We start from the raw sequence: 55,755 nt of genomic DNA on the forward strand, positions 1-55,755 counted from the left end.
GTGGGAGCGGGCGTGCCCGCGAAGGGCCTTGATAGGGTCTACTTGACTGAACCCAGGTTCGCCTCACTCATATCCAGCTCACCCAGTACTTGCCGCACCACCTCATCGCCCACCAGGTGCTGACGATGCAGGTTGTACAGCTCCAGCCGCTGGGCCCTCAGGGCACGCAAGCGTAAACGCCGCTCCAGCAAGTCCATCTGTGCGGCCAGGGCCTTGGCTTCGGCACTGTCGTCGTAGCTTTCCAGCTCATCCCGGTATTCAGCCATCAAGCGCGCCTTCAACTCGGTCGCCAAGGTTGCCTGCGCAGCATCCTGCGGTGCGTTGCTGTCGATCACCTCTTCTGCCTCCAAGGCATGAATCGCCGCCTCGGCTGTGCGCCGCCAGGCTTCCTGCACCTCTTGATGCAAGCGCTCGTCAGGGCTCTTGGTCACCCCTCGCAGTAACAGCGGCAGGGCAAGGCAGGCACTGATCAACGACAGCAGTATTACCCCCGCAGCAATGAAGATAAGCAGGTCACGCTCCGGGAAAGCTGACCCAGCCCCTATCAGCAACGGGATCGACATGACACCCGCCAGGGTGACAGCGCCGCGCACACCACCCAAGGTCAGCAACCAGCAGGAACGCGCCGTAGGCATCAGCACCAGTGCCGGCTTGCCGCGCCAGCGACGGACCACACCGATCGAGCGCCAGATACTCTGGACCCAGATGAACCGCAACAGAATCAGTGCGGCAAAGATCGCCACCACGTCCAGGCAGCGGTAGGCCAATGTCGGCCAGAGGGTCGCTTCGTGGCTGACCACAGCCTTGATGATGTCTGGCAACTGCAAGCCCAACAGCAGGAAGATCAGGCCATTGAAGGCAAACTCCAGCAACGACCACACACTGCGGTTGAGCAGGCGGGTACTGGTCTGACGCGGCAGCAGGTCGAGCCAGCTCTGCATCATGCCGGCCGCCACCGCCGAGAGAATACCCGAAACGCCCAGGCGCTCGGCCAGCACGTAGGCGGCGAACGGCAGCAGCAGCATGAAGACCACATGGGTAGCTGGATCGTCCCAGCCCCGGGTGATCATCCACATGCGCAGGCGACCGATCAACCAGCTCAGTATCACGCCCACCGCAAGGCCGCCCAGTGCGACCAACACGAAGCTGAAGCCGGCGTCAGCCAACGAAAACACCCCGGTGATCGCCGCCGCCAAGGCGAACTTGAAGGTTACCAGGCCCGACGCGTCGTTCATCAGCGCCTCGCCCTGCAGCATGTGCATCAGGGGAGTGGGCAGGCGGTCCTGGGCAATGGCCGAAACGGCCACGGCGTCGGTCGGCGAAAGCACTGCGGCCAGGGCGAAAGCCACCGGCAACGGGATGCTCGGCAGCAACCAGTGGATGAAGTAACCGGCGCCGACCACGGTGAACAACACCAGCCCCACGGCCAGCGCCACTACCGGGCCACGAATGCGCCATAACTCACGCTTGGGGATGCGCCAGCCGTCGGCGAACAGCAGCGGAGGCAGGAACAGGAACAGGAACAATTCGGGGTCAAGGGCTACATGCAGGCCCAGCGTCGGCCACGCCAGCAAGGCACCGGCGGCAATCTGTACCAGCGGCAATGGCAGCGGGATCACACGGCCGACCAGCTTCGACAGGCTGACCAGCGTCAGCAGGATGAGAACGGTGTAGGCGGACTGCATCCGGGAAAGCTTCCTTTGTGAACCAGAAACTATATCAAGGCGAGACATCGCCATTGGAACAATATGTTAGCGGCGACCGACGGTTCGGGGCCGCTGCACGATAGTCGCAGGTGACGGGTGAATATGTAACATGATGATACCCAGCAGATGTGACCGGAGCTTGCGAGTCGCGTGCCCCGTTATTGAAGACTTGAACTACAGCGATCCCGTCGTATAATCGACATTAACGAATAACGTTAAGCATTCAGGCGCATGATTCGAAGCTTTAGCTGTGCCGACACGGAAGCGCTCTTCACAACGGGAAAGACACGGCGTTGGTCAGATATCAAGTCAGTCGCGGAGCGCAAACTGGCCATGCTCGATGCCGCAACAGAGTTGCGAGACCTTAGGTCGCCACCTGGCAATCGCCTCGAGTCACTGAGCGGCAACCGCGCCGGCCAACACAGTATCCGTGTAAATGACCAATGGCAGTTGTGCTTCACCTGGACAGAACACGGGCCAGTTAACGTTGAAATTGTCGATTACCACTGAGGTGCATCATGCTCAAGAACGGTATGCGTCCAATCCATCCGGGTGAAATCCTGCGGGAGGACTTCCAGAAGGAAATGGGCTTCAGCGCCGCGGCTCTGGCCAGGGCGTTGGGTGTAGCAACGCCAACCGTCAACAACATCCTGCGCGAACGGGGCGGTGTATCCGCCGACATGGCACTGCGTCTGTCCATCTGCCTGGACACCACCCCTGAGTTCTGGCTCAACCTGCAGACGGCCTTCGACCTGCGCACAGCCGAACAGCAACACGGCGATGAGATCATCGGGTCGGTCCAGCGCCTGGTCGCTTGAACACATCCTGATCAATAAACAGGGGCGCCACGGGCGTGGCGCCGCGAGGATCGTTCCCGCATAATCCCGCGACTGACATCGAAAAACGGAGAGATTGGGGCGACTTGTAACCCCAATGTACACAATGACCTACACGCTCTACGGCATCAAAGCCTGTGACACCATGAAAAAGGCGCGTACCTGGCTCGAAGACAACGCCATCGCCTACGAATTCCATGATTACAAAACCCAAGGCATCGACCGCGACAGCCTGAACCGCTGGTGCGACGAACACGGCTGGGAAGTCATCCTCAACCGTGCCGGCACCACCTTCCGCAAGCTGGACGACGCCAGCAAGGCAGACCTCGACCAGGCCAAGGCCGTCGAGCTGATGCTGGCCCAGCCGTCGATGATCAAACGCCCGGTGCTCGACCTTGGCGCGCGTACCCTGGTTGGCTTCAAGCCCGACCTGTACGCCGCTGCCCTGGCCTGAGCCCCTACCCTATTTCGCACGAGGTAATCACATGTCCAATACCCTGTTCAGCCTGGCCTTCGGTGTCGGCTCCCAGAACCGCCAGGGCGCCTGGCTGGAAGTGTTCTACGCACAACCGCTGCTCAACCCGAGCGCCGAACTGGTTGCTGCAGTCGCCCCTGTTCTCGGTTACGAAGGTGGCAACCAGGCCATCGCCTTCAGCAACGCCCAGGCCGCGCAACTGGCCGAAGCCGTAAAAGGCGTGGACGCCGCCCAGGCCGCCCTGCTGACCCGCCTGGCCGAAAGCCACAAGCCGCTGGTCGCCACCCTGCTGGCCGAAGACGCTGCCCTGAGCTCGACCCCAGAGGCCTACCTCAAGCTGCACCTGCTGTCGCACCGACTGGTCAAACCGCATGGCGTAAGCCTGGCCGGCATCTTCCCGCTGCTGCCGAACGTGGCCTGGACCAACCAGGGCGCAGTCGACCTGGGCGAGCTGGCCGAACTGCAACTGGAAGCACGCCTGAAGGGCGAGCTGCTGGAAGTGTTCTCGGTGGACAAGTTCCCGAAAATGACCGACTACGTGGTACCGGCCGGCGTGCGTATCGCCGACACCGCCCGTGTGCGCCTGGGTGCCTACATCGGCGAAGGCACCACCATCATGCACGAAGGCTTCGTCAACTTTAATGCTGGCACCGAAGGCCCGGGCATGATCGAAGGCCGCGTTTCCGCTGGCGTATTCGTTGGCAAAGGTTCGGACCTGGGCGGCGGCTGCTCGACCATGGGCACCCTGTCCGGTGGCGGCAACATCGTCATCAAGGTTGGCGAGGGTTGCCTGATCGGCGCCAACGCAGGTATCGGTATTCCGCTGGGCGACCGCAACACCGTCGAAGCCGGCCTGTACATCACCGCGGGCACCAAGGTGAACCTGCTGGACGAGAACAACGAGCTGGTCAAAGTGGTCAAGGCCCGCGACCTGGCTGGTCAGACCGACCTGCTGTTCCGTCGCAACTCGCTCAATGGCGCGGTAGAGTGCAAGACCCACAAGTCGGCCATCGAGCTGAACGAAGCGCTGCACGCTCACAACTGAGAACCTTGCCGGGTTTGAGGTGTTAAGATCGGGTCTGGCGCCAATGCACCAGACCCGATTTTCATTCCAGGCCTCGCAAACATGTTTCAGCCCTCTCCCTGGCGTGCCGACTTTCCCGCCATCGCCGCCCTGCAACGGCAGCACCAGACATACCTGGACAGCGCAGCCACCACCCAGAAGCCGCAAGCCCTGCTCGACGCCCTGAGCCATTACTACGGCCATGGCGCGGCCAACGTGCACCGCGCCCAGCATTTGCCCGGCGCGCTGGCGACCCAGGCCTTCGAAACCAGCCGCGACAAGGTCGCCGCCTGGCTCAATGCCGCAGACTCGCGGCAGATCGTGTTCACCCACGGTGCTACCTCGGCGCTGAACCTGCTGGCCTATGGCCTGGAGCACCGCCTCGAAGCCGGTGACGAAATTGCCGTCAGTGCCCTGGAGCACCATGCCAACCTACTGCCCTGGCAACAGCTGGCGCACCGGCGCAACCTGCGCCTGGTGGTGCTGCCGCTGGATGCCCATGGCCGTATCGACCAGGAACAGGCACTGCAACTGATCGGCCCGCGCACCCGGGTGCTCGCCGTCAGCCAGCTGTCCAACGTGCTGGGTACCTGGCAGCCGCTACCAGCGCTACTGGCCCATGCCCGCGCCCAGGGCGCGCTGACTGTGGTCGATGGTGCCCAAGGCGTGGTGCATGGTCGCCATGACATGCAGCAACTGGGCTGCGACTTCTATGTGTTTTCCAGCCACAAGCTGTACGGTCCAGACGGCGTCGGCGTGCTCTATGGTCGCGCCCAGGCCCTGGAGCTGTTGCGCCACTGGCAGTTCGGTGGCGAGATGGTGCAGTTGGCCGAATACCACAGCGCCAGCTTCCGCCCCGCGCCCCTGGGATTCGAGGCGGGTACGCCGCCCATTGCCGGAGTGATAGGCCTGGGCGCGACACTGGACTACCTGGCCAGCCTCGATGCCCATGCGGTCGCAGCGCATGAAGCCAACCTGCACCAGCACCTGCTGCGTGGCCTGGGCGACCGCGAAGGTGTGCGGGTGTTGGGTGCACCGCAGACGGCCCTGGCCAGTTTCGTCATCGAGGGCGTGCACAACGCCGATATCGCTCATCTGCTGACTGAACAGGGCATTGCCGTGCGTGCCGGTCACCACTGTGCCATGCCACTGCTGAAGGGGATGGGGCTGGAGGGCGCGATACGGGTGTCGCTGGGTTTGTACAACGACAGCGATGACTTGCAACATTTCTTCGACGCGCTGGATCAAGGCCTGGAGCTGTTGCGATGAGCCTGCCGGAACAGGCGCATCAAGCGCTGGTAGCTTTTCAACAGGGCAAAGGCTGGGAACAGCGTGCTCGGTTGCTGATGCAGTGGGGTGACCGCCTGGAGCCGCTGGCTGATGCCGAAAGGACCGAGGCCAACCGGGTGCATGGCTGCGAGAGCCTGGTGTGGCTGGTGGCCGAGCAGATCGAGGGAGTATGGCGGTTCAAGGCCAGCAGCGATGCCCGCTTGTTGCGTGGGCTGCTGGCGCTGTTGCTGGTGCGGGTGCAGGGACTGGCCAGTGAGGAGCTGGCCGGGATTGATCTGCGCGAGTGGTTTACCCAGCTCGGGCTGGAACGCCAATTGTCGCCGTCGCGCAGCAATGGGCTGCATGCGGTGTTGCAGCGGATGGCGGAGTTGGCGTCCAACCGCTGAATCGGCGCCGGTTTCTTCGCGGGCCTGCCCGCTCCCACAGGTACGGTGTCATGCTTGAGAGAGATGCAGTGTGGGAGCGGGCGGGCCCGCGAAGACGCCCACGCGGTCTATTCAGGCTTGACCCGTTCCGACGGCCGGCGCGCTCCAGCCACCAGCTTCTCGATCGCCTTGCTCGCCGCTACCATGCCAAAGGTCGCGGTCACCATCATCACTGCACCAAAGCCACCCGAGCAGTCCAGGCGCACGCCCTCACCCACGAAGCTTTTCTGCAAGCAAACGCTGCCATCACCCTTGGGGTAACGCAGCTGTTCGCTGGAGAACACGCACGGCACGCCATAGTTGCGGCTGACGTTACGCGAAAAGTTGTAGTCGCGGCGCAGGGTGGAACGCACCCGTGACGCCAACGGGTCGTTGAAGGTCTTGTTCAGATCGGCGATCTGGATCTGCGTCGGGTCGATCTGGCCACCCGCGCCACCGGTAGTGACAATGGCAATCTTGCGCCGCCGACACCAGGCGATCAGCGCCGCCTTGGCCATGACGCTGTCGATGCAGTCGATCACGCAGTCGAGGTGCTCGGTGATGTATTCGGCCATGGTCTCGCGGGTGACGAAGTCGGCCACCGCATGCACCGTGCACCCGGGGTTGATCGCCCGCAGGCGCTCGGCCATGACCTCGACCTTGGGCCGCCCCACCTGCCCTTCCAGCGCATGGGCCTGGCGGTTGGTGTTGCTGACACAGACATCGTCCAGGTCGAACAGGGTGATTTCGCCCACGCCGCTGCGGGCCAGCGCTTCGGCCACCCACGAGCCCACCCCGCCGATACCGACCACGCCCACATGGGCCTGGCCCAGCCGCTGCAGCCCTTGGTCGCCATACAACCGGGCAACGCCGGCAAAGCGTGGATCTTCTGTGCTCATGTTCATACCCCAAAAAACCGGCACGCATTATATGCCAGCAGCCCCAAGGCCTGCATCGTTAGGAAAGAGACTACCAACACTGCTTTAATGTCCTACCACTTCGCCACGAATGGACGACGATGTCTTCACGTAAATTCGGCCTGAACCTGGTAGTGGTGCTGGCCATCGCCGCACTGTTCACCGGGTTCTGGGCACTGATCAACCGCCCGGTCTTCGCCCCCGCCTGGCCAGAACAGATTTCTGGCTTTTCGTATTCGCCGTTCCGCCTGGGCGAAAGCCCGCAGAAGGGTCAGTACCCCACTGACGAAGAACTGCGCCAGGACCTGGAGCAACTGAGCAAACTGACCGACAGCATCCGTATCTACACCGTGGAGGGCACTCAGGCCGACATCCCGCGCCTGGCCGAAGAGTTCGGCCTGCGGGTGACGCTGGGGATATGGATCAGCCCGGACCTGGAGCGCAACGAGCGCGAGATCGCCACGGCCATCCAGCTGGCCAATACCTCGCGCAGCGTGGTGCGGGTGGTGGTCGGCAACGAGGCGCTGTTCCGTGAAGAAGTCACACCGGAAAACCTGATCAAATACCTGGACCGGGTACGCGCAGCCGTGAAGGTGCCTGTGACCACCAGTGAACAGTGGCACATCTGGAAGGAACACCCTGAGCTGGCCAGGCACGTCGACCTGATTGCCGCGCACATCCTGCCCTACTGGGAGTTCGTGCCAATGAAGGACTCGGTCGAGTTCGTCCTCGACCGCGCCCGTGAACTGAAGCACCAGTTCCCGCGCAAACCCCTGCTGCTGTCGGAAGTCGGCTGGCCGAGCAACGGCCGCATGCGCGGTGGTGCCGATGCCACACAGGCCGACCAGGCCATCTACTTGCGCACCCTGGTCAATACCCTCAACCGCCGTGGCTACAACTACTTTGTCATTGAAGCCTATGACCAACCCTGGAAGGCCAGCGACGAAGGCTCGGTAGGCGCCTACTGGGGCGTCTACAACGCCGAGCGCCAGCAGAAGTTCAACTTCGACGGCCCCGTGGTGGCGATCCCGCAGTGGCGGGCCCTGGCAGTGGCGTCGGTGGTGCTGGCAATGATCGCCCTGATGGTGCTGTTCATCGATGGCTCGGCCCTGCGCCAGCGTGGCCGTACCTTCCTGACGTTCATCACCTTCCTGTGCGGGTCGGTACTGGTGTGGATCGCCTATGACTACAGCCAGCAATACAGCACCTGGTTCAGCCTGACCGTGGGCGTGCTGCTGGCCCTCGGCGCGCTGGGCGTGTTCATCGTGTTGCTCACCGAAGCCCACGAGCTGGCCGAGGCGGTCTGGATACACAAGCGCCGCCGCGAATTCCTGCCCGTGCAGGCCGACAGTGCCTACCGGCCCAAGGTGTCGGTGCACGTGCCGTGCTACAACGAGCCACCTGAGATGGTGAAACAAACCCTCGACGCCCTGGCCGCCCTGGACTACCCCGACTACGAAGTACTGGTGATCGACAACAACACCAAGAACCCGGCCGTGTGGGAGCCGCTCAAGGCCCACTGCGAGAAGCTTGGCGAGCGCTTCAAGTTCTTCCACGTCGCGCCTCTGGCCGGCTTCAAGGGCGGTGCACTGAATTACCTGATCCCGCACACGGCCAAGGACGCCGAAGTGATCGCGGTAATCGACTCGGACTACTGCGTCGACCGCAACTGGCTCAAGCACATGGTGCCGCACTTCGCCGATCCGAAAATTGCCGTGGTGCAGTCACCGCAGGATTACCGCGACCAGCACGAGAGTGCCTTCAAGAAGCTGTGCTACAGCGAATACAAGGGCTTCTTCCACATCGGCATGGTCACCCGCAACGACCGTGACGCGATCATCCAGCACGGCACCATGACCATGACCCGGCGCAGTGTGCTGGAAGAACTGGGCTGGGCCGAATGGTGCATCTGCGAGGATGCCGAGCTGGGGCTGCGCGTGTTCGAGAAAGGCCTGTCCGCCGCCTACGCCCACAACAGCTACGGCAAGGGCCTGATGCCCGACACCTTCATCGACTTCAAGAAGCAACGCTTCCGCTGGGCCTACGGCGCCATCCAGATCATCAAGCACCACGCCGGTGCGCTGCTGCGCGGCAAAGGCAGCCAGCTGACCCGTGGCCAGCGCTACCACTTCCTGGCCGGCTGGCTACCGTGGATCGCCGATGGCATGAACATCTTCTTCACCATCGGCGCGCTGTTGTGGTCGGCGGCGATGATCATCGTGCCGCATCGGGTCGACCCGCCACTGATGATCTTCGCCATCCCGCCGCTGGCGCTGTTCTTCTTCAAGGTCGGCAAGATCGTCTTCCTGTACCGCCGAGCGGTGGGGGTGAACCTCAAGGATGCCTTCGCAGCTGCACTGGCCGGGCTGGCACTGTCGCACACCATCGCCAAGGCGGTTCTGTATGGCTTCTTCACCAGCAGCATGCCGTTCTTCCGCACGCCGAAGAATGCTGACAGCCATGGGTTGCTGGTGGCAATTTCCGAAGCGCGTGAAGAGCTGTTCATCATGGTGCTGCTGTGGGGCGCGGCGCTGGGCATCTACCTGGTGCAGGGGCTGCCGAGCTCGGACATGCGCTTCTGGGTGGCGATGTTGCTGGTGCAGTCGTTGCCTTATGTGGCAGCGCTGGTGATGGCGTTCCTGTCGTCGTTACCCAAGCCGCAGGAAAAGGCTGCCGAACCGCAGCAGGCTTGAGATTGTCAGGGGCGCTTTGCGCCCCTATCGCGACGCAAGGCCGCTCCCACAAGGAACCGCATACCCATGTGGGAGCGGCCTTGCGTCGCGATAGGGCCGCAAAGCGGCCCCATTGGCCCTTCGGTTTGATATAAGATAACGCCCCTCAGATTTCCCAGCCTTGCCTTGCCCCGGAGTTCCCCATGACGGCCCCTGCCGAGCTCTCGCCTACCCTTCAACTGGCCTGCGACCTGATCCGTCGTCCCTCGGTCACCCCCGTCGATGCCGATTGCCAGGCGCAGATGATGAACCGTCTGGGCGCCGTTGGTTTCCAGCTGGAGCCGATGCGCATCGAAGACGTCGACAACTTCTGGGCCACCCACGGCAACCAGGAAGGCCCGGTGCTGTGCTTTGCCGGCCACACCGACGTGGTGCCCACCGGCCCGGTCCAGCAATGGCAGCATGAACCGTTCGAGGCGCTGATCGACGCCGACGGCATGCTCTGCGGTCGTGGCGCCGCCGACATGAAGGGCAGCCTGGCGTCCATGGTCATCGCCAGCGAGCGCTTTGTGCAGGACTACCCGGACCATCGCGGCAAGGTCGCGTTTCTGATCACCAGCGACGAGGAAGGCCCGGCCCACCACGGCACCAAGGCGGTGGTCGAGCGCCTGAAAGCGCGCAACGAGCGCCTGGACTGGTGCATCGTCGGCGAACCGTCCAGCACCACCTTGCTGGGTGACGTGGTCAAGAACGGCCGCCGTGGTTCACTGGGCGCCAAGCTGACCATACGCGGCAAGCAGGGCCATGTGGCCTATCCGCACCTGGCGCGCAACCCGATCCACCTGGCCGCCCCGGCCCTGGCGGAACTGGCTGCCGAGCACTGGGACGAAGGCAACGCGTTTTTCCCGCCAACCAGCTTCCAGATCTCCAACGTCAATTCCGGCACCGGCGCCACCAACGTGGTCCCGGGCGAGCTGACCGCGCTGTTCAACTTCCGCTTCTCTACCGAGTCCACCGTCGAAGGCCTGCAGGCCCGAGTGTCGGCGATTCTCGACAAGCATGAACTGGACTGGTCGGTCGATTGGGCACTGTCGGGCCTGCCATTCCTGACCGAACCAGGCGAGCTGCTCGACGCCGTGGCGGCCAGCATCAAGGGCGTCACCGGTCGCGAAACCCAGCCCTCCACCAGCGGCGGCACCTCCGATGGCCGTTTCATCGCAACCATGGGCACCCAGGTAGTCGAACTCGGCCCGGTCAACGCCACCATCCACCAGGTTGACGAGCGGATCCTTGCCAGCGACCTCGATCTGCTGACCGAAATCTACTACCAGACCCTGGTCCGGTTGCTCGCCTGATGCTTGCCTGCCCGCTTTGCCAGGCGCCGCTGAGCCGGCTCGACAATGGTGTGGTGTGCCCGGCTGGCCACCGCTTCGACCGCGCCCGCCAGGGTTACCTGAACCTGCTGCCGGTGCAGCACAAGAACAGCCGCGACCCCGGTGACAACCAGGCCATGGTCGAAGCACGCCGCGACTTTCTCGACGCCGGCCATTACGCGCCAGTCGCCCGCCGCCTGGCCGAGCTGGCCGCCGAGCGCCAGCCTGGCGCCTGGCTGGACATCGGCTGCGGCGAGGGTTACTACACCGCACAGATCGCCCAGGCCTTGCCGGCCGCCGACGGCTATGCGCTGGACATCTCCCGCGAAGCGGTCAAGCGTGCCTGCCGCCGAGCACCGGCGGTCACCTGGATGGTCGCCAGCATGGCCCGCGTACCGCTGACCGACGCCAGCTGCCAGTTCATCGCCAGCGTTTTCAGCCCGCTGGACTGGGCCGAGGCCAAGCGTTTGCTCAGCCCCGGCGGCGGCCTGATGCGGGTCGGCCCGACCAGCGGCCATCTGATGGAACTGCGTGAAGTGCTCTACGATGAAGTACGCCCTTACGCCGACGACAAGCACCTGGCCCTGGTCCCTGAAGGCATGGCCCATGCCCACAGCGAAACCCTCGAGTTCCGCCTGAGCCTAGCCGCGCCCAAGGCCCGCGCCGACCTGCTGGCCATGACCCCACACGGCTGGCGCGCCAGCGCCGAAAAACGTGCCCGGGTGATCGACCAGCCCGAGCCGTTCGAGGTCACGGTTTCCATGCGTTATGACTATTTCGTGCGCCAAGACTGAGCACACCGGAGCCCTTATGCGTCAACCTGATATCGAGATCTACCTGAAGGACGCCGACGTCGACCACAAGCAGATTGCCGAGTGGCTTGCCCAGGCAATCGGCCCGTGCACTGAATGGAAGCAGAAAGGCCAGACCTTCAAATGCCATGCCGGTAACATTCCGGTCACTTGGTTACCCAAGGCTGTAGGGAAATGGAACAGCCTGTACCTGGAAAGCGACCAGACGCCGTGGGCCGATGACGTTGCCTGCGCCAGGGCTGCATTTGCCGCGCTGGGTGTGGAAGTGCGCTGTGCGCCGGGTGGCTGGGTTGAGGAAGACGGGGAAGAAGATGCCGACCGCTGGGTCCGCATCAGCGCCGACGGTGAGGAGGAAATCACCTGGCGTACATCATGAAACGGCAGCCTTGCTCGTTTCTGTAGGAGCGGGTTTACCCGCGAACACGGGCCATGCCCGTGGCAGCCACCGTGGTGGCTGCTTCGCGGGCAAGCCCGCTCCTACGGCTTGAAACCAGAGGCTCAGAGGCCCACTACGTCTTCGGCTTGCAGGCCTTTCTGGCCCTGCACGCAGGCGTACTCCACCCGCTGCCCTTCGACCAGGGTACGATGCCCCTCACCGCGAATCGCCCGATAGTGGACGAACACATCTGCACCACCTTCGCGCTGAATGAAGCCGTAACCCTTGGCATCGTTGAACCACTTTACATTCCCAGTCTCACGAGACGACATCTGAACTACTCCGGATTTTTATTGTGAAGATCGCCTTGCAGGCATGAGGTCACCTGCCCCATGCCAACGCCGCTTGCCGAAATATCCTGCAAGTGGCAGGCCGAGTATATGACACAGAACAAAAAAAATTGATGACGGCCCCGCTGTTGGCCGAATTTTGCTGAACTTACGCCGATACGGCAGACTAAATAGCAGGATACTCACCTGATAATCACACCCAGGGCACACACCCCATGACCCGTTCCCCCCTGCGCCGCCTGATCTTCGGCGGCCTGCGTCGCCTGTTGTACCTGTGGGTGCGCTCCGAGACCATCAACCAGTCTTCCATGACCCTCAACCTGGACCGCAGTCGGCCGGTGTTCTATGCGCTGCCCTCGCCCGCGCTCACCGACCTGGCCGTGCTCGACCACGAGTGCACCAAGGCGGGGCTGCCGCGCCCGGTGCTGCCGGTAGCCGTCGGCCCACTGCAGGAACCCGCCGCGTTCTTCTACCTGACCCCCGACCCGGACTGGCTCGGCCGGCAGGACAAAAGTGGCGCCCCGCCCACGCTCGAGCGCCTGGTGGCTGCCGTCAGCCAGCATGCCGAAGAAGATGCGCAGATCATTCCTGTCAGCGTGTTCTGGGGCCAGACCCCGGCCAGCGAGTCCAGCCCCTGGAAGCTGCTGTTCGCCGACAGCTGGGCGGTAACCGGGCGCCTGCGCCGGCTGCTGACCGTACTGATCCTCGGGCGCAAGACCCGGGTACAATTCTCCGCGCCAATCCACCTGCGCGAACTGGTGCAGCACAACAAAGGCCACGAGCGCACCGTGCGCATGGCCCAGCGCCTGATGCGCGTGCACTTTCGCAACCTCAAGACTGCTGTCATCGGCCCGGACATCTCGCACCGACGCACCCTGGTCAAAGGCCTGGTCCATGCTCCGCAAGTGCGCCAGGCGATTGCCGACGAAGCGCAGCGCGAGAACCTGCCGCTGGCCAAAGCCGAGGCCCAGGCACTGCGCTACGGCAACGAGATAGCCTCGGACTACACTTACACCGCCATCCGCTTCCTCGAAGTGGTGCTCAGCTGGTTCTGGAACAAGATCTACGACGGCATCAAGGTCAACCACATCGAACAGGTGCAGGGTATCGCCCCTGGCCATGAAGTGATCTACGTGCCGTGCCACCGCAGCCACATCGACTACCTGCTGCTGTCGTACCTGCTGTTCCGCAACGGCCTCACCCCGCCGCACGTGGCGGCGGGCATCAACCTCAACATGCCGGTGGTGGGTAACCTGCTGCGCCGTGGCGGCGCCTTCTTCATGCGCCGCACGTTCAAGGGCAACCCGCTTTACACGGCAGTGTTCAACGAGTACCTGCACACGCTGTACACCAAGGGTTTCCCGGTCGAGTACTTCGTCGAAGGCGGCCGCTCGCGCACCGGGCGCATGTTGCAGCCGCGCACCGGGATGCTGGCCATTACCCTGCGCAGCTTCCTGCGTTCGTCGCGTACACCAATCGTGTTCGTGCCGGTGTACATCGGCTACGAGCGCGTGCTCGAAGGCCGTACCTACCTGGGCGAACTGCGCGGCGCCAGCAAGAAGAAGGAGTCGGTGTTCGACATCTTCAAGGTGTTCGGCGCACTCAAGCAGCGCTTTGGCCAGGTCTACGTCAACTTCGGCGAACCCATCCGCCTGGCTGGTTTCCTCGACCAGCAGCAGCCCGGCTGGCGTGACCAGGATCACGGTCCGCAGTACCGTCCGGACTGGCTCAACGCTACCACCGCTCGCCTGGGAGAAACCGTGGCCCGTCACCTCAACGAGGCAGCCGCCATCAACCCGGTCAACCTGGTGGCCCTGGCACTGCTGTCCACCAGCCGCCTTGCCCTGGACGAACGCGCCCTGACCCGCGTACTCGACCTGTACCTGGCGCTCCTGCGCCAAGTGCCCTACTCGCCGCACACCACCCTGCCCGAGGGCGACGGCCAGGCATTGATCGAACATGTACGCAGCATGAACCTGGTGGCCGAGCAGAAGGACGCCCTGGGCCGCATCCTCTATCTGGATGAAGGCAATGCGGTACTGATGACCTATTACCGCAACAACGTGCTGCACATCTTCGCCCTGCCGGCGCTGCTGGCCAGCTTCTTCCTCAGCAGTTCACGCATGAGCCGCCAACTGCTGGGCCAGTATGTGCACGCGCTTTACCCCTACCTGCAGGCCGAACTGTTCCTGCGCTGGACACCAGAACAGCTGGACGAGGTCATCGACCAATGGCTGGTCGCGTTGGTGGAACAGGGCCTGCTGCGCCAGGACAACGACCTGTACGTGCGCCCGGCGCCCAGCTCGAGGCAGTTCGTTTTGCTGACCCTGCTTGCCCGCACCATCACCCAGACCCTGCAGCGCTTCTACATGGCCACCTCGCTGCTGATCAACAGCGGGCAGAACAGCCTGAGCGCCGAAGCGCTGGAAGACTTGTGCGTGATGATGGCCCAGCGCCTGTCGATCCTGCATGGTTTGAACGCGCCGGAGTTCTTCGACAAGACGCTGTTCCGCCACTTCATCCAGACCTTGCTCGAGCAAGGCGTGCTGCACGCCGACGCTCAAGGCAAGCTGGGTTATCAGGACAAGCTCGGCGAGCTGGCCGAGGGCGTGGCCAAGCGTGTGCTGTCGGCCGAGCTGCGCCTGTCGATCCGCCAGGTGGCCCTGCACCGTGACGACGGGCTGGAAACTTCGGCACTCTAACGGTTCATCGGTCGGGAAAATCCGCTAAAGTCCCTGGGGTTGGCCACAAGCCAGCTCCAAGGACACCGGAGATTCCATGAAAAAGCTCTTTATGCTGTGTTGCGCATCCCTGCTTGCAGCCTGTTCCAGCCAAACCCCACACAGCCAGGCCAGCCTGGACGGTGAAGTCTTCTACCTGCAGCGCATTGCCCTGCCGCCTGCCGCCACCCTGAGCGTGGAACTGCAGGATGTGTCGCTGATGGACGCCCCTGCCGTAACCCTGGCGCGCCAGGCCGGCCCGGTCAAAGGCAACGTACCACTGCCGTTCCATCTCACCTATGACCCCGCGCAGGTCAAGCCTGGCCACCGCTATGCGGTGAGCGCGCGCATCGAGCTGAATGGCAAGTTGCTGTTCATCAATACCGAACACCACGCTGTCGCGCTCGATGGCAGTGACCCGCAATCTGTACGCATCAAGGTAGACCAGGTTCGCTGATACCCGTACTCATCCGTTTACAAGGAAAGCTTCATGATCCGCACTTCCCTGCGCTTCACCACCCTGTGCGCCGGCCTGCTGCTGTCGGCCAGTGCCCTGGCCCTGTCGCTCGGCGACCTCAGCCAGAAAGACGCCACCGGCGGCCTGAAGGACGCCCTGACCCAAGGTGCGCACCTGGCCGTCAAGCAACTGAGTGCCCCAGGCGGCTTCAGCAACAACCCGGACGTGCGCATCGAGCTGCCAGGCAACCTGGGCAAAGCTGCCAAGGCGATGAAAATGTTCGGCAAGGGTGAACAGGTCGAAGCCCTGGAAACCAGCATGAACAAGGCCGCCGAGGCTGCCGTGCCGCAGGCCCAGGCGATTTTGGTGGATGCCGTGAAGAACATGAGCGTGACCGATGCCAAGGGCATCCTCAGCGGCGGTGACGACTCGGCCACCCAGTACCTGAACAAGAGCAGCCGCGAGCAGATCCGCGCCAAGTTCCTGCCAATCGTCAAGCAGGCCACCGACAAGGTCGGCGTGGCCCAGCAGTACAATGCCTTCGCTGCCCAGGCCAAAGGCCTGGGGCTGGTCAAGGATGACGCCAATATCGAGAACTACGTGACCGAGAAGGCGCTGGATGGCCTGTTCGAGATGATCGGCAAACAGGAGCAGAGCATTCGCCAGGACCCGGCAGCTGCGGCTACCAGCCTGGCCAAGAAAGTCTTCGGCGCGCTGTAGGAGCGGGTTCACCCGCGAAAGGGCCGGGCCTGCTGGCCAATTTTCACCAGCCGCTCACCGTTGCTGCCGCTACCGTATTCGCGGGTAAACCCGCTCCTACAATGATCGAAAAGCCTGCGCGGTCCTCTGTAGGAGCGGGTTCACCCGCGAAAGGGCCGGGCCTGCTGGCCAATTTTCACCAGCCGCTCACCGTTGCTGCCGCCACCGTATTCGCGGGTAAACCCGCTCCTACACGGCGGGGTTGGACACAGGCCGTTGTAGGAGCGGCCTTCAGCCCTTCTTCACCCTGAACCACGCCGCATACAACGCCGGCAGGAACAGCAGTGTAAGCACCGTGGCCACGATCAACCCGCCCATGATCGCCACCGCCATCGGCCCGTAGAACACGCTACGCGACAACGGGATCATGGCCAGCACCGCCGCCAGCGCGGTCAGCACGATCGGCCGGAAGCGCCGCACGGTAGCCTCGATGATCGCCTGCCAACGCTCCATGCCCGCTGCGATGTCTTGCTCGATCTGGTCCACCAGGATCACCGAATTGCGCATGATCATCCCCGCCAGGGCAATGGTGCCGAGCATGGCGACAAAGCCGAACGGCTGGCGGAACACCAGCAGGAACAGGGTCACACCAATCAGCCCCAGCGGCGCGGTGAGGAACACCATCACCGTGCGCGAGAAACTGCGCAGCTGGATCATCAGCAAGCTCAGCACTACCACGACGAACAGTGGCATGCCGGCATTCACCGATTTCTGCCCACGCTCGGAGTCCTCCACTGTGCCGCCCACCTCCAGCAGATAGCCATCGGGCAGCTTGGCGCGGATGTCCTGCAGGGTCGGCAGAATCTGTTTCACCAGCGTCGCCGGCTGCTCCTGGTCGTAGATATCGGCACGCACGGTCACCGTCGGCAAGCGGTTGCGGTGCCAGATAATGCCTTCTTCAAAGCCGTACTCCAGGGTCGCCACCTGCGACAGCGCCACGCTCTGGCCATTGTCGGTGGGCAACGCCAGGCTACCCAGGTTGCCCAGCTCACTGCGTTCCTGGGGGGTACCGCGCAGCAGGATCTCGATCAGCTCGTTGTCCTCGCGGTACTGGCTGACCGTGGTGCCGATCAGCGAGCTTTGCAGGAAGCTCGCCAGGTGCGCGGTGCTCACACCCAGCGCCCGGGCGCGGTCCTGGTCGATTTCGAGGAACACCGCCTTGCTGGGTTCCTCCCAGTCCAGATGCACGTTCACCACATGCGGGTTCTCGCGCACTTTGTCAGCCACTTCACGGGCCAGTGCACGGGCCTTCTCGATATGCTCGCCAGTGACCCGGAACTGCACCGGGTAGCCCACGGGCGGGCCGTTTTCCAGGCGCGTGACCCGGGCACGCAGGTCGGGGAACTGCTGGTCCACAGTGCTGATCAGCCAACTGCGCAGGCGCTCGCGGTCTTCCATCGACTTGGCCAGCACCACGAACTGGGCAAAGCTGGCTGCCGGCAGTTGCTGGTCCAACGGCAGGTAGAAGCGCGGCGAACCGGTGCCCACATAGGCCACGTAGTTGTCGATACCGTCCTGCTGCTTGAGCAGCGCCTCCAGCTGCTTGACCCGCTCGGCGGTATTGGCCAGCGAGGCGCCTTCGGCCAGCTTCAGGTCAACCATCAGCTCCGGGCGCCCGGAAGCCGGGAAGAACTGCTGGGGTACGAAGCGGAACAGCAGGATGCTGCCGACAAAGGCAGCGATGGTCAGCAGGATTACCGTCTTGCGCCGCCGTACGCACCACTCCACCAGCCGTCGCACGCGCTGGTAGAACGGGGTGGCGTATGGGTCTGGCGCATGGCCGTCCTTGCCATGGCGCGCGGCATGCAGCTTGGCCAGGTCGGGTAACAGGCGCTCGCCCAGGTAAGGCACGAACACCACGGCCACCACCCACGAGGTCAGCAGAGCGATGGTTACCACCTGGAAGATCGACCGGGTGTATTCGCCCGTGCTGGAGGCCGCGGTGGCAATCGGCAGAAAACCTGCTGCCGTGATCAGCGTGCCGGTAAGCATCGGGAAGGCCGTACTAGTCCAGGCATAGCTGGCCGCCTTGAGCCGGTCGTAGCCCTGCTCCATCTTGATCGCCATCATCTCCACGGCAATGATCGCGTCATCCACCAGCAAGCCCAGGGCCAGCACCAGTGCGCCGAGGGAAATCTTGTGCAGGCCGATGCCGAAGTAATGCATGGCGGCAAAGGTCATGGCCAACACCAGCGGAATGGCCAGCGCCACCACCAGGCCGGTACGCAGGCCCAGCGAGAAGAAGCTCACCAGCAGCACAATGACCAGCGCCTCGACCAGCACCTGGACGAACTCCCCCACGCCAGCCTTCACCGCCGCCGGTTGATCCGAGACCTTGCGCAGCTCCATGCCGGCCGGCAGGCTGTGCGCCAGGCGCTCGAACTCGCCTTCCAGGGCCTTGCCCAGCACCAGGATGTCACCACCGTCTTTCATCGACACTGCCAGGCCAATGGCATCCTCGCCCATGAAGCGCATGCGTGGTGCGGGTGGGTCGTTGAAGCCACGGTGCACCTCGGCGACATCGCCAATCCGGAAGGTGCGATCCCCCACGCGAATGGGGAACTGGCGGATCTGCTCGACGCTGTCGAAACGCCCGCTCACCCGCAGATGCAGGCGCTCGCTGGGCGTCTCGAAGAAACCGGCGGTGCTCACCGCGTTCTGCTCTTGCAACGCCTTCTGCACAGCTTCCAGGGGCACCCCGAGGGTCGCCAGCTTGAGGTTGGACAGCTCGATCCAGACTTTCTCGTCCTGCAGGCCGATCAGCTCGACCTTGCCCACATCCTTGACCCGCTGCAGCTGGATCTGGATACGGTCGGCGTAGTCCTTGAGCAGCGCATAATCGAAACCCTCACCAGTCAGCGCATAGATATTGCCGAAGGTAGTGCCGAACTCGTCATTGAAGAACGGGCCCTGGATCTCCGGTGGCAAGGTATGACGAATGTCCGCAACCTTCTTGCGGATCTGGTACCACAGCTCAGGGATGTCTTGGGAATGCAGCGAGTCGCGGGCCATGAAAGTGACCTGCGATTCACCGGGGCGAGAGAACGAGACAATCTTTTCGTACTCGCCGGTTTCCATCAGCTTCTTCTCGATGCGCTCGGTCACCTGGCGCGACACTTCTTCGGCGCTGGCGCCTGGCCACAGGGTGCGGATGACCATGGCCTTGAAGGTGAATGGCGGGTCCTCGCTCTGGCCAAGCTTGGTGTACGACATGGCGCCAATGGCGGCCAGCAGGATCATCAGGAACAGGACGATCTGGCGGTTGCGCAGCGCCCAGGCAGAAAGGTTGAAACCCATCGGGACTTACTCCTTGGCCGCCAGGTTCACTACACGGTTGCTGCGGTCCACGGGGCGTACCTCCTGGCCCTCGCGCAGTACATGGCCACCAGCGGCAACCACCCAGTCACCTGGGTCCAGGCCTTCGAGCACCGGCACACTGTCGCTGCCATATGCCCCCAGCCGCACGGTCGCCCGCTCCAGGCGGCTTTCCTTGTTCACCCGCCAGACATAGGCCTGACCGTTTTCCGCAGTCACTGCCGACAGCGGTACCGACAGCGGGATCAGCCCGTCCTTGGCGATGAACACCCGGGCGCTCTGGCCCAGCTCAGCCGGAACGGCGGCCGTGGTAAAGGCGACGCGCGCCGCGAACGTGCGCGAGCGCGGGTCGGCAGCCGGTGACAGCTCGCGAATGCGCCCCTGGAAACGTGCCTGCGGGTGCGACCACAGCTCCACGCTCACCGGTTGGCCCACAGCGAAGCGAGCGAACTGCTGTTCCGGCAGGCCGATGACCACTTCTCGCTCGCCATCGGCGGCGAGGGTAAACACGGTCTGCCCGGCGGCGACCACCTGGCCCACTTCAACCTGGCGCTTGGCGATCACCCCGGCCTGCGGCGCACGCAATACGGCATATTCGGCCTGGTTGCCAGCCACATCGAACTCGGCTTTGGCCTGCTTCAGACGGGCAAGGCCTGCGCGGTAGAGGTTTTCGGCATTGTCGTACAGGGAATGGCTGACCATCTGCCGCTCCAGCAGCTTCTGGTAGCGGTCGCGCTCGGCGCGCACCAGCGACAGATTGGCCTGCGCAGCGGCCACCCGGGCGCGGTTGGCTTCCAGCTGCAGATGCACGTCCTGCGGGTCCAGTTCGGCCAGCGGCTGGTCGGCCTTGACCCGCTGCCCTTCCTCGACCAAACGGTTGCTGACCTTGCCGCCAATGCGGAAGGCCAGCTCCGGTTCGAAACGCGCACGCACCTCACCGGGGTAACTGTCGGCAGCGGCTTCGGCCGGCTGTGGCTGAACCACCAGTGCCGGGCGCGGTGCTGCGGGTGGGGCGGCTTCCTGGCCACACGCCGCCAGAAGCAGGGCAGCAGCGGCGGGCAGAGCGATGGACAAGGCATGGCGCAACATGATGAATCCTTTCGCGGAGTGCACATTTAATATTTGTACTGACGGGTATATTAAGTCAGCGAAAGGATGGCGGGAAGGGTGTGCGCTGGTTTTTCAAGCGTGCGGTGAGCAGGTAATGCAGCCTGGCTTTCGCCGGATGGCGCCTGACCCGTTAAGATGGTGATCCTTCAACCAGATGCAGACCACAATGTCCAACGACGCACCCATCGGCCCGGGCCGGCCCAAGGACCTGGCCAAGCGCGAGGCGATCCTCGAAGCGGCCAAGACGCTGTTCCTCAGCCTTGGCTACGCCAACACCAGCATGGATGCGGTCGCTGCGGCGGCAGGTGTTTCAAAGCTCACCGTGTACAGCCACTTCACCGACAAGCAGACCCTGTTCTGCTCGGCGGTCATGGCCACCTGCCAGATCCAGTTGCCTGACCTGCTGTTCGAGTATCCCGAGGGGGTACCGGTGGAAGAAGTGCTGCTGACCATTGCCCGCAACTTCCAGGCGCTTATCAGCAGTGACGAAGCGATCAAGCTCAGCCGCCTGATCATGGCCCAGGGCAGCCTGGACCCGAGTTTTGGCGAGTACTTCTACGAGGCCGGGCCCAAGCGCGTGCTGGCCGGGATGGAAGCCCTGCTGCGCGGGGCCCACGAGCGCGGGCTGCTGCGCATCGACAACCCATTGAGGGCGGCGGAGCACTTCTTCTGCCTGGTCAAGGGGGCGCCAGATTACCGCTTGCTGCTGGGTTGTGCGGGGCCGCTGGAGGGGGATGAGGCCGAGGCGCATGTGCGAGAGGTGGTAGCAGTATTCTTGCGGGCTTTCCACCCTGAAAACACCTATCACGTCCCCCTGTAGGAGCGGGTTTACCCGCGAAAGGGCCGGGTCTGCCGGCCAATTTCTACCAGCCGTTCACCGTTGCTGCCGCCACCATATTCGCGGGTAAACCCGCTCCTACACACTGATCGATGTTGGACACAGGCCATTATAGGGGGCCTTGTGTCGCGATAGAGGCGCACAACGGGCCATATTCGCCAATCAGCCGAACCTGTTTAACCAATGCGCCTACCTAGCATTTCTGCCAGTAGCCAAACAGAAAAACTCCCGGTAGGTTCATATCTAAATCATTAATATGAACGCACCACCATGCCAGCGCACACACTGAATTTTTTCTATAAGGATAATAAGCTTTCAACCTGGCATACAGGGAGTACTCACCAGACATTGCTCAGCGCCAATAACCGGAATCTAAGCGAATCGACAAATACCCCTTCACAAGTACGCCTATTGGCCACCGACGCACAAGAGTCAACAGTCAGCATTGGTTCGAAAAGCCAGAGGACCATTAACTACGGCCCTTACGGCAATGACAATTGCCCGCCTACCAACCCATTACTATCTCGATTCACAGGCCAGAACTGGTTACCCTCTGCCACAGGCTACTTACTGGGCAATGGTCACCGCCTGTTCAATCCAGGACTGATGCGCTTTCACAGTCGAGACAACTTGTCACCCTTTGAAAAAGGGGGAATCAATGCTTACGCCTACTGCGAAAATGACCCTGTAAACAAATCGGATCCAAGTGGAATGTACTCCTTGGCGAAACTTATACTCGGCGGTTATAAGGTAAAAAATATCATACCCCGCCTGGATCAAGAGAACCCCAACCTTACAAAACGAGAATACAGAATACTCAAAGAGCACATTGAATATCAAAAATATAAAGCAAGTGCCGAGGTACAGGCGAGCTCCCGTACGTTGAGAAAGAAAGGTGAGGAAAGATTTTTGAACGCTGCCCTACAAGAGTCAAAATTGACAACTCTGGTACTGAATAAGGTCGAAGGCAAGAAGTCGCGATATGTCACCCCTACTTCCTTCCCTCCCTTTACAATACCTAGTGAGCCATCGCATACGTGGCCAAAAATCAGCTCACCATCGCGAACCTACCTCGACTTCACAGGCAATTACATTGATCCGAAAGCATATGCAATCCGGACACAATTATTAATCTGAAATTGATAAGACTTATTTAAAAACCATATCAGTTTTTCAACGCCTTCTTCGGATAAATGTCATACCGGCTCGACTTGCCTTCCAGGCTGTGGCTGGGCTTCGGCCCGTCGATGATCGGTGCCTTGCGCGGGCGCTTCACCACCACCCGGTGGCTGGCCAGCGCCAGGGCGGCTTCGAGCAGCGCCGGGGCATCCAGGTCATCGCCCACCAAAGGCCGGAACACGCGCATTTCCTTTTTCACCAGGGCGCTCTTGTCGCGGTGCGGGAACATCGGGTCGAGGTAGATCACCTGCGGCGCCTCCCCTTCCCAGGCGCGCATGCGCTCGATGGCGTTGCCGGTCAGCAGGCGCATGCGCCCGACAATCGGGCCCACTTCTTCGTCCGCTCGCGCCCGCGCCAGGCCGTCCTCCAGCAGCGCGGCAATGAGCGGCTGGCGCTCGATCAGGGTCATCTGGCAGCCAAGGCTGGCCAGCACGAACGCGTCCTTGCCCAGCCCCGCCGTGGCATCCAGCACCTGCGGCCGGATACCTTGGGCAATGCCCACGGCCTTGGCGATCATCTGCCCGTTGCCACCGCCAAACTGGCGGCGATGCGCAGCCTGGCCTTCGACGAAGTCCACGCGCACCGGCCCGGGCGCCTGCGGGCCCAGTTGCTGAATCTGCAAGCCGTCGGCGCCCACCTGCACAGCGAAGCCGGCGGTATCGTCCTGCAGCGGCAGGCCCAGGCGTTCAGCCCACGCCCTGGCCTGTTGCGCATACTCAGCTGTCATTGCCTCGACCCTGATACCCGTGCCTTGCTCTTCCATCGTTCACACCCGAAAAATCAAACCAAGCCCTTAATGAATCGGCAACCACGGCCGATACAGGCAATATCCCGCTATTCTGCCAGAGCACAGCGCGCACGACTGCCATGTCAGATACTCTTCCCATCGGCTTGACCTATTTGTCGCCTGTCGGCAACTACAGTCAGCACAACACCCAGGCACTCGGGGGCGTCAGCCACCTGTGGCAGGATTTCTTTGCCCGGGCCATGGCCGAGCAGCAGGAAGAGCCCGTAGACGGCGTCAGCCAGTCGTTCGTGCAGTACGATCAGGACAGCGGCGAACCCATCGGCGGGGCCCGTGCCCTGGCCCTGATCGACGCCCAGCGCGCCTGCCCGGTGCAAGACACCGTGGTGGCACCGCCCGAGCCGCTTTTCCTGCCCAAGGCCGAGCTCGAGGCCAAGCTGCTGCCACCCGCGCCCGAGCCGTTCAGCGCCATTGAACTGATCGAGCAGCAGCGTCAGCTCGACATCAACAACAGCTGGCTGCGTCCGGTGGTAATGAGCCAGGGCCAGCCCATTGCCGAGCCTGGCCCGGGCCCCACACCACGGTCATTGTTCCTGCCCATTGCCGAGTTCGAGACCAACCTGCTGGACCCGGCGCCCGAACCGTTCGACGAAGCCACCCTGGCCAAGCAGCAGAATGACCTGGAGTTCGACATCCACTGGGCGCGCCCAGTGGTGCTGAACAACGTGCGCGCGTACGCCTGAAGCTAACGACAGATCTGCCAGCGCCCCATGTCCAGATGGAAGTGGTTGCGGTGCGCAGCGTTGTAGTCCGGCCCCAGTACCGTGCTGAAGCTCTCGCAAGCTGCCCGCTGCACCCGGTGCAGGAATTCCGCCTTCTGTCCACCTGCCTGCCAGTCACGCGCCAGAATAATGCGCCGGCCGTCCTTCAGGCGAAATCCGCTGATGTCCAGCGCATTGGCCGTGGCGTGCTGGCTCAATCGGCCCTGCTTGCGATGGTAGACATTGCGGCAGGCAAAGCTGCCCAGGTGATCGACCTGCGTCACCGATTGCCCAAACACTTCCTGCGCCGCCGGCTGCAAGCCATGGTTCTCGAACAGTGCATAGGCCACCGCCAGCGGGCAACTGGCCAGAAAGCTGCTGCTCAGCCGCGCCTGGCCGCCCTCGATGCGCCAGACGTTCTGCAGCGGGCAGTTGGCCGACGCCGGGCTGTCGGCTTGTGCCCGGTAACGCAGGTGGCTGGTTTCCAGCGCCTGCCGGCACAGCGCCGGGTCATTGCGCAGGCGCGACAGTTTGTAGGGGGTCAGCAGGTTGGGCGGCTGGCTTACGTCCAGCGGTGCCCAGGGGTTCCACATGGCAGGCAGGCGCCAGCCGAAGTGCCAGGCCAGGCCGGCCACCGTCAGCAGGCCGGCCAATATCGCCAGCAATGCCCGCATCAGCGGCGGAACAGGTCGTTCAGTTGGGCAAACGGCATGGCCTGCTCACCGTAGCCGAACGTGCCCTCATCGCGAATTTCCAGCGCGGCTCGGTGAAAGGCCCCGAGTGCAGCACGGGCCAGCGAGGAGCCCACACTGATGCGACGCACGCCCAGGTCCTGCAACTGGTTGACGTTGAGCTGCACGCCCGCCATGCCCATCAGCACATTCACAGGGCGCGGTGCGACTGCCTGCACCACGGCACGGACTTCCTCCACAGTGCGCAGCCCGGGGGCGTAGAGCACGTCGGCACCGGCTTCGGCATAGGCTTGCAGGCGCAGGATGGTGTCATCGAGGTCCATGCGCCCGTGCAGCAGGTTTTCTGCCCGGGCGCACAAGGTGAACGGAAATGGCAGGCCACGCGCCGCCTGCACAGCGGCGCGCACGCGCTCCACGGCCAGCCCGAAGTCATAGATGGGCGCATCACTGCGGCCACTGGCATCTTCGATGGAGCCGCCTACCAGGCCGACTTCGGCGGCACGCAGAATGGTCTGGGCACAGTCTTCGGGCAAATCGCCAAAGCCGTTTTCCAGATCGGCGGCCACCGGCAGCGCGGTGGCATCGACGATCTCGCCGGCATTGTCCAGCGTATCGTCCAGGCTCAAGGCGCCTTCGGCGTCTGGCCGGCCCAGGCTGAAGGCCAGGCCTGCACTGGTAGTGGCCAGTGCCTCGAAACCCAGGCTGGCGAGCAACTTGGCGGAGCCGGCATCCCACGGGTTGGGGATGACGAACGCGCCGTCGCGCTCGTGTAAAGCCTTGAAGGCCTCAGCTCGCAGGGTTTGCACATCCATGGTTCAACCTCCGGCAGTCAGGGAAAGGTCAGAGTAGCCCTAATTGTTCGACCTCAGGGGCGCGCGGCAATTCCGGCAAAGGTGCCAGGCCCGGCAGCCGTGCCATCAGCCGCTGATGGAAACACTGGGCCAGCGCCGCAGCCAGGCGATTGTCCGAGGTGTGCAGGAAGATATAGGGATTGCGGCCTTCTTCGATCCAGGCGGCGACTTTTTCTACCCAAGGGCTGAGGAAGGTGTGGTTGGCCTCCAGTTCCGGATGGCCGATGAAGCGAACCTGAGGGTGCTGGCTGAAGGCTGCCGGACGCGGTGGCACCCTGGGCTTCTTCGACTGCGCATGCAGCACGGCAGGGTCGCGCGAGGTGCAACTGAACAGCGCGCGCGGGTCGAGGCAGATGCGCTCCACGCCGCGTTCGTGCAGCAGGCGATTGAGCAGGCGTTCTTCCTCACCCTTGGCAAAAAAGGCCTGGTTGCGCACTTCCACGGCCACGGGCACGGCGATCTGATCGAGGAAGTGACAAAGCTCACCCAGGCGCGCCGGGCCAAACTGGGCCGGCAACTGCAGCCAGTAGGGTGACACGCGCTGGCCCAGCGGGGCCATCAGCCGGGTGAAGTCGAAGGCAGGCTCAAGCTGGTCACGCAGGTCGCCCTCATGGCTGACATCCCGCGGAAACTTGGCAGTGAAGCGAAAGTGCTCGGGCATGACTTGCGCCCAGCGGGCAATGGTACCGGGCGCGGGACGTGCATAGAAAGTGGTGTTGCCTTCGACGGCGTTGAACACCTGGCTGTAGAAGCCAAGCATTTGATTACTGCTGGCGTCGGCGGGGTACAGGTAGTCGCGCCAGGCGTTTTCGCTCCACGACGGACAACCGAGAAAGTAAGGCAGTGGTGACGGATTCATCCATCAAATGTACAGGTCGAGCCCCAGTACTTCCATTTCCCAGTCGGTAAAACCGGCAGTGCTCAGGTAACTGGCCAGTGCGGTGGCGGTGCGGCGGTCACGGGCACGAGGGAAAACCATGTCCTGCTGGCGGGCTGGCAGGCCACCGCCAGGGCGGCGGGCGGTGGTTTCCTGCGGGGCGGCTTCTGCCTCCTCGATCACCTCGGCATCGTCGATGGCCTGGTCACGCACCGCTGCTTTGCGCGAGGTGCGCTTGAGCGGGTAGGACTGCGATGAGAAACCGTCGATACGCATGGCATGAGCACTCAGGACCAATGATGGCAATTTAGCAGCATCAGGGTTCCGTCGCTAATGCTTGAGTGATAACTGGACCACAGATCGCGCAAAAGGTTTTAGCGTGTTCGGCGATAACCGACGAACAGCACTCAGTGCTTCTTGGGCGTGGCTACATTATCGCGCAGATAAACCGGCTGCGCCTGCTCGGCGACGATTGCCTCGCCACGCGCCCAGGCGAAGGTGGCCAGGCTGAGGACGTCCAGGGCATTGGGCAAGGCGCCAGGGTTGCTCGCGGCCACCTGAACCGCCAGGCGCTCGGCATAGCCCCATCCGGTACCGGCACCGAACCACTCGCCATTGCTGCCTGCCGGCAGCGCCACCTGCTCGGGCGGCAACACGGCTTCACGGCCGACCAGGCGCATTTCGCCCGCCGTGGCCTGGTAGCAACCCCAGTACACTTCATCCATGCGTGCATCAATGGCCGCTGCCACCTGCTGCACGCCATGCTCGCGCAATGCACCCTGGGCCAGTGCGGCCAGGTTGGACACCGGCAGCACCGGGCGTTCGAGGGCAAAGGCCAGGCCTTGCACCACACCGATGGCAATACGCACGCCAGTGAACGCGCCCGGGCCACGGCCAAAGGCAATGGCATCCAGCGCATTCAGTGCCACGCCAGCGTCAGCCAGCAGGTGCTTGATCATCGGCAGCAGCTTCTGGGCATGCATGCGCGGGATCACCTCGTAGTGGCTGGTTACCTTGCCGTCATGCAGCAGCGCGACGGAACAGGCTTCGGTGGCGGTATCCAGGGCCAGCAGGGTGGTCATCGAACGGGTATCCAGGTGCGAATGAAAAAGAGCGGCAGTATAGAGCAGCAGCGGCGTTGTGTCCCGAGGGGGCCGCTGTGCGGCCTACAAACGACAACGGCCCGCAAGCGGGCCGTTGTCGAGGTGCGTCAGGCGCCGGTTCAGCTCAGGGCTGCCAGGACCTTGGCGGTGATGGCTTCAACCGAGCCGACACCTTCGATGTGGCTGTACTTCGGCTTGCCGCCATTGGCAGCCGACAGCTTCTGGTAGAAATCCACCAGCGGCTTGGTCTGGCTGTGGTAGACCGACAGGCGATGGCGAACGGTTTCTTCTTTGTCGTCGTCACGCTGGATCAGGTCTTCACCGGTCTCGTCGTCCTTGCCTTCCACTTTCGGCGGGTTGTACTGAATGTGGTAGGTACGGCCCGAGGCCAGGTGCACGCGGCGGCCCGCCATGCGGCCGACGATTTCTTCGTCGTCCACGGCAATTTCAACCACGGCATCAATGTCGACACCGGCAGCGACCATGGCCTCGGCTTGCGGGATGGTGCGTGGGAAGCCGTCGAACAGGCAACCGTTGGCGCAATCAGGCTGAGCGATGCGCTCCTTCACCAGGCTGATGATCAACTCGTCGGAGACCAGTTGGCCGGCATCCATGACTTTCTTCAGCTCCAGGCCCAGCGGGGTACCGGCCTTGACGGCGGCACGCAGCATGTCACCGGTGGAGATCTGTGGAATACCGAACTTCTCGGTGATGAACTTTGCCTGAGTACCTTTACCGGCCCCGGGAGCTCCCAGCAGAATTACGCGCATCTTGTGCTCCTCAAATTTTTTTATGAAATTCAATGGATTCGGCAACCAGGGCCAAGTCCGGAAAATCGGGTATGACCATAAATCGGTCAGAAGGCTGCTCAAGATACACAGCGCCCGGCAGCCAGACAAGCGTCCCAAAGTTGCAGGAATGCGCCACTTGCGACTGACCGGGCAGGCGGTTGCGCCCGGCGCAACCACCCTCCCCGTCATTGTGCCGGGCCTGTATGACACTCGCCAGACATGACCCGGGCTTGCCCTTAGCCAGTGTTGCGCAGCCCGGCAGCAATACCCGCCACGGTCACCAGCAAGGCCTGCTCCAACGGGCTGTCCAGAGCGGCTTCGCGGCTGCGCGAGCGGGCCAGCAACTCTGCCTGCAGGCGGTGCAACGGGTCCAGATAGGTATTGCGCAGGCTAATGAATTCCAGTGTCTCGGGGCTGTGCGCCAGTAGCACCGGCTGCCCGGTCAGGCCCAACACCACCTGGCATGACTGCGACAATAGGTCGCGCAGGTGCGCACCTAAAGGGAGCAAGTGCGGTTGCACCAGACGTTCGTCGTAGGCCTCGGCAATTTGCGCATCGGCCTTGGCCAGCACCATTTCCAGCATGTCGATGCGGGTGCGGAAGAACGGCCATTGCTCTCGCATCTGCGCCAGCAACTCACCCTGTCCCCGGGCCAAGGCATTCGTCAGCGCGGTTTCCCAGCCCAGCCAGGCCGGCAGCATCAGCCGGGTCTGGGTCCAGCCGAAGATCCACGGGATGGCGCGCAGGCTTTCGATGCCCCCGGCGCGACGCTTGGCCGGGCGGCTGCCCAGCGGCAGGCGCCCCAGCTCCTGTTCTGGCGTCGACTGGCGGAAGTACTCGACGAAATCGGGATTATCCCGCACCACGCCGCGGTAGGCCTGGACACCATCGGCAGCCAACTGGTCCATCACCTCACGCCAGGCCGGCTGCGGGGGCGGCGGTGGCAACAGCGTGGCTTCAAGCACGGCAGCCAGGTACAGGTTGAGGTTTTGCTCGGCGATGCCCGGCAAGCCGAACTTGAAGCGAATCATTTCACCCTGCTCGGTGGTGCGGAAACGCCCCGCCACCGAACCCGGTGGCTGCGACAGGATCGCGGCATGGGCCGGGCCACCGCCTCGCCCGACCGTACCGCCACGGCCGTGGAACAGCAGCAGCTCGACCTGATGCTCGGCACAGATACGCACCAGGTTTTCCTGAGCCCGGTACTGCGCCCAGGCAGCAGCCGTGGTGCCGGCGTCCTTGGCCGAATCGGAGTAACCAATCATCACTTCCTGCGGGCCGCGCAGGCCCGCACGGTAGCCCGGCAGGCCAAGCAGGCGCTGCATGACCGGGCCGGCGTTGTCGAGGTCGGCCAGGGTCTCGAACAGTGGCACCACACGCATGGGGCGGGTCAGGCCAGCTTCCTTGAGCAACAGTTGCACCGCCAGTACATCCGAGGCGGCGCCCGCCATGGAGATGACGTAAGACCCCAGCGAGGCAGCCGGCGCTGCGGCCACCTCCCTGCAGGTCGCCAGCACTTCGGCGGTGTCCGCTTGCGGCTTGAAATGCGCAGGTAGCAGGGGCCGGCGGTTTTTCAGCTCGGCCTGGAGGAACGCGATGCGTTGCTCCTCATCCCAGTCAGCGTAACGCCCCAGGCCCAGGTAGTCGGTAATCTCGGTCAGCGCATCACGGTGACGGGCAGCGTCCTGGCGCACGTCCAGGCGGCCCAGAAACAGGCCGAAGGTAACCGCGCGACGCAAGCAGTCAAGCAGCGGGCCTTCGGCGATCACGCCCATGTCGCATTCGTGCAGCGACTGGTAGCACAGCTCCAGTGGCGCGATCAGGTCGCGGTTGTCCACCAGCACGTCGGCACCGGCTGGTTGGTTGCTGGTCAAGGCCGAATGCGCCCATGCGCGTGTCGCACGCAGGCGGTCGCGCAGTTGCTTGAGCACAGCGCGGTAGGGTTCGGCACTGTCGCCGACCTGTTTGTGCAGGGCGTCGCTGGCCTGCTGCATGGACAACTCGGCGGCCAGTGCATCGATGTCGCGCAGGAACAGGTCGGCGGCCATCCAGCGCGCCAGCAGCAGCACTTCGCGGGTGACGGCAGCCGTCACATTGGGGTTGCCATCACGGTCGCCACCCATCCACGAGGCAAAGCGGATCGGCGCGGCCTCCAGCGGCAGGCGCAGGCCAGTGGCGTCCAGCAGGGCCTTGTCGACCTTGCGCAGGTGGCTGGGGATAGCGTGCCACAGCGAATGCTCGATCACTGCGAAACCCCACTTGGCTTCGTCTACCGGCGTAGGCCGGGTGCGGCGGATTTCTTCGGTATGCCAGGCCTCGGCGATCAGCCGGCGCAGGCGTTCGCGCACTTGCTGGCGTTCTGCCGGGGTCAGGTCACGATGGTCCTGTGCGGCCAGTTGGCCGGCGATCGCGTCGTACTTCTGGATCAGCGTGCGGCGGGCCACTTCGGTGGGGTGTGCGGTGAGCACCAGCTGGATATCGAGCTTGGCCAGTTGCCGGGCCAGGGCGTCGTTGCTGTGGCCGGCCTGCTTCAGACGCCCCAGCAGCTCGGGCAGTACCCGCGCTTCGAAAGGTTCGGGTTGGTCAGCGTCGCGGCGGCGGATCAACTGGTACTGCTCGGCCATGTTGGCCAGGTTGAGGAACTGGTTGAAGGCCCTCGCTACAGGCAGCAGGTCTTCTTCGGCCAGGTCCGCCAGGGTTGAACTCAGTTGCTCACCAGGGCCGCGGCGGTCGGCCTTGGCACTGTGGCGGATGTCCTCGATTTTCTGCAGGAACGCATCGCCATGCTGCTGGCGAATGGTTTCGCCAAGCAGTTCACCCAACACATGGACATCTTCACGCAAACGCACATCGATATCGGTCATTGGCGCTCTCTCCGTTGCATCCCTATCAGCCTCAGCGCGCCCTGTGCAAGCGCGGGTTAACCCGTGAACAACCCAAGGCGGTGCCTGGCACCGGCGTTGCCGGTGTTCGCGGGTAAACCCGCTCCTACAGGGGGGGGCGGTATCCCCCAAGAGTGCCCACAGCCGGGCGACGATGGCAAGCCGTGATCAGCCAAACCAAACTAAAGTGAAAGCACAGCACTCCCATGCAGTGCAGCCTTTCCAGGCGTCAACAGAGGTCATCATGAAAATCCGTGAACTCGCCCAGCACTGGGAACAGAATGCCGCCGGTACCCTTAGCCGTACCGGCCATGTCCTGCACCTGGACCTGGAGTCAGAAGCGCGCCTGGCCGCGCTGATCGACATGTACCCCAAGCGCACCGCTGAAGAACTGCTCGGCGAACTGGTCGCAGCCGCCCTTGAAGAATTGGAGGCCAGCTTCCCCTATGTGCAGGGGCGCCAGGTCATCGCTACCGACGAAGAAGGCGACCCGCTGTACGAGGACGTCGGTCCTACGCCGCGCTTTCTCTCCCTGTCCCGCCAGCACCTGCACAACTTGAGCAACGCTACAGTCGACAGCGAAAAATAATCCTGCGCTCCTGCGTTCCGGGCCTGCTGAAGGCCCGGAATACAGCTCCAGCCTGAGAAAGTTCCAGGCAAATCGCACTGACCGATCAGTCAGAAATAGTTATCCGATTACAGCGTTTTTTTCTGAACTATTCGAAAAACGTCCGAGTCGGAGCCAATAGCCATCACGCTAAAACCCTGCACACTGCCCTCGTGCACCGTTGAGCTGAAGCGCGCGGTTTTGTCAGGGATTGAGCGATGGACTGCTACGGACATCGTCGTTATCAGGAGTGATCCAATGGAGCTGACCACCATGAAGACCCGCACTAGCAAACTGTCATCCACTCATGTGCGCGGGTTCAAGCTGGCCGCGCTGGCACTGGGCAGTAGCCTGGTCCTGGCCGGCTGTGCGGGCAATCCGCCCACCGAGCAGTATGCCGTCACCCAGTCCGCCGTGAACTCCGCCGTCAGCGCCGGCGGTACAGAGTTCGCCGCCGTGGAAATGAAAGCGGCTCAGGACAAGTTCAAGCAAGCCGAAATCGCCATGCACGACAAGAAGTACGACGAGGCCAAGCGCCTGGCCCAACAGGCCGAGTGGGATGCCCGCCTCGCCGAACGCAAGGCCCAGGCAGCCAAAGCCCAGAAGGCCGTGCAGGATGCCCGCCAGGGCGTTCAGGACGTACGTGAGGAAGGCCTGCGCAGCGTTCAGTGAGCCCTGCCCCGCCAACCTTAGCCTTCGCACACGATCAAAGGATGAACACTATGCGCAAACACGTCATGATTCCCGCCCTGCTGGCCCTGAGCGTCGGTCTTGCTGCCTGCTCGCACGATCCGAATGCCAATCTGGAAGCGGCCCGCACCAACTTCTCTTCGCTGCAGAGCAACCCGCAAGCGAGCAAGGTCGCGGCACTGGAGACCAAGGACGCCCAGGACTGGCTGAACAAGGCCGACAAGGCGTACATGGACCGTGAAGACGAGAAGAAAGTCGACCAACTGGCCTACCTGACCAACCAGCGCGTCGAAGTGGCCAAGCAGACCATTGCCCTGCGCACCGCCGAAGCCGAGCTGAAGAACGCCTCGGCCCAGCGCGCCCAGGCCAAACTGGATGCCCGCGACGCGCAGATCGCCAAGCTGCAGGACAGCCTCAACGCCAAGCAGACCGACCGCGGAACGCTGGTGACCTTCGGCGATGTACTGTTCGACTTCAACAAGGCCGAACTCAAGAGCAGCGCTTACCCGAACATCACCAAGCTGGCGCGGTTCCTACAGGAAAACCCGGAACGCAAGGTGATCGTCGAGGGCTACACCGACAGCGTCGGCTCGGCCAACTACAACCAGACACTGTCCGAGCGCCGCGCCAACAGCGTGCGCATGGCACTGGTACGTGCCGGGGTAGATCCGGCGCGAATCGTTTCCCAGGGCTATGGCAAGGCGTACCCGGTAGCGGACAACTCGAGCAACTCGGGCCGTGCGCAGAACCGTCGGGTGGAGGTGACCATCTCCAACGACAACCAGCCGGTGGCACCGCGCTCGGTGAGCCAGGCTCAGCAGTAAGGCTGGTTAGCTGAAATGACAAGCCCCGCGATTGATGCGGGGCTTTCTTTTGCCTGTTCTGGCCTCTTCGCGGGCAAGCCCGCTCCCACAGGTACGGCGCCAGTCTCGAGTTTTGCGCGACCCTGTGGGAGCGGGCGTGCCCGCGAAGAGGCGAGTTCAGGCAGCAGGGATAATGGCTCACTGCACCTGCTGTGGTGTTTCCTCGCCCATGCAGCGCACCGCACGCTTACGGTTGTCCACCAGCACGCCGGTCAGGCCTTTTTGCTGGGTGTCGAACAGCACCAGCACGCCATCGACGCACTGGGCCACTTGCGGCGCCGGGTCCAGCGATACCTTGTAGTCCTCGCCGGGGATGGTCTTGAGCATGGTGAAATCCTGCAGCAGCAGGGCATCTTCGGGCTTGGCGAAATGCAGGTAACCGTAGTACCACAAGGCCCCCACCGTCACGATGATGCTGCCGACGCCGGTCAGGATCAGCGGGATGGCGTTGCGTTCTTCACTCATTGCTTGTTCTTCTCGTCAGGGTAATTGGGCACTTCGGCTAGCCGCCGCAGGCCGTTGAAATGGCTGGGGTCATCGAGGAACCGCAGCATCACCTGGCGCCAGGTAGGGTCGGCGAAGGTCTGTACGTGCCCACCTCGGGTCAGTTGCAGCACCCGAGGGGGTGGCGCGTGCTGATACAGGCGGATGCCGTTGTCCATCGGGACCAGGTTGTCGTCGATGCTGTGGAAAAACAGCTTGGGCGGGCTGCTCAGTCGCTCGATCGAGTGGATCGCGCTGTCGCCGTCCGGCACCAGCCACGACAGCGGAACCTGCAGTGGCCAGGTCATCCAGGAGGTGCTCAGAGCAAAGCGCCCCACCGCGCGGTAACTGGCCGGCACGCCATCGAACACCAGGGCGCTGAAGCGCTGGCGCTGCTCCGGGTGCGCCGCCAGGTAATGAATGGCCATCGCACCGCCCAGGCTCTGCCCCAGCAGCACCAACGGCTTGCCCCTGACCTCGGGGGCCTGCTCCAGCCAGGCCATGGCTGCGGCAATGTCCTCGTACACTTCCGGCAGTCTCGGCTGGCCCTGAGACAAGCCATAGCCGCGGTAGTCGATCATCAACACCTGGTAGCCCTGCTCCGGCAGCCAGTAGCTACCCCCCAGGTGCCCAGGCAGGTTACCGCCGTTGCCGTGCAGGTGCAGCACCGTGCCCTTGACCTCCACCCCGGCCTTGGCCGGCAGCCACCAACCGTGAAGGCGGACGCCATCAGCAGTGGTCAGCGTGACGTCGCGGTATTCCAGCTTGGCCCGCTCAGGGGTGAAGGCCTGACCACGCTCGGGGTAGAACAGCAGGCTGCTGCAGCCCCCAAGGCTCAGCAGGACCAGGCCCAGGACCAGCAGACGGCAGTGCTCAGAGAATGTTCGCGTAGTCGGCTTCAATACGGTCCAGGCTCAGGTGGTTGAGGAAGTTGGAGAAACACATCCAGGCCGATAGCGCGTTAAGGTCACGGAACTGCTCGGGCAGGTACTTGGGCGGCTCGACCAGCCCTTCCTCGACAAGTTGGCGCAGGGTGCGCATGTCTTCCAGGGTGGTTTTGCCACAGAACAGCAACGGGATCTGTTCCAGTTTGCCCTTCTTCACGGCCAACTGAATGTAGTTGTAAACCATGATGAAGCCCTTGAGGTAGGACAAGTCCTTGGTGAATGGCAAGCCGTTGGGCACCGACCCGCGGAACACCCGGCTGGCGTTGCTGTAGCTCTGCGCCATCTCGAAGCCCTGCTCGCGGAAGAAACCGTAGACCTGCATGAAGTCTGCGCCCTCCTCGACCATATGGATGGCTCGGGTGCGGTTGGTGAGCTTGCGCAGGCGGCTGGGGTAGGAGGCAAAGGCGATCACCTCCATGAGGATGGCCAGGCCCTCCTGGGTTACCGTCGACGAGGGCGGGCCCTTGGCCAGGAAGGTGCAGATCGGCTGGTTCAGGCCATTGAGCGTGGTCCCGACGTGCACCAACCCTTCGTGCACCTCCAGGGCGCGCACATCGCGGGTGTTGAACATGGCATCGGCACGCACCTTGATGTAGTCGGCACCAGCCGCGGCGTCGGCGACGATACCGTCGGACTCGAACACGCGAATGGTCCCTTCGGCCTCGCCGAACACTTTGTTCAGCCGGTGCTGGAGGATCTCCACGGCCTCCTTGGCAGTGAGGTTCTTTGGCTCATCCTTGAGGTCACCACGGCCATCGATGTTGTTCAGGTAGTCCGACAGCATCAGGCCAAGGTCGGCCAGGGTCGGGTCACCGGCGTGGAAGGCATCCGAGGCGGCGCCGTACAGCTCCTGGGAGATCAGGCCGAAGTCCTCGGTACCGCGCGCTTCGAGCATGCGCACCACCATGCGGTACTCGCGGCACATGCGCTTCATGATCTGCCCGACCGGGTTGAACTGGCCCAACTGGCGAATGATGTCGCGCTCGATGCCCTGGAACTCGGCCTTGACCGCGCTGGAGTCGAACGACAGCGGGCGCGATTGGTAGTAGGCACGATCTACCGCCGGCGGCTCCTTGCCCTTGGCCTTGAGAAAGCCCTGGCGGATGTTGTCGTCCCACTTCACCGCGTCCAGGACCCGAATAGGCGTCTGTGCCGCAACGATGCGGTCGGACAGGGCGCGGATGGTTTGCTGGTATTCGTCCACCGGGGACTCCTTTCTAGTACACGAAACCTGTACCGGCGTCTTCGCGGGCAAGCCCGCTCCCACAGGGACACCACAGGATCAGATACCTGTGAAATACCTGTGGGAGCGGGCTTGCCCGCGAAGACGCCAACACGGTCATTTGCCCGAGCGCTGGAACCGCGCCACTTCGACGAACAGGTCGGAGTTGGCCGGGTCGTCCAGGTAGGCCAGCACCCGCGCCGCCGGGCTGTCGATCAGCACGCCGTCGCCGTTGTCCTCCGGCACTTCGGTGCTGCGACCGCTCAGTTCCTTCTTGTCCACCGCCTGCTGCACCTGCTCGACATCCAGGTTGTAGACCACCAGTTCCTTGCCATCGACGATGTCGAAGCCGCCAATCAGGAAATTGCCACCCAGCCGCTTGGGCACGCCAGCCGACAAATACCAGCGGTTGCCGTGGCGTGACACGGTGAACACGTATTCTTCAGGGGCCTTGCCCTTGGCCGTGGCCACCGCCTTGTAGGCATCGCCGCCGCTACGGCTGATCACCAGTTTCAGCGGCTCTCCCCAGGCGTCCTTGCTGCTCCACTTGCCGAGCAGGGCCTTGGGCGCTGCCTGGTTGCTGGGCAAGGGCTCATGGAAGGTCACCAGACAACCGCCCAGCAGCAGGAATGACAAAGTCAACAACACCACACGCCAGGCTTTCATCAGGTTCTCCTTGAAAAGGTCGTTCTCGCCTCAGGCCGATGCCAGCACCAGCTGCAGGTATCGGGTAAGCATAGCGAGCATCTGCCCATCGGCTTGCGCATTCGCTTGCTTGAGCAGGCCTTGATATTCCAACTGCTCGATAATCGCCGTCAACATCTGTGCATCCTGCTCTGGCTGCCGCGAGCCCACGACCTGCAGCAATTGCCGGGTGCCGTGCAGCAGGATCTGCTCATGAGCGCACACCAACTCGGCCAGTCGCGGGCACAGCAATGCTTCCTGGCGGAAGGCCTGCTCGGCCATCAGGAAATCACGGCGGTTCAGCAATTGCCGCTGAACGTAGTCGGCGGTCATGCGCGCCACCTCGTCAGCCAGCCGCGCCCGGGCCTGCGGGCTGCCATCGCCCTGCGCCAGCAACTGGCGCAACACCACCTCGGTGTTGGCCCACAGCTTGGCCATGTAGGCCGCACTGCGCTCGACGTACTGGGCAAAGGTATCGGTGAGCAGGTCCTCGATGTCCTTGAAATAGTAGGTGGTGGCCGACAATGGCACGCCGGCCTCGGCGGCCACTGCCCGGTGGCGCACACCGCGCACGCCATCGCGCACGACAATGCGCATGGCGGCATCGAGAATCAACTGGCGACGCTGTTCGCTGCCTTGGCGGGCAGTCTTGCGGCCTTGGTATTGCACGCTTTCGGCGACGGCGGTGGCGATGCCGGCGGCGCCTTGGTCAGGCATGGCGGGTGTCACGGGGGATACCTCATGGGCAGTGTTTCGTCAGTACCGGCCTCTTCGCGGGTAAAACCGCTCCTGCAAGGGCCTGCTGAGGCCTTTGCAGGAGCGGGTTCACCCGCGAAGGGGCCAGCCCTGACAACATAAAGCTTCAGGCAAGAAAAAGCCGCCTCGAAAGGCGGCTCGTTCAGCTCACTCAGGCCTGCGGACGCATGTGCGGGAACAGGATGACGTCGCGGATCGATGGCGAGTTGGTCAGCAGCATCACCAGGCGGTCGATGCCGATGCCTTCACCGGCGGTCGGCGGCATGCCGTACTCCAGCGCACGAACGAAGTCGGCGTCATAGTGCATGGCTTCATCGTCACCTGCGTCCTTCTCGGCCACCTGGGCCAGGAAGCGCTCGGCCTGATCTTCGGCATCGTTGAGCTCGGAGTAGGCGTTGGCGATTTCGCGGCCACCGATGAACAGCTCGAAACGGTCGGTAACGGCCGGGTTGTCGTCGTTGCGACGGGCCAGCGGCGACACTTCGAACGGGTACTCGGTAATGAAGTGCGGCTGTTCCAGCTTGTGCTCGACCAGCTCTTCGAAAATCATCACCTGCAGCTTGCCCAGGCCTTCATGGCCCAGCACCTTGGCGCCGGCCTTCCTGGCAATCTCGCGGGCGCGGTCGACGTCCTGCAGGTCGGCAGCGGTCAGCTCCGGGTTGTACTTGAGGATCGAGTCGAACACCGACAGGCGTGCGAACGGCTCGCCGAAGTGGAATACCTTGTCGCCGTACGGCACGTCCGTAGAACCCAATACCAGTTGCGCCAGCTCGCGGAACAGTTCCTCGGTGAGGTCCATGTTGTCACGGTAGTCGGCATAGGCCTGGTAGAACTCGAGCATGGTGAATTCAGGGTTGTGACGAGTCGAAACGCCTTCGTTACGGAAGTTGCGGTTGATCTCGAACACTTTCTCAAAACCACCAACCACCAGACGCTTGAGGTACAGCTCCGGCGCGATACGCAGGAACATGGCCATGTCCAAGGCATTGTGGTGGGTTTCGAACGGCTTGGCAGCGGCGCCGCCCGGAATGGTCTGCAGCATCGGCGTCTCGACTTCGAGGAAGTCACGCTCGATGAGGAACTTGCGGATGTGCGAGATCACTTGCGAACGCACACGGAAGGTGTGGCGGGTTTCTTCGTTGACCATCAGGTCGACGTAGCGCTGGCGGTAGCGCTGCTCGGTGTCGGTCAGGCCGTGGTGCTTGTCGGGCAGCGGGCGCAGCGACTTGGTCAGCAGGCGTACGTTGGTCATCTCGACGTACAGGTCGCCCTTGCCGGAACGGGCCAGGGTGCCTTCGGCGCTGATGATGTCGCCCAGGTCCCAGGTCTTGACCGCGGCCAGGGTTTCTTCCGGCAGGGTCTTGCGGTTGACGTAGACCTGAATACGGCCAGTCATGTCCTGGATAACCATGAACGAACCACGGTTGAGCATGATGCGGCCGGCGACCTTGACCGGGATCGCGGCTGCTTCCAGCTCTTCCTTGGTCTTGTCCGCATACTGCTTCTGCAGGTCGTTGCAGTAGCTGTCGCGACGGAAGTCGTTGGGGAAGGCATTGCCCTTGGCACGCTCGGCGGCAAGTTTTTCCTTGCGCAGGGCGATCAGGGCGTTTTCTTCCTGTTGCAGGTCTTGCGATTCGGTCTTGAGGTCGCTCATGTCGTCATTCTTTCCATCAGGTATTCGTTGCCCGTTCCGGGCAGGGCACGCGCTACCGGCGGCTGGCCAGGTAGCGCGGCATGGGGGTGCGAATTACAGGCCCTGCTTGAGGCTCGCTTCCAGATACTGGTCGAGGTCGCCGTCCAGGACTTTCTGGCAATCGCTACGCTCGACACCGGTACGCAAGTCCTTGATGCGCGAGTCATCCAGTACGTAGGAGCGAATCTGGTGGCCCCAGCCGATGTCCGACTTGCTGTCTTCCAGCGCCTGCGAGGCGGCATTGCGCTTCTGCATTTCCAGCTCGTACAACTTGGCCCGCAACATTTTCATGGCGGTGTCCTTGTTGGCGTGCTGGGAACGTTCGTTCTGGCAAGCCACCACGGTGTTGGTCGGCACGTGGGTGATACGGACCGCCGAGTCGGTGGTGTTCACGTGCTGACCACCGGCACCGGAGGAGCGGTAGGTGTCGATGCGCAGGTCGGACGGGTTGATCTCGATTTCGACCTTGTCGTCGATCTCGGGCGATACGAACACCGCCGAGAACGACGTGTGGCGACGGGCACCGGAGTCGAACGGGCTCTTGCGCACCAAGCGGTGCACACCGATTTCGGTGCGCAGCCAGCCGAAGGCGTACTCGCCCTTGATGTGCACGGTTGCACCCTTGATACCGGCCACTTCACCTTCGGAAAGCTCGATGATGGTGGCGTCGAAACCACGCTTGTCGGCCCAGCGCAGGTACATGCGCAGCAGGATGTTGGCCCAGTCCTGCGCTTCGGTACCACCGGAACCGGCCTGGATGTCCAGGTAGGCGTTGTTCATGTCCATCTCGCCGCTGAACATGCGACGGAACTCAAGCTGGGCCAGGTTTTCTTCCAGGCTTTCCAGCTCGGTCACGACGTCGCCGACGGCGCCTTCGTCATTTTCTTCGACGGCCATGTCGAGCAGGTCCTGGCAGTCACCCAGGCCGTTGGACAGTTTGTCCAGGGTCTCGACGACCTGGGCCAGCATGGCACGCTCGCGGCCCAGTGCCTGGGCGTACTCAGGCTTGTTCCAGACGTTGGGGTCTTCCAGCTCGCGGTTGACTTCGATCAGGCGGTCATGCTTGTGATCGTAGTCAAAGATACCCCCGAATTGACTGGGAACGCTCGGTGAGGTCCTTGATGGTGTTCAGGATCGGTTGGATTTCCATGGGCGGGCTACTCGTGCGAATTCGGTGAAAAGCCCGCGAGTATAACCGAGTCCGCAGCATGGCGGCAGACCCGCCGGGCGGTCGTATGTATTTAGGGCAACCTGCGCGGTCTCATGTGAGAGCGGCCGCGCCCTCTCCAAGTGCTTAGGCGATGCCGACTTGGTTACGCCCACCGTTCTTGGCCAGGTAAAGACCTTTGTCGGCCGCCGAAATCAGCTGCCGACAGTGGCTGCCGATAGCAGGCGTCTGGGTGGCCAGGCCGATGCTTACGGTCAAAAATGCATCAGCCGTTGGCGCAGTATGCGGGATACCCAGGCCCAGCACGGTCTGGCGCAGCTTCTCGGCCACCAGCCGCGCCCCGCCTGGCGAGGTGTTGGGCAGCACCAGGGCGAACTCTTCACCGCCATAGCGCGCCGGAAGGTCGGTCGGCCGCGAACACGAGCCGCGAATGGCTTCGGCCACCTGGCGCAAGGCCTCGTCGCCGGCCAGGTGGCCAAAGCTGTCGTTGTAGACTTTGAAGAAGTCCACGTCGATCATCAGCAAAGACAACTGCTGCTGTTCACGCATCGCCCGCCGCCACTCCAGCTCCAGGTATTCATCGAAGTGGCGGCGGTTGGACAGCCCAGTCAGGCCATCGGAGTTCATCAGCCGCTGCAGCATCAGGTTGGAATCCAGCAACTGCTGCTGGCTGACGCGCAAGGCACGGTAGGCCTCGTCGCGCTGCAACAGTGTCAGGTAGGAGCGCGAGTGGTAGCGAATGCGCGCCACAAGCTCGATGGTGTCAGGCAGCTTGACCAGGTAATCGTTGGCCCCGGCAGCAAATGCCGCACTCTTGACCAACGGGTCTTCCTTGGTCGACAGGACGATGATCGGGATGTCCTGGGTCACCGGGTTGTTGCGGTACTCGCGCACCAGGGTCAAGCCGTCCAGGCCTGGCATGATCAGGTCTTGAAGAATGACCGTGGGCTTGATGCGCATGGCCTGGGCCACCGCCTGGTGCGGGTCGGCACAGAAGTGGAAGTCGATGTTGTCTTCATCGGCCAAGCCACGCCGCACCGCTTCGCCGATCATTGCCTGATCGTCAACCAACAGCACCATCGCCGAGTTCTCGTTGGTGGTCGCGAAACCTTCGATCGGTAAATCATTCATCATTGTTCACCCGATCACTACCGGCCTGGCGGCGTGATTCAATACATTTCGTCATTTTGCGAAAAATTCAGTCAGGCGCCCGGCAATGCGTTCCAGCGGGCGGATTTCCACGGCGGCATCAATAGCCGCAGCAGCCTTGGGCATGCCATACACCGCGCTGCTGGCTTGGTCCTGGGCAATGGTCAGAAAGCCCTGCTGACGCATCAGCTTCAGGCCCTGGGCACCGTCGCGGCCCATGCCGGTGAGCAACACGCCCACGGCTTCACCATTCCAGTAACGTGCCACGCTCTCGAAGAACACATCGATCGAGGGCCGGTAGATTTCATTCACAGGTTCGGCAGTGTAGGCCAGTTGGCCGCTCTGTAGCAGGCGAATGTGGTGGTTGGTACCGGCCAGGAGTACCTGCCCTGGCCGCGGCGGTTCGCCTTCACGGGCCAGTCGCACCGGCAGGCCTGCTGCGCTGCTGAGCCATTCGGCCATGCCTGCGGCAAACACCTGGTCCACATGCTGGACCAGCACGATGGCCGCCGGAAACGCGACCGGCAAGCCCTTGAGCAACACTTCCAGTGCTGCTGGCCCCCCCGCCGAAGACCCGATTGCCACCAACCCGCGGCGCTGGGAAGCCTCGCGCAGTGGTGCCGCCACCGACCTTGCGGCAGGTGTACGCTGCTGGCCGACCAGCCAGCCGATATTGAGGATCTTGCGCAGCAATGGCGCCGCCGCTTCGCGGGCATCGCCAGCCCCCAGCGCAGGGGTGTCGACCACATCGAGGGCGCCATGGCCCATGGCCTCGAATACCCGGTGTACGTTCTGCTTACGGTCGACCGTGACGATGACAATGGCGCACGGGGTTTCGGCCATGATCCGTCGGGTCGCCTCGACACCGTCCATCACCGGCATGATCAGGTCCATGAGTATCAGGTCCGGCAACAACTCGGTGCAACGCTGCACCGCCTCGGCACCGTTGCTGGCTACCCACACGACCTGGTGCGCGGGCTCCAGGGCGACCGCACGGCGCAACGCTTCGACGGCCAGGGGCATGTCATTGACGATGGCGATCTTCATCCCTGAGCACCTCCGATCAGCTCCACCACAGCATCCAGCAACGCATCGTCGTGGAAACTGGCCTTTGCCAAATAGTAGTCGGCGCCGGCATCCAGGCCTCGCCGTCGGTCTTCCTCACGGTCTTTATAGGACACCACCATCACCGGCAACGACTGCAGGCGCTGGTCGCGGCGCACCAAGGTAACCAGCTCGATACCGTCCATGCGCGGCATGTCGATGTCGGTGATCAGCAGGTCGAAGTCCTCGCTGCGCAGGGCGTTCCAGCCATCCATGCCATCCACCGCCACCGCCACGTCGTAGCCACGATTGCCCAGCAGCTTGCGCTGCAGTTCACGCACGGTCAGCGAGTCGTCGACCACCAGGATGCGTTTGCGAACCACACCACGGGCTCCGCTGCTGCCGCGTTCGATACGCTCCAGGCTGCCGGTACTGAGCAGTTTTTCCACCGAGCGAAGCAAGTCTTCGACATCGACAATCAGGACCACCGAGCCATCATCGAGCAAGGCACCGGAGGAAATGTCCTGCACTTTCCCCAGGCGCGGGTCGAGTGGCATCACGACCAGCACCCGCTCCCCCACCAACCGCTCCACGGCCACGCCGTACAGTTGCTCGCGCTCACGAATCACCACTACCCGCAGGCTGGTTTCGTCGCTTTGCCCGGCCGGTCGATTGAGCAACTGGCTGGCCGCCACCAGGCCAATATGCCGGCCTTCGTGCCAGAAATGCTGCCGCCCTTCGATCTGCACGATCTGCTCGGCGGTCACTTCCAGCGTGCGTTCGATATGGGCCAGCGGGAAGGCGTAAGCCTCACCACCCACCTCGACCACCAGACTGCGAACGACCGAGAGGGTCAGCGGCACCTGCAGATGGAAGCGGCAGCCCTGCCCTGCCACCTGGGTCAACTCGATCGAGCCGCGCAGCTCGCGGATCAAGTGCTGCACCGCATCCAGCCCCACACCGCGCCCGGACACTTCGGTAACCTTGTCACGCAAGCTGAAACCAGGCAGGAACAGGAACGTCAACAGTTCCGCCTCACTCATCCGCGCCACCGTATCAGCAGGCGACAGGGCGCGCTCGACGATGCTGCTGCGCAGGCGCTCCAGGTCGATACCGGCGCCATCGTCGATCAGTTCCAGGCTGAGCATACCCGCCTGGTGCGAAGCCCGCAGTCGGATCACCCCCTCGTCCGGCTTGCCCGCCAGCAAGCGCCGCTCGGGCAATTCGATACCGTGGTCGACGGCATTGCGCAACAAGTGGGTCAGCGGGGCTTCGAGCTTTTCCAGCACATCGCGGTCGACCTGAGTCTTCTCTCCTTCCACCACCAGCCGCACCGGTTTGCCCAGCGAACGGCCCAGGTCGCGGACCATGCGGCTTTGCCCGGTCAGCACGTCGGCAAACGGCCGCATCCGGCAGGCCAGGGCAGTGTCATACAACAACTGTGCACGCTGACTGGCCTGCCAGCCGAACTCATCCAGATCGGCCGCCTGCTGCTGCAGAATCTGCTGGGTCTCTGCCAGCAGGCGCTGGGTCTGTGCCAAGGCTTCGAGCACCTCGCCGCCCTGACCACTGTCTTCCAGTTGCATGCGCAAGCCGTCAAGTGCCTGCATGCCTTGGCCGTGCATGCGTTTGAGGCGCTGCAGGGTAGCCAGGTACGGTTTGAGCCGCTGGGTTTCCACCAGCGACTTGCTGGACAGGTCAAGCAGGCTATTGAGGCGGTCGGCGGTGACACGCAGAACCCGCTCGGCACCTTCGCCAGCGCGCTTGCCAGCCTTGCGCCGCAGGGCTGGTTCGGGCTCTGGTTCCGGCGCCTGGGCTGGCAATGGCAAGGGTGCAGGCGGCAGGGTTGCCGGCGGCGGTTCCGGCAGCACGGGTGCAGCCAGCGGCACTGCAGGCATGGCGGAAGCGCCCACGTCGAGCAGGCTGGCCATTTGCGCAAGAAACACCGGCAAGGTCGCCTGCGCCCCGGCATCGCCGGGTGTGGCAATACGCATCAGCAGGTCGGTACCTTGCAACAACGCGTCAATATGCTCGGCGGTCAGCCGCAGTCGGCCTTCCTGGGCCGCTACCAGGCAATCCTCCATGACGTGGGCGACACTGACGCCAGCATCCACCCCGACAATGCGCGCTGCCCCCTTGAGCGAGTGCGCTGCGCGCATGCACGCCTCGAGCTGGTCGGCTTGGGTGGGGTTGCGTTCCAGTGCCATCAGGCCAGCGCTGAGCACTTGGGTCTGCGCCTCGGCCTCCAGGCTGAACAGTTCGAGCAACGATGCGTCGCGCATTTGCTCTGGGGTCATGACAGGCTCCGCTGCAGGGCAGACAGTAAGTGTTGATCGTCCAGAACCCGCACGCTGCGGCCGCGCCACTGCAGGACTGCGGCGGTAAAGCGTGTGGCGTCCCGGCCACTGCCCAGCAACTGCGGGTCGAGCCGGTGAATACCGTCGATTTCCTCGACAGCCATCACCACCGGCCCACCTTCGGCGGCCAGAATCAGCATACGTGGCATCGCCCGTACGCTGCGTTGCTCGGGGGCGCCGCCCTGCACCCCCAGCAAGTCAGCCAGTGACAGGCACGGCACCAACGCGCCGCGCACATTGGCAACCCCATGCAGCAGCCGCGAGCGCTGGTGCGGCAAAGAATGCACCGCCTGCAAGGGGGCGATCTCGACCAGGCAAGCGGTAGCCAGCGCCAGCCATTCTTCGCCCAGACGGAACAGCAGCATGGAATGGCCGGTGTTTTCCTCGTCCGGCTGCACCGCTGCAGCCTGGTGGTCCTGCGTCAGCGCATAACGGTCGAGCAAACGCGTGGCCGCAGCGGCATACACCTCGCAATTGCGGCAATGAACATGCCGCTCCAGCAGTGGGCACTGCTTGTCGCCGCGCACACCAATGCGGTTCCAACAGTCGTCGATGTGCGCGTCATCCTCGGCGAGCAACTGCATCGCGGATTCACTGTTCATCGTTCAGACTCCCGGCCAGCCCGCGCCGCGCGCGCCTGAAGGCGCCGAGCGCCGGCCATGTCACCCTGGGCCGCCAGCAAGGCGGCCAGGTGCACCAGCGCCTCGGGGTGCTGTGGATCCAGGTACAGGGCCTTGCGATAGTGGTTCAGCGCCTGCTGCGCATCGCCTTCGGTATCACTGAGCAAACCCAGCCAGTAGTACACCTGTGCCGACGGCGGGTACTGGCTCAGGTAGCGCTGGCATGCGCTACGGGCCTGCTCGCTGGCGCCGGCATTGGCCAGCCGGGCAATGTCGGCCAGCAACTCGCTGGCCCCCTCGTGCCTGTGCTCGCGGACTGGCGCTGGCCTGGCCGCCACCGGCAGCACACGCAGAGGACGAGACAACGGCACACTGGGCTGCGAAAAACCCGGTGCCGGCAAGCTGGTGAACGTACGCTTGGCGGGTTGGGCAGGTGCCGCCGCCAAGGGGGGGCTGTCGCCTTCGTGACGCACATAGGCAAACGACTGGGCGATCCCCAATGGGCGCATGCCCATGCGCGCCAACAAGCTGCCTTCAGCCGGGCCGATGAACAGCACACCCTGCGGATGCAGCAAGCGCTTGAGCACTTCGAACACACGCTGTTGAGTCGGGACGTCGAAATAGATCAACAGATTGCGACAGAACACGAAGTCATACAGGCCATCGCGGCTGGCCAGCGCCGGGTCAAGCACATTGCCCACCCGCAGGCTGACTTGCTGGCGTACCCGTTCATGCAGGCGGTGGCCTTCGCCCTGAGCATCGAAGTAACGCTCGCGAAAGCCCAGTTCGCTACCCCGGAACGCATTGCGCCCATATACCGCCTGCCCGGCCTTGGCTACCGAGCTGGGGCTGATGTCCATTCCATCGACAAGGAATGCCCCTGGCCCCATCCCGGCGTCAAACAAGGCCATGGCCAGCGAATAGGGCTCCTCGCCGGTAGAACATGGCAGGCTGAGTAATCGCAGCGGGCGCGCGCCAGCCAGTTGAGCAAGCCGTTTATGGGCCAGGCTGGCCAGCGCAGTGAAGGATTCGGGGTAACGGAAAAACCAGGTTTCCGGGACGATCACCGCTTCGATCAGCGCCTGTTGCTCATCTGCCGACTGCTGCAGGCGCAGCCAGTAATCGTCCAGGTCCATCGCGCCCGCAGCCACGCAACGTTGACGCAGCGCGCGTTCGACCATGGGCGCCCCCACCGACTCCACGTCCAGGCCAATACGCTCGCGCAAGAAGCGGAAGAAACGCTGTTCGTTCATGTGGGCATCCCTGTCGGGTCTTGCGTGTACAGCAATTGGTGCACGGTGTCGGGCAGCAGGTCATTGACTTCGATGCGCTGCAGCAGGCCCTGGGCATCCTGGCGCACCGGGCCCAGATAAGGCGCTTCGCCTGTGTCCACCCCGTAGGGCTGGAACTCGTCGGGTTGGCAACGCAGGGTTTCGGTGGCCTGCTCAAGGATCAGGCCAAGCTGCAGACCGCCTCGATAGTGGACCAGCACCAGGCGGGTGCTGGTGCGTTGCACCGCTGCCTGGCCGAAGCTCAGTGCGGCAAGGTCGATCACCGGTACCAGTTGGCCACGATGGGCGAGGATACCCGCGACCCAGGCAGGTGCCTGGGCGATGGGCTTGAGCGGCTGACGCGGCAGCACTTCGATCACCTCGTGCACGCTCAGGGCAAAGCGCTGCTCTCTGATGCGAAACTGCAGGTACAGCGTCCCCTTGGTGTTCTCCGCCGCGTTGCGCAGTAGCAAGTCGTTCATCGCGGTCAGACTTTGAAGCGCGACACGCCGCCACGCAGGCCCGCGGCCACCTGGCTCAGCTCATCGATGGCATAGCTGGCCTGGCGCAGCGACTCGACAGTCTGGGTGCTGGCATCGCTGAGCTGGGCCAGCGCCTGGTTGATCTGCTCGGCACCAGTGGCCTGGGCCTGCATGCCTTCGTTGACCATCAACACACGCGGCGCCAAGGCCTGTACCTGGTGAATGATCTGGCTGAGTTGCTCGCCCACCTGCTGCACCTCGAACATGCCGCGGCGCACTTCTTCGGAGAACTTGTCCATCCCCATGACACCGGCCGACACTGCCGACTGGATCTCGCGCACCATCTGCTCGATGTCGTAGGTGGCCACGGCGGTCTGGTCGGCCAGGCGGCGCACTTCGGTAGCAACCACGGCAAAGCCGCGGCCATATTCGCCGGCCTTTTCCGCTTCGATGGCGGCGTTGAGCGACAGCAGATTGGTCTGGTCCGCAACCTTGACGATGGTTACCACCATCTGGGTGATGTTGCTGGCTTTCTCGTTGAGGATACCGAGCTTGGCATTGACCAGGTCGGCAGCGCCCATCACCTGATGCATGGTCTCTTCCATGCGTGCCAGGCCCTGCTGCCCGGAGCCTGCCAGACTGGATGCCTGATCAGCAGCCGTAGTCACTTCGGTCATGGTGCGCACCAGGTCCCGCGAAGTGGCGGCGATTTCCCGCGACGTGGCGCCGATTTCGGTGGTGGTGGCGGCCGTTTCGGTGGCGGTGGCCTGCTGCTGCTTGGACGTGGCGGCAATCTCGGTGACCGAAGTGGTCACCTGCACCGACGAACGTTGGGCCTGGGCCACCAGGTTGGCCAGTGCCTCGGCCATTTCGTTGAAGCCGCTTTCGATGGCGCCGAATTCGTCCTTGCGGTCCAGGCTCAGGCGCATGCTCAAATCACCCGAGCGCAGTTTGTCGAGGGCATGCACGATACGCTGCATGGGCGCCGTGATAGCACGTAGCAGCAGCAGGCCGCAGATGCCGGCAGCGACGATTGCCAACAACAGCGAAACCAACATGCTGCCCTTGGCCGTGTTGACGGCATTGACGATCTCGTTGGTGGCGGCACCGGCAGAGGCCCGATTATTCTCGATCACGTCATTCAGGTGCTCGCGCCCATCCATCCAGGCCGGGGTGAGGACCTCGGTGATCAGCCGTTGGGCTTCGTCGTAGTTGTGCTGAGCGTACGCATCCAGCACCTGGTTGACGATCTTGAGGTAGTTTTCTTCCAGTTGCACGAAGCTGTCAAATCGGGCCTGGTCGTCCTTGTCCTTAATGGTGGTCTGGTAGCTGGCCATGAATTGCTTTAGCCGGTTATCGAAGTTTCTGAACAGTTCCAGGTCGGCCGAAGTGATTTCACGATGGTTGGACAGGCCGACCAGTTGCTGGCTGGTGACGTAGCTGTCGACCCAGGCGCTGCGGATCATCGAGCTGTAGTAGACGCCGGGAATGCTGTCGGTCCCCACCGCCTCTTCGGCGGTTTCGATAGTCACCAACCGCGAGTAGGCGGCCACGATCATCAGCAGCATGATGGCGATGATCACGGCGAAACTTGCCAGGATCCGTTGGCGCAAGGTCCAGTTCTTCACATTCAGCCCTCAGGAATTCACAACGAGCGGGAAAAATCGCCGAAGTATAGCCCAGAGGTCTTACGGTTTATCGGGCGAAATGCGCGGATTGGGTAAAAGCTGGCAAGTGCTTGTCGTGACATTTTCGGCGCTCGGCTTGACGAACGCAGAAAATGTCGTGACAAACGCTGCTACTGCGCAACGGCCTCCCTCACCTGGGTCTCCAGCGCCTGGCGCAAGCCCGGGTCCAGCCGCAGCTGGCGGGCCAGCTCATCCAGGTAGGCACGCTCCATGAAGTTATCCTCATCGACCATCATCACGCTGGCCAGATACATCTCGGCAGCCATCTCCGGCGTTTGCGCCGCGCGGGCCACTTCGGCCGGGTCCAGCGGCTTGTTCAGCTCGGCATGCAGCCAGTGCTGCAATTCGCGGTCGCTGTCCAGGCGTGTGAACTCGCCCTCGATCAGCGCCCGTTCGCGCTCGTCGATATGCCCATCGGACTTGGCGGCCGCCACCAGCGCGCGCAGTACTGCCTGGCTGTGCTGCTCGGCCTGGGCTGGCGGCAGGCGGTCGATGGTTTGAGGCTCGGCGGCGGCCACCCGCTGGTTTGCCTGCCAGTTGCCGTAAGCTTTATAGGCCAGCACCCCCAGCGCGGCGAGGCCACCGTACGTCAGGGCTTTGCCACCGTACTTGCGGGCCTTCTTGCTACCCAGCAACAGGCCAAGAGCGCCTCCACCCAACAGGCCGCCCCCTGCTCCGGACAATAGCCCGCCAAGCCCGCCTGACGCGCTGCCAGGCTTGGTGGCGCCTCCCTGCTTCTCGAGCAATTGCTGGCCAGATTTGAGGAGTTGATCAAGCAAGCCCCGGGTATTCATTCGCGCGTCTCCACGTAAGAAGATTCAAACGCCAGAGTAAGGCTTGGCGGAGCACACGCCATGCAGGGATTTGCTTCCGGATGTTGCATTAGCTGGCAAAAAGCCAACTAGACTCGATATCGCCAATACCTCGCACCCACGCACTACGCTTATAACGATTGCTTCACTGCTTGCCTCATGACTGCCAGAACAGGATCGCCAAGAAGAGGGAACACCATGTCAGTGCACAAGACCGCATTGCTCGGCGCCACCACCTGCGCCATGCTGGCCAGCGCCAGCCTGCAGGCCGCCGAACCGCCCAAGGCCCTCGGGGCCGGCGAGGGGCGCCTGGACATCGTCGCCTGGCCCGGCTACATCGAACGCGGTGAAAGCGACAAGGCCTACGACTGGGTGACCGGTTTCGAAAAGGCAACCGGCTGCAAGGTCAGTGTGAAAACGGCCGCCACCTCGGACGAGATGGTCAGCCTGATGACCAAGGGCGGCTATGACCTGGTCACCGCCTCGGGCGATGCATCGTTGCGGCTGATTGCAGGCAAGCGTGTACAGCCGATCAACACCGCCCTGATCTCCAACTGGAAGACCATCGACCCGCGCCTGCAGAACGGTGGCTGGTATGTGGTCGACAAGCAGGTGTACGGCACGCCGTACCAGTGGGGGCCAAACGTGCTGCTGTACAACACCAACACCTTCAAGCAGGCACCGACCAGTTGGAGCGTGGTGTTCGAGCCGCAGAACCTGCCCGACGGCAAGCCGAACAAGGGCCGCGTGCAAGCCTATGACGGGCCGATCTACATCGCCGATGCAGCGCTGTACCTCAAGTCGGCCAAGCCCGAACTGGGCATCAAGGACCCGTACGAACTGAACGAGGCACAATACAAGGCCGTGCTGGAACTGCTACGCCAGCAACAACCGCTGATCCACCGCTATTGGCATGACGCCACGGTCCAGATGAGCGATGTGAAAAATGAAGGCGTGGTTGCCTCCAGCTCCTGGGGCTACATGGTCAATGGCCTCAAGGCCGAGAACCAGCCAGTGGCCTCCACCATCCCCAAGGAGGGCGCGACCGGCTGGGCTGACACCACCATGTTGCACGCCGAGGCCAAGCACCCCAACTGCGCCTACAAATGGATGGACTGGTCGTTGCAACCTAAGGTGCAAGGCGATGTGGCAGCCTGGTTCGGCTCGTTGCCGGCTGTGCCGGCGGCGTGCACCGGCAGCGAACTGCTGGGGACCGAGGGCTGCAAGGCCAACGGTTTCGACAACTTCGACAAGATCGCCTTCTGGAAAACGCCGCAGGCTCAAGGGGGCAAGTTCGTGCCGTACAGCCGCTGGACCCAGGACTACATTGCGATCATGGGTGGTCGCTGAGGTTGTCTGAATGCCTGTGCTGGCCTCTTCGCGGGCAAGCCCGCTCCCACAGGTTCTTCACCGCCTGTAAGGGTGGCGCGTCTCCCGTAGGAGCGGGTTCACCCGCGAAGAGGCCGGCACAGGAGAACCCTTGTTGTCCGGAGCCCAGCATGCCCCTAGCCGTCCAGTTCACCCAGGTTTCCCGCACCTTCGGCGAGGTCAAGGCCGTCGACCAGGTCAGCATCGACATCATCGATGGCGAGTTCTTTTCCATGCTCGGCCCTTCCGGCTCAGGCAAGACCACCTGCCTGCGCCTGATCGCGGGCTTCGAGCAACCCTCCAGCGGGTCGATCCGCATCCAAGGGGTCGAGGCTGCTGGCATGCCGCCCTACCAACGTGACGTCAACACTGTGTTTCAGGACTATGCGCTGTTCCCGCACATGAACGTGCTGGACAACATCGCCTATGGCCTGAAGGTAAAAGGCGTGGGCAAGGCCGAACGCCACAGCCGCGCCGAAGAAGCCCTGGCCATGGTGGCCCTGGCTGGCTATGGCGCGCGCAAACCGGCACAGCTGTCTGGCGGCCAGCGTCAGCGCGTGGCCCTGGCCCGGGCGCTGGTCAACCGGCCGCGGGTGCTGCTGCTGGATGAGCCACTGGGCGCGCTGGACCTGAAATTGCGCGAACAGATGCAAGGCGAGCTGAAAAAGCTGCAACGCCAACTGGGCATCACCTTCATCTTCGTCACCCACGACCAGACCGAAGCGCTGTCGATGTCAGACCGGGTCGCGGTGTTCAACCGCGGTCGTATCGAACAGGTCGACACCCCGCGCAACCTGTACATGAAGCCCAGCACAACCTTCGTCGCTGAATTCGTCGGCACGTCCAACGTGGTGCGTGGCGAGCTGGCCATGCAGCTCAACGGCAGCCTTGCGCCCTTCTCCATCCGCCCCGAGCACATCCGCCTGGGCGACCCGGTAGTGACCAGCCATGAGGTACAGGTCAGCGGCGTGCTGCGTGATGTCCAGTACCAAGGCAGCGCCACACGCTACGAACTGCAGCTGGACAACGGCCAACTGCTGGCAGTCAGCCAGGCTAATGACCGCTGGCAGAAGCAGGTGCAGGCCTGGCAGCCCGGGCAACGGCTGCAGGCGCACTGGCCCCGCGAGGCCATGACGGTGCTGCAGGAAACCGAGGACCGCTGAGATGAGCACACTGCGCAGCTTGTCCAACCTGCTGTACCGGCGCCCCAACCTGTACCTGGCACTGCTGTTGATCCCGCCGCTGACCTGGTTCGGCGCGATTTACCTGGGCTCGCTGCTGAACCTGCTGTGGCAGGGCTTCTATACCTTCGACGACTTCACCATGGCGGTGACCCCGGACCTGACCCTGGGCAACTTCGCCGCGCTGTTCAACCCATCGAACTTCGACATCATCCTGCGCACCCTGAGCATGGCGGTGGCGGTGTCGCTGGCCAGCGCGGTGCTGGCCTTCCCCATCGCCTACTACATGGCGCGCTACACCAGCGGCAAGACCAAGGCGTTTTTCTACATCGCGGTGATGATGCCCATGTGGGCCAGCTATATCGTCAAGACCTATGCCTGGACCCTGCTATTGGCCAAGGGCGGCGTGACCCAATGGTTCGTCCAGCAGCTGCACCTGGATGGCCTGCTGCAAGCAGTGCTGGCCGTGCCGGGCGTGGGCGGCAGCACGCTGTCGACTTCGCACCTGGGGCGCTTCCTGGTGTTCGTGTATATCTGGCTGCCGTTCATGATCCTGCCGATCCAGGCCTCGCTGGAGCGCTTGCCACCGTCGCTGCTGCAGGCTTCGGCGGACCTGGGCGCCCGGCCAGGGCAAACCTTCGTGCAGGTGATCCTGCCGCTGTCGATCCCCGGTATCGCCGCCGGCTCGATCTTCACCTTCTCGCTCACCCTGGGCGACTTCATTGTGCCGCAACTGGTCGGCCCGCCCGGCTACTTCATCGGCAGCATGGTCTATGCCCAGCAAGGAGCGATAGGCAACATGCCGATGGCCGCCGCGTTCACCTTGGTGCCCATCGTGCTGATCGCGGTGTACCTGGCCATCGTCAAGCGCCTGGGGGCTTTCGATGCACTCTGAAAAAGCGTCTGCAGGGCTGCGCCTGGCGGCCTGGGGTGGGTTGCTGTTCCTGCACTTCCCGATCCTGATCATCTTCCTGTACGCCTTCAATACCGAAGACGCTGCGTTCAGCTTCCCGCCCAAGGGCTTTACCCTGAAGTGGATCGACGTCGCCTTCGCCCGGCCCGATGTCCTTGAGGCAATCAAGCTTTCGCTGCAGGTGGCTTGCCTGGCCACATTGATCGCACTGGTGCTCGGTACGCTGGCCTCGGCGGCGCTGTACCGGCGCAGTTTTTTCGGCAAGGAGAGCATTTCGCTGGTGCTGATCCTGCCCATCGCCCTGCCAGGCATCATCACCGGTCTCGCCCTGCTCTCGGCGTTCAAGACGTTAGGGATAGAGCCCGGGGTGTTCACCATCGTAGTCGGCCACGCCACGTTCTGCGTGGTGATCGTCTACAACAACGTGATCGCCCGCCTGCGGCGTACCTCGCAAAGCATGATCGAAGCCTCGATGGACCTCGGCGCCGACGGTTGGCAGACCTTCCGCTACATCGTCCTGCCCAACCTCGGCTCGGCACTACTGGCGGGCGGCATGCTGGCCTTTGCCTTGTCGTTCGATGAAATCATCGTCACCACGTTCACCGCCGGCCACGAGCGCACCCTGCCGATCTGGCTGCTCAACCAGCTCAGCCGCCCGCGCGACGTACCCGTGACCAACGTTGTCGCCATGCTGGTGATGCTGGTGACCATGCTGCCGATTCTTGGCGCCTATTACCTGACCCGTGGCGGCGATAGCGTCGCGGGCGGTGGCAAATGACCCTGGAGGAGCCCCCGATGCAAACGCAGATGCTGATCAATGGCCAACTGGTCGCTGGCCAAGGCCCGGCCTGGACCGTGCTCAACCCGGCGCTGGGCACTGCCCTGGCGCAGATCAACGAAGCCACTGAGGCACAGGTGGACAGCGCCGTACGCGCTGCCGACCAGGCCTTCGACAGCTGGTCGCAAACCAGCCCTAAAGAACGTTCGCAAGCATTGCTGGCGCTGGCCGACGCCATCGAAGCCCATGGCGATGAACTGGCCCGGCTGGAATCGCAAAATTGCGGCAAGCCCCTGAGCGCTGCACTGAACGATGAGATCCCGGCGATTGCCGACGTGTTCCGCTACTTTGCCGGTGCGGCGCGCTGCCTGGGCGGCTCGGCGGCAGGCGAGTACCTACCGGGCCACACCTCGATGATTCGCCGCGACCCGTTGGGCGTGGTGGCTTCCATCGCGCCGTGGAACTACCCGCTGATGATGCTGGCCTGGAAGATCGCCCCGGCCCTGGCGGCCGGCAACACGGTGGTGATAAAGCCGTCCGAACTGACGCCGCTGACGGCCCTGCGCCTGGGCGAGCTGGCCCAGGACCTGCTCCCGCCGGGCGTGCTGAACATTCTCTTCGGCCGCGGCCAGACGGTCGGCAACCCGTTGATTACCCACCCCAAGGTGCGCATGGTATCGCTGACCGGCTCGATCCCCACCGGCGCGCACATCATCAGCGCCACCGCCGACAGCGTGAAACGCATGCACATGGAGTTGGGCGGCAAGGCGCCGGTGCTGGTGTTCGATGACGCTGACATCGATGCCGCCATCGACGGCATCCGAACCTTCGGCTTTTACAACGCCGGCCAGGACTGCACCGCAGCCTGCCGCCTGTATGTGCAGGACGGGATCTACGAGCGCTTCGTCGAGCGCCTGGGTAAAGCCGTAGCCAGCCTCAAACCGGGCCTGCAGGAGTCTGAAGAAACCGAACTGGGGCCGCTTATCAGTGCCCAGCACCGCGACAAGGTTGCCGGGTTGGTGCAGCGGGCCATCGCCCAGCCGCACATTCGTCTGGTTACCGGTGGCAAGGCAATCGAGGGCGATGGCTATTTCTTCGAACCTACCGTACTGGCCGATGCCCTTCAGGATGACGAGATCGTGCGCAACGAAGTGTTTGGCCCGGTGATTTCGGTCACCCGCTTCACCGATGAAGCGCAGGCGCTGGAATGGGCCAACGACTCCGATTACGGCCTGGCCTCATCGGTATGGACCCGCGACACCGGCCGCGCCCACCGCCTGGCGGCACGCTTGCAGTACGGCTGCACCTGGGTGAACACCCACTTCATGCTGGTCAGCGAAATGCCCCATGGCGGGCAGAAGCATTCAGGGTATGGCAAGGACATGTCGATGTATGGGCTGGAGGACTACACCTGTGTGCGCCATGTGATGATCAAGCACTAAGTGCTCGCGTTGACCGAGGGTCTTGAATGCCCCTCGGTCAACGCCTCAGAATTTTCCTTCAACGGTGATCTACTCCCTCCTACTGCACATCCATTGAGCCCTCATGCTTGGTATCATAATCTGATACCATGAATAATCATCAGAAAGCCACACTTGAAGCATTACTTGAAAGGCCGGTGCCCA

Annotated in this window: 53 protein-coding genes (1 of these 53 only partly in view); 25 read left to right on the forward strand and 28 right to left on the reverse strand. The window is 63.2% G+C overall.

Annotated elements, in window-relative coordinates; genetic code table 11:
- Positions 1–38: 38 nt before the first annotated feature.
- Positions 39–1,685, reverse strand: a complete 1,647-nt coding sequence (locus ACF8EF_RS21605; RefSeq protein ID WP_176682754.1) for a Na+/H+ antiporter — start codon at positions 1,683–1,685, stop codon at positions 39–41.
- A 252-nt stretch (positions 1,686–1,937) separates the two neighbouring features.
- Here ACF8EF_RS21605 and graT point away from each other — a divergent pair, with 252 nt between their 5' ends.
- From graT to ACF8EF_RS21635, 6 genes are all read left to right on the forward strand, one after another.
- On the forward strand, positions 1,938–2,216 hold the full coding sequence (gene graT, locus ACF8EF_RS21610) for a type II toxin-antitoxin system toxin GraT (RefSeq protein WP_392460514.1): 279 nt from the start codon (positions 1,938–1,940) through the stop codon (positions 2,214–2,216).
- A gap of 8 nt (positions 2,217–2,224) precedes the next feature.
- Positions 2,225–2,524 (forward strand): type II toxin-antitoxin system antitoxin GraA, encoded by a 300-nt coding sequence (gene graA / locus ACF8EF_RS21615; protein ID WP_003252274.1) that lies wholly within the window; start codon positions 2,225–2,227, stop codon positions 2,522–2,524.
- A 124-nt stretch (positions 2,525–2,648) separates the two neighbouring features.
- Positions 2,649–2,996: an ArsC family reductase gene (locus ACF8EF_RS21620; RefSeq protein WP_176682752.1), complete on the forward strand. Its 348-nt coding sequence runs from the start codon at positions 2,649–2,651 to the stop codon at positions 2,994–2,996.
- Between the two features lie 31 nt (positions 2,997–3,027).
- A complete protein-coding gene (gene dapD, locus ACF8EF_RS21625) occupies positions 3,028–4,062 on the forward strand; it encodes a 2,3,4,5-tetrahydropyridine-2,6-dicarboxylate N-succinyltransferase (RefSeq protein ID WP_019437665.1) in 1,035 nt (344 codons plus the stop codon).
- A gap of 81 nt (positions 4,063–4,143) precedes the next feature.
- Positions 4,144–5,349 carry a cysteine desulfurase gene (locus ACF8EF_RS21630; protein ID WP_176682751.1) on the forward strand — a complete coding sequence of 402 codons (1,206 nt, stop codon included), beginning with the start codon at positions 4,144–4,146 and terminating at the stop codon, positions 5,347–5,349.
- Positions 5,346–5,756, forward strand: coding sequence for a SufE family protein (locus tag ACF8EF_RS21635; protein ID WP_176682750.1), 411 nt, complete (start codon positions 5,346–5,348; stop codon positions 5,754–5,756). The genes ACF8EF_RS21630 and ACF8EF_RS21635 overlap by 4 nt, the downstream gene beginning before the upstream one ends.
- A 107-nt stretch (positions 5,757–5,863) precedes the next feature.
- On the opposite strand, the gene tcdA is transcribed toward ACF8EF_RS21635, so the two are convergent.
- On the reverse strand, positions 5,864–6,673 hold the full coding sequence (gene tcdA, locus ACF8EF_RS21640) for a tRNA cyclic N6-threonylcarbamoyladenosine(37) synthase TcdA (RefSeq protein ID WP_176682749.1): 810 nt from the start codon (positions 6,671–6,673) through the stop codon (positions 5,864–5,866).
- Between the two features lie 119 nt (positions 6,674–6,792).
- On the opposite strand from tcdA, the gene ACF8EF_RS21645 reads away from it, so the two are divergent.
- The 4 genes from ACF8EF_RS21645 to ACF8EF_RS21660 all read left to right on the forward strand — a co-directional run bounded on the left by ACF8EF_RS21645 (position 6,793) and on the right by ACF8EF_RS21660 (position 11,924).
- The gene (locus tag ACF8EF_RS21645) at positions 6,793–9,384 is read left to right on the forward strand and encodes a glycosyltransferase (RefSeq protein ID WP_392460515.1); all 2,592 of its coding nucleotides are present in this window, start codon (positions 6,793–6,795) and stop codon (positions 9,382–9,384) included.
- A gap of 182 nt (positions 9,385–9,566) precedes the next feature.
- Entirely contained in the window at positions 9,567–10,718 is a 1,152-nt protein-coding gene (gene dapE / locus ACF8EF_RS21650; RefSeq protein ID WP_176682747.1) for a succinyl-diaminopimelate desuccinylase, read from the forward strand.
- The gene (locus ACF8EF_RS21655; RefSeq protein WP_003252259.1) at positions 10,718–11,530 is read left to right on the forward strand and encodes a putative RNA methyltransferase; all 813 of its coding nucleotides are present in this window, start codon (positions 10,718–10,720) and stop codon (positions 11,528–11,530) included. The genes dapE and ACF8EF_RS21655 overlap by 1 nt, the downstream gene beginning before the upstream one ends.
- Before the next feature lie 16 nt (positions 11,531–11,546).
- Entirely contained in the window at positions 11,547–11,924 is a 378-nt protein-coding gene (locus ACF8EF_RS21660; protein WP_176682746.1) for a hypothetical protein, read from the forward strand.
- Between the two features lie 122 nt (positions 11,925–12,046).
- On the opposite strand, the gene ACF8EF_RS21665 is transcribed toward ACF8EF_RS21660, so the two are convergent.
- The gene (locus ACF8EF_RS21665; RefSeq protein ID WP_003252255.1) at positions 12,047–12,256 is read right to left on the reverse strand and encodes a cold-shock protein; all 210 of its coding nucleotides are present in this window, start codon (positions 12,254–12,256) and stop codon (positions 12,047–12,049) included.
- 233 nt (positions 12,257–12,489) lie between these two features.
- On the opposite strand from ACF8EF_RS21665, the gene plsB reads away from it, so the two are divergent.
- The 3 genes from plsB to ACF8EF_RS21680 all read left to right on the forward strand — a co-directional run bounded on the left by plsB (position 12,490) and on the right by ACF8EF_RS21680 (position 16,171).
- Positions 12,490–14,976, forward strand: a complete 2,487-nt coding sequence (plsB, locus tag ACF8EF_RS21670; protein ID WP_392460516.1) for a glycerol-3-phosphate 1-O-acyltransferase PlsB — start codon at positions 12,490–12,492, stop codon at positions 14,974–14,976.
- A 76-nt stretch (positions 14,977–15,052) separates the two neighbouring features.
- A complete protein-coding gene (locus ACF8EF_RS21675) occupies positions 15,053–15,451 on the forward strand; it encodes a YbaY family lipoprotein (RefSeq protein ID WP_103462968.1) in 399 nt (132 codons plus the stop codon).
- A 33-nt stretch (positions 15,452–15,484) separates the two neighbouring features.
- Positions 15,485–16,171, forward strand: a complete 687-nt coding sequence (locus ACF8EF_RS21680; protein ID WP_392460517.1) for a DUF4197 domain-containing protein — start codon at positions 15,485–15,487, stop codon at positions 16,169–16,171.
- A gap of 270 nt (positions 16,172–16,441) precedes the next feature.
- Here ACF8EF_RS21680 and ACF8EF_RS21685 read toward each other — a convergent pair whose 3' ends face one another.
- Both ACF8EF_RS21685 and ACF8EF_RS21690 read right to left on the reverse strand, forming a co-directional pair.
- The gene (locus tag ACF8EF_RS21685; RefSeq protein ID WP_176682742.1) at positions 16,442–19,507 is read right to left on the reverse strand and encodes an efflux RND transporter permease subunit; all 3,066 of its coding nucleotides are present in this window, start codon (positions 19,505–19,507) and stop codon (positions 16,442–16,444) included.
- A gap of 6 nt (positions 19,508–19,513) precedes the next feature.
- Positions 19,514–20,614 (reverse strand): efflux RND transporter periplasmic adaptor subunit, encoded by a 1,101-nt coding sequence (locus ACF8EF_RS21690; protein WP_209963930.1) that lies wholly within the window; start codon positions 20,612–20,614, stop codon positions 19,514–19,516.
- 175 nt (positions 20,615–20,789) lie between these two features.
- Here ACF8EF_RS21690 and ACF8EF_RS21695 point away from each other — a divergent pair, with 175 nt between their 5' ends.
- Together ACF8EF_RS21695 and ACF8EF_RS21700 are read left to right on the forward strand one after the other, a co-directional pair.
- Entirely contained in the window at positions 20,790–21,455 is a 666-nt protein-coding gene (locus tag ACF8EF_RS21695) for a TetR/AcrR family transcriptional regulator (protein WP_176682740.1), read from the forward strand.
- 288 nt (positions 21,456–21,743) lie between these two features.
- Positions 21,744–22,610, forward strand: a complete 867-nt coding sequence (locus ACF8EF_RS21700) for an RHS repeat-associated core domain-containing protein (protein ID WP_392460518.1) — start codon at positions 21,744–21,746, stop codon at positions 22,608–22,610.
- Positions 22,611–22,638: 28 nt separating this feature from the next.
- Here ACF8EF_RS21700 and ACF8EF_RS21705 read toward each other — a convergent pair whose 3' ends face one another.
- Positions 22,639–23,415, reverse strand: a complete 777-nt coding sequence (locus ACF8EF_RS21705) for a class I SAM-dependent methyltransferase (RefSeq protein ID WP_392460519.1) — start codon at positions 23,413–23,415, stop codon at positions 22,639–22,641.
- 104 nt (positions 23,416–23,519) lie between these two features.
- On the opposite strand from ACF8EF_RS21705, the gene ACF8EF_RS21710 reads away from it, so the two are divergent.
- Positions 23,520–24,140, forward strand: coding sequence for an energy transducer TonB (locus tag ACF8EF_RS21710; RefSeq protein WP_176682737.1), 621 nt, complete (start codon positions 23,520–23,522; stop codon positions 24,138–24,140).
- Between the two features lie 2 nt (positions 24,141–24,142).
- Here the strand turns inward: ACF8EF_RS21710 and ACF8EF_RS21715 are convergent, their stop codons facing one another.
- From ACF8EF_RS21715 to ppc, 7 genes are all read right to left on the reverse strand, one after another.
- Positions 24,143–24,832, reverse strand: coding sequence for an extensin family protein (locus ACF8EF_RS21715; RefSeq protein ID WP_176682736.1), 690 nt, complete (start codon positions 24,830–24,832; stop codon positions 24,143–24,145).
- Positions 24,832–25,662, reverse strand: a complete 831-nt coding sequence (locus tag ACF8EF_RS21720) for an isocitrate lyase/phosphoenolpyruvate mutase family protein (RefSeq protein WP_339442967.1) — start codon at positions 25,660–25,662, stop codon at positions 24,832–24,834. The genes ACF8EF_RS21715 and ACF8EF_RS21720 overlap by 1 nt, the downstream gene beginning before the upstream one ends.
- A gap of 28 nt (positions 25,663–25,690) precedes the next feature.
- The gene (locus ACF8EF_RS21725) at positions 25,691–26,560 is read right to left on the reverse strand and encodes a DUF72 domain-containing protein (RefSeq protein WP_176682734.1); all 870 of its coding nucleotides are present in this window, start codon (positions 26,558–26,560) and stop codon (positions 25,691–25,693) included.
- 3 nt (positions 26,561–26,563) lie between these two features.
- On the reverse strand, positions 26,564–26,854 hold the full coding sequence (locus ACF8EF_RS21730) for a hypothetical protein (RefSeq protein ID WP_392460520.1): 291 nt from the start codon (positions 26,852–26,854) through the stop codon (positions 26,564–26,566).
- Positions 26,855–26,985: 131 nt separating this feature from the next.
- On the reverse strand, positions 26,986–27,660 hold the full coding sequence (tsaB, locus tag ACF8EF_RS21735; protein ID WP_209963907.1) for a tRNA (adenosine(37)-N6)-threonylcarbamoyltransferase complex dimerization subunit type 1 TsaB: 675 nt from the start codon (positions 27,658–27,660) through the stop codon (positions 26,986–26,988).
- A gap of 140 nt (positions 27,661–27,800) precedes the next feature.
- Complete coding sequence (gene adk / locus ACF8EF_RS21740; protein ID WP_004575467.1) at positions 27,801–28,451, reverse strand: adenylate kinase; 651 nt, start codon at positions 28,449–28,451, stop codon at positions 27,801–27,803.
- Positions 28,452–28,708: 257 nt separating this feature from the next.
- Positions 28,709–31,336 carry a phosphoenolpyruvate carboxylase gene (gene ppc / locus ACF8EF_RS21745; RefSeq protein ID WP_392460521.1) on the reverse strand — a complete coding sequence of 876 codons (2,628 nt, stop codon included), beginning with the start codon at positions 31,334–31,336 and terminating at the stop codon, positions 28,709–28,711.
- A 262-nt stretch (positions 31,337–31,598) separates the two neighbouring features.
- On the opposite strand from ppc, the gene ACF8EF_RS21750 reads away from it, so the two are divergent.
- The 3 genes from ACF8EF_RS21750 (at position 31,599) to ACF8EF_RS21760 (ending at position 33,475) form a co-directional block, all read left to right on the forward strand.
- Positions 31,599–31,943: a pilin assembly protein gene (locus ACF8EF_RS21750; protein ID WP_176682732.1), complete on the forward strand. Its 345-nt coding sequence runs from the start codon at positions 31,599–31,601 to the stop codon at positions 31,941–31,943.
- Positions 31,944–32,219: 276 nt separating this feature from the next.
- The gene (locus tag ACF8EF_RS21755; protein ID WP_020190164.1) at positions 32,220–32,633 is read left to right on the forward strand and encodes a DUF4398 domain-containing protein; all 414 of its coding nucleotides are present in this window, start codon (positions 32,220–32,222) and stop codon (positions 32,631–32,633) included.
- Positions 32,634–32,683: 50 nt separating this feature from the next.
- On the forward strand, positions 32,684–33,475 hold the full coding sequence (locus ACF8EF_RS21760) for an OmpA family protein (protein ID WP_176682731.1): 792 nt from the start codon (positions 32,684–32,686) through the stop codon (positions 33,473–33,475).
- A 177-nt stretch (positions 33,476–33,652) separates the two neighbouring features.
- Here ACF8EF_RS21760 and ACF8EF_RS21765 read toward each other — a convergent pair whose 3' ends face one another.
- The 15 genes from ACF8EF_RS21765 to ACF8EF_RS21835 form a co-directional block, all read right to left on the reverse strand.
- Positions 33,653–33,979 (reverse strand): hypothetical protein, encoded by a 327-nt coding sequence (locus ACF8EF_RS21765; RefSeq protein WP_003252219.1) that lies wholly within the window; start codon positions 33,977–33,979, stop codon positions 33,653–33,655.
- Positions 33,976–34,899 carry an alpha/beta hydrolase gene (locus ACF8EF_RS21770; protein WP_392460522.1) on the reverse strand — a complete coding sequence of 308 codons (924 nt, stop codon included), beginning with the start codon at positions 34,897–34,899 and terminating at the stop codon, positions 33,976–33,978. Before ACF8EF_RS21770 ends, ACF8EF_RS21765 begins: the two co-directional genes overlap by 4 nt.
- Positions 34,871–36,148, reverse strand: coding sequence for a flavohemoglobin expression-modulating QEGLA motif protein (locus tag ACF8EF_RS21775; protein ID WP_028698370.1), 1,278 nt, complete (start codon positions 36,146–36,148; stop codon positions 34,871–34,873). Before ACF8EF_RS21775 ends, ACF8EF_RS21770 begins: the two co-directional genes overlap by 29 nt.
- A gap of 135 nt (positions 36,149–36,283) precedes the next feature.
- Positions 36,284–36,832: a hypothetical protein gene (locus ACF8EF_RS21780; RefSeq protein ID WP_014592169.1), complete on the reverse strand. Its 549-nt coding sequence runs from the start codon at positions 36,830–36,832 to the stop codon at positions 36,284–36,286.
- A 30-nt stretch (positions 36,833–36,862) separates the two neighbouring features.
- Positions 36,863–37,567, reverse strand: coding sequence for a TetR/AcrR family transcriptional regulator (locus ACF8EF_RS21785; RefSeq protein WP_003252210.1), 705 nt, complete (start codon positions 37,565–37,567; stop codon positions 36,863–36,865).
- A 190-nt stretch (positions 37,568–37,757) separates the two neighbouring features.
- Positions 37,758–39,260, reverse strand: a complete 1,503-nt coding sequence (gene lysS / locus ACF8EF_RS21790) for a lysine--tRNA ligase (protein ID WP_209963893.1) — start codon at positions 39,258–39,260, stop codon at positions 37,758–37,760.
- A gap of 93 nt (positions 39,261–39,353) precedes the next feature.
- Positions 39,354–40,449 (reverse strand): peptide chain release factor 2 gene (gene prfB / locus ACF8EF_RS21795; RefSeq protein WP_061405587.1). Its coding sequence is split into 2 segments (ribosomal slippage): positions 39,354–40,376 and positions 40,378–40,449, totalling 1,095 coding nucleotides; the frame shifts between segments, so codons are not numbered across the junction.
- Between the two features lie 144 nt (positions 40,450–40,593).
- Complete coding sequence (gene wspR / locus ACF8EF_RS21800) at positions 40,594–41,598, reverse strand: Wsp signal transduction system regulator diguanylate cyclase WspR (RefSeq protein ID WP_176682728.1); 1,005 nt, start codon at positions 41,596–41,598, stop codon at positions 40,594–40,596.
- 51 nt (positions 41,599–41,649) lie between these two features.
- Positions 41,650–42,663 carry a Wsp signal transduction system protein-glutamate methylesterase WspF gene (wspF, locus tag ACF8EF_RS21805; protein WP_176682727.1) on the reverse strand — a complete coding sequence of 338 codons (1,014 nt, stop codon included), beginning with the start codon at positions 42,661–42,663 and terminating at the stop codon, positions 41,650–41,652.
- Positions 42,660–44,957, reverse strand: a complete 2,298-nt coding sequence (locus ACF8EF_RS21810; protein ID WP_392460523.1) for a hybrid sensor histidine kinase/response regulator — start codon at positions 44,955–44,957, stop codon at positions 42,660–42,662. The genes wspF and ACF8EF_RS21810 overlap by 4 nt, the downstream gene beginning before the upstream one ends.
- Positions 44,954–45,619 (reverse strand): chemotaxis protein CheW, encoded by a 666-nt coding sequence (locus ACF8EF_RS21815; protein ID WP_209963886.1) that lies wholly within the window; start codon positions 45,617–45,619, stop codon positions 44,954–44,956. The genes ACF8EF_RS21810 and ACF8EF_RS21815 overlap by 4 nt, the downstream gene beginning before the upstream one ends.
- Positions 45,616–46,890 carry a protein-glutamate O-methyltransferase CheR gene (locus tag ACF8EF_RS21820; RefSeq protein WP_176682724.1) on the reverse strand — a complete coding sequence of 425 codons (1,275 nt, stop codon included), beginning with the start codon at positions 46,888–46,890 and terminating at the stop codon, positions 45,616–45,618. Before ACF8EF_RS21820 ends, ACF8EF_RS21815 begins: the two co-directional genes overlap by 4 nt.
- Positions 46,887–47,390 (reverse strand): chemotaxis protein CheW, encoded by a 504-nt coding sequence (locus tag ACF8EF_RS21825; RefSeq protein ID WP_176682723.1) that lies wholly within the window; start codon positions 47,388–47,390, stop codon positions 46,887–46,889. The genes ACF8EF_RS21820 and ACF8EF_RS21825 overlap by 4 nt, the downstream gene beginning before the upstream one ends.
- Before the next feature lie 5 nt (positions 47,391–47,395).
- Positions 47,396–49,018, reverse strand: coding sequence for a methyl-accepting chemotaxis protein (locus ACF8EF_RS21830; RefSeq protein WP_176682722.1), 1,623 nt, complete (start codon positions 49,016–49,018; stop codon positions 47,396–47,398).
- 170 nt (positions 49,019–49,188) lie between these two features.
- Positions 49,189–49,872 (reverse strand): tellurite resistance TerB family protein, encoded by a 684-nt coding sequence (locus ACF8EF_RS21835; RefSeq protein WP_176682721.1) that lies wholly within the window; start codon positions 49,870–49,872, stop codon positions 49,189–49,191.
- A gap of 216 nt (positions 49,873–50,088) precedes the next feature.
- Here ACF8EF_RS21835 and ydcS point away from each other — a divergent pair, with 216 nt between their 5' ends.
- The 6 genes from ydcS to ACF8EF_RS21865 all read left to right on the forward strand — a co-directional run.
- Complete coding sequence (gene ydcS / locus ACF8EF_RS21840; protein WP_392460524.1) at positions 50,089–51,240, forward strand: putative ABC transporter substrate-binding protein YdcS; 1,152 nt, start codon at positions 50,089–50,091, stop codon at positions 51,238–51,240.
- A gap of 149 nt (positions 51,241–51,389) precedes the next feature.
- Positions 51,390–52,421 carry an ABC transporter ATP-binding protein gene (locus ACF8EF_RS21845; RefSeq protein WP_392460526.1) on the forward strand — a complete coding sequence of 344 codons (1,032 nt, stop codon included), beginning with the start codon at positions 51,390–51,392 and terminating at the stop codon, positions 52,419–52,421.
- Position 52,422: 1 nt separating this feature from the next.
- Positions 52,423–53,334 carry an ABC transporter permease gene (locus ACF8EF_RS21850; RefSeq protein ID WP_021784211.1) on the forward strand — a complete coding sequence of 304 codons (912 nt, stop codon included), beginning with the start codon at positions 52,423–52,425 and terminating at the stop codon, positions 53,332–53,334.
- Entirely contained in the window at positions 53,324–54,130 is an 807-nt protein-coding gene (locus ACF8EF_RS21855) for an ABC transporter permease (protein ID WP_176682718.1), read from the forward strand. The genes ACF8EF_RS21850 and ACF8EF_RS21855 overlap by 11 nt, the downstream gene beginning before the upstream one ends.
- Positions 54,131–54,147: 17 nt before the next feature.
- On the forward strand, positions 54,148–55,572 hold the full coding sequence (locus ACF8EF_RS21860; RefSeq protein WP_209963867.1) for a gamma-aminobutyraldehyde dehydrogenase: 1,425 nt from the start codon (positions 54,148–54,150) through the stop codon (positions 55,570–55,572).
- A 128-nt stretch (positions 55,573–55,700) separates the two neighbouring features.
- A protein-coding gene (locus ACF8EF_RS21865; protein WP_209963865.1) for a type II toxin-antitoxin system HicA family toxin crosses the window boundary here: on the forward strand, positions 55,701–55,755 show its beginning. It continues 200 nt past the right edge of the window; 55 of the gene's 255 nt are visible here — the first part of the coding sequence; its start codon is at positions 55,701–55,703; its stop codon lies beyond the right edge, outside the window.

Origin of the sequence: Pseudomonas sp. zjy_15 (assembly GCF_043101865.1) — a bacterium.
Lineage (GTDB): Bacteria > Pseudomonadota > Gammaproteobacteria > Pseudomonadales > Pseudomonadaceae > Aquipseudomonas > Aquipseudomonas putida_Y.

What these genes read in the sequence shown, in the direction of transcription:
- ACF8EF_RS21605 (WP_176682754.1), bottom strand. Translation starts at nt 1,685, where the DNA reads ATGCAGTCCGCCTACACCGTTCTCATCCTGCTGACGCTGGTCAGCCTG.
- graT (WP_392460514.1), top strand. Translation starts at nt 1,938, where the DNA reads ATGATTCGAAGCTTTAGCTGTGCCGACACGGAAGCGCTCTTCACAACG.
- graA (WP_003252274.1), top strand. Translation starts at nt 2,225, where the DNA reads ATGCTCAAGAACGGTATGCGTCCAATCCATCCGGGTGAAATCCTGCGG.
- ACF8EF_RS21620 (WP_176682752.1), top strand. Translation starts at nt 2,649, where the DNA reads ATGACCTACACGCTCTACGGCATCAAAGCCTGTGACACCATGAAAAAG.
- dapD (WP_019437665.1), top strand. Translation starts at nt 3,028, where the DNA reads ATGTCCAATACCCTGTTCAGCCTGGCCTTCGGTGTCGGCTCCCAGAAC.
- ACF8EF_RS21630 (WP_176682751.1), top strand. Translation starts at nt 4,144, where the DNA reads ATGTTTCAGCCCTCTCCCTGGCGTGCCGACTTTCCCGCCATCGCCGCC.
- ACF8EF_RS21635 (WP_176682750.1), top strand. Translation starts at nt 5,346, where the DNA reads ATGAGCCTGCCGGAACAGGCGCATCAAGCGCTGGTAGCTTTTCAACAG.
- tcdA (WP_176682749.1), bottom strand. Translation starts at nt 6,673, where the DNA reads ATGAGCACAGAAGATCCACGCTTTGCCGGCGTTGCCCGGTTGTATGGC.
- ACF8EF_RS21645 (WP_392460515.1), top strand. Translation starts at nt 6,793, where the DNA reads ATGTCTTCACGTAAATTCGGCCTGAACCTGGTAGTGGTGCTGGCCATC.
- dapE (WP_176682747.1), top strand. Translation starts at nt 9,567, where the DNA reads ATGACGGCCCCTGCCGAGCTCTCGCCTACCCTTCAACTGGCCTGCGAC.
- ACF8EF_RS21655 (WP_003252259.1), top strand. Translation starts at nt 10,718, where the DNA reads ATGCTTGCCTGCCCGCTTTGCCAGGCGCCGCTGAGCCGGCTCGACAAT.
- ACF8EF_RS21660 (WP_176682746.1), top strand. Translation starts at nt 11,547, where the DNA reads ATGCGTCAACCTGATATCGAGATCTACCTGAAGGACGCCGACGTCGAC.
- ACF8EF_RS21665 (WP_003252255.1), bottom strand. Translation starts at nt 12,256, where the DNA reads ATGTCGTCTCGTGAGACTGGGAATGTAAAGTGGTTCAACGATGCCAAG.
- plsB (WP_392460516.1), top strand. Translation starts at nt 12,490, where the DNA reads ATGACCCGTTCCCCCCTGCGCCGCCTGATCTTCGGCGGCCTGCGTCGC.
- ACF8EF_RS21675 (WP_103462968.1), top strand. Translation starts at nt 15,053, where the DNA reads ATGAAAAAGCTCTTTATGCTGTGTTGCGCATCCCTGCTTGCAGCCTGT.
- ACF8EF_RS21680 (WP_392460517.1), top strand. Translation starts at nt 15,485, where the DNA reads ATGATCCGCACTTCCCTGCGCTTCACCACCCTGTGCGCCGGCCTGCTG.
- ACF8EF_RS21685 (WP_176682742.1), bottom strand. Translation starts at nt 19,507, where the DNA reads ATGGGTTTCAACCTTTCTGCCTGGGCGCTGCGCAACCGCCAGATCGTC.
- ACF8EF_RS21690 (WP_209963930.1), bottom strand. Translation starts at nt 20,614, where the DNA reads ATGTTGCGCCATGCCTTGTCCATCGCTCTGCCCGCCGCTGCTGCCCTG.
- ACF8EF_RS21695 (WP_176682740.1), top strand. Translation starts at nt 20,790, where the DNA reads ATGCAGACCACAATGTCCAACGACGCACCCATCGGCCCGGGCCGGCCC.
- ACF8EF_RS21700 (WP_392460518.1), top strand. Translation starts at nt 21,744, where the DNA reads ATGCCAGCGCACACACTGAATTTTTTCTATAAGGATAATAAGCTTTCA.
- ACF8EF_RS21705 (WP_392460519.1), bottom strand. Translation starts at nt 23,415, where the DNA reads ATGGAAGAGCAAGGCACGGGTATCAGGGTCGAGGCAATGACAGCTGAG.
- ACF8EF_RS21710 (WP_176682737.1), top strand. Translation starts at nt 23,520, where the DNA reads ATGTCAGATACTCTTCCCATCGGCTTGACCTATTTGTCGCCTGTCGGC.
- ACF8EF_RS21715 (WP_176682736.1), bottom strand. Translation starts at nt 24,832, where the DNA reads ATGCGGGCATTGCTGGCGATATTGGCCGGCCTGCTGACGGTGGCCGGC.
- ACF8EF_RS21720 (WP_339442967.1), bottom strand. Translation starts at nt 25,662, where the DNA reads ATGGATGTGCAAACCCTGCGAGCTGAGGCCTTCAAGGCTTTACACGAG.
- ACF8EF_RS21725 (WP_176682734.1), bottom strand. Translation starts at nt 26,560, where the DNA reads ATGAATCCGTCACCACTGCCTTACTTTCTCGGTTGTCCGTCGTGGAGC.
- ACF8EF_RS21730 (WP_392460520.1), bottom strand. Translation starts at nt 26,854, where the DNA reads ATGCGTATCGACGGTTTCTCATCGCAGTCCTACCCGCTCAAGCGCACC.
- tsaB (WP_209963907.1), bottom strand. Translation starts at nt 27,660, where the DNA reads ATGACCACCCTGCTGGCCCTGGATACCGCCACCGAAGCCTGTTCCGTC.
- adk (WP_004575467.1), bottom strand. Translation starts at nt 28,451, where the DNA reads ATGCGCGTAATTCTGCTGGGAGCTCCCGGGGCCGGTAAAGGTACTCAG.
- ppc (WP_392460521.1), bottom strand. Translation starts at nt 31,336, where the DNA reads ATGACCGATATCGATGTGCGTTTGCGTGAAGATGTCCATGTGTTGGGT.
- ACF8EF_RS21750 (WP_176682732.1), top strand. Translation starts at nt 31,599, where the DNA reads ATGAAAATCCGTGAACTCGCCCAGCACTGGGAACAGAATGCCGCCGGT.
- ACF8EF_RS21755 (WP_020190164.1), top strand. Translation starts at nt 32,220, where the DNA reads ATGGAGCTGACCACCATGAAGACCCGCACTAGCAAACTGTCATCCACT.
- ACF8EF_RS21760 (WP_176682731.1), top strand. Translation starts at nt 32,684, where the DNA reads ATGCGCAAACACGTCATGATTCCCGCCCTGCTGGCCCTGAGCGTCGGT.
- ACF8EF_RS21765 (WP_003252219.1), bottom strand. Translation starts at nt 33,979, where the DNA reads ATGAGTGAAGAACGCAACGCCATCCCGCTGATCCTGACCGGCGTCGGC.
- ACF8EF_RS21780 (WP_014592169.1), bottom strand. Translation starts at nt 36,832, where the DNA reads ATGAAAGCCTGGCGTGTGGTGTTGTTGACTTTGTCATTCCTGCTGCTG.
- ACF8EF_RS21785 (WP_003252210.1), bottom strand. Translation starts at nt 37,567, where the DNA reads ATGCCTGACCAAGGCGCCGCCGGCATCGCCACCGCCGTCGCCGAAAGC.
- lysS (WP_209963893.1), bottom strand. Translation starts at nt 39,260, where the DNA reads ATGAGCGACCTCAAGACCGAATCGCAAGACCTGCAACAGGAAGAAAAC.
- wspR (WP_176682728.1), bottom strand. Translation starts at nt 41,598, where the DNA reads ATGAATGATTTACCGATCGAAGGTTTCGCGACCACCAACGAGAACTCG.
- wspF (WP_176682727.1), bottom strand. Translation starts at nt 42,663, where the DNA reads ATGAAGATCGCCATCGTCAATGACATGCCCCTGGCCGTCGAAGCGTTG.
- ACF8EF_RS21810 (WP_392460523.1), bottom strand. Translation starts at nt 44,957, where the DNA reads ATGACCCCAGAGCAAATGCGCGACGCATCGTTGCTCGAACTGTTCAGC.
- ACF8EF_RS21815 (WP_209963886.1), bottom strand. Translation starts at nt 45,619, where the DNA reads ATGAACAGTGAATCCGCGATGCAGTTGCTCGCCGAGGATGACGCGCAC.
- ACF8EF_RS21820 (WP_176682724.1), bottom strand. Translation starts at nt 46,890, where the DNA reads ATGAACGAACAGCGTTTCTTCCGCTTCTTGCGCGAGCGTATTGGCCTG.
- ACF8EF_RS21825 (WP_176682723.1), bottom strand. Translation starts at nt 47,390, where the DNA reads ATGAACGACTTGCTACTGCGCAACGCGGCGGAGAACACCAAGGGGACG.
- ACF8EF_RS21835 (WP_176682721.1), bottom strand. Translation starts at nt 49,872, where the DNA reads ATGAATACCCGGGGCTTGCTTGATCAACTCCTCAAATCTGGCCAGCAA.
- ydcS (WP_392460524.1), top strand. Translation starts at nt 50,089, where the DNA reads ATGTCAGTGCACAAGACCGCATTGCTCGGCGCCACCACCTGCGCCATG.
- ACF8EF_RS21845 (WP_392460526.1), top strand. Translation starts at nt 51,390, where the DNA reads ATGCCCCTAGCCGTCCAGTTCACCCAGGTTTCCCGCACCTTCGGCGAG.
- ACF8EF_RS21850 (WP_021784211.1), top strand. Translation starts at nt 52,423, where the DNA reads ATGAGCACACTGCGCAGCTTGTCCAACCTGCTGTACCGGCGCCCCAAC.
- ACF8EF_RS21855 (WP_176682718.1), top strand. Translation starts at nt 53,324, where the DNA reads ATGCACTCTGAAAAAGCGTCTGCAGGGCTGCGCCTGGCGGCCTGGGGT.
- ACF8EF_RS21860 (WP_209963867.1), top strand. Translation starts at nt 54,148, where the DNA reads ATGCAAACGCAGATGCTGATCAATGGCCAACTGGTCGCTGGCCAAGGC.